Source organism: Phytoactinopolyspora halophila (genome assembly GCF_003287285.1).
GTDB lineage: Bacteria > Actinomycetota > Actinomycetes > Jiangellales > Jiangellaceae > Phytoactinopolyspora_A > Phytoactinopolyspora_A halophila.
On sequence record NZ_QMIG01000002.1, the window covers coordinates 402,902 to 460,572 of the forward strand.

Annotated in this window: 50 protein-coding genes, 1 tRNA gene and 1 pseudogene (2 of these 52 running past the window's edge); 25 read left to right on the top strand and 27 right to left on the bottom strand. The window is 65.1% G+C overall.

The features are described 5' to 3' along the window. Nucleotides 1-275 carry the 5' portion of a pilus assembly protein CpaE gene (locus DPM12_RS04365; protein WP_112257023.1) on the bottom strand. It extends 127 nt beyond the left edge of the window, so only the first 275 of its 402 coding nucleotides appear in the window; it begins with the start codon at nucleotides 273-275; its stop codon lies beyond the left edge, outside the window. A gap of 72 nt (nucleotides 276-347) precedes the next feature. After that, the gene (locus DPM12_RS04370) at nucleotides 348-896 is read right to left on the bottom strand and encodes a TIGR03086 family metal-binding protein (RefSeq protein WP_112257024.1); all 549 of its coding nucleotides are present in this window, start codon (nucleotides 894-896) and stop codon (nucleotides 348-350) included. A 96-nt stretch (nucleotides 897-992) separates the two neighbouring features. Here DPM12_RS04370 and DPM12_RS04375 point away from each other — a divergent pair, with 96 nt between their 5' ends. After that, nucleotides 993-2,189 (top strand): AAA family ATPase, encoded by a 1,197-nt coding sequence (locus tag DPM12_RS04375; protein ID WP_112257025.1) that lies wholly within the window; start codon nucleotides 993-995, stop codon nucleotides 2,187-2,189. Nucleotides 2,190-2,281: 92 nt separating this feature from the next. Here DPM12_RS04375 and DPM12_RS04380 read toward each other — a convergent pair whose 3' ends face one another. Then, nucleotides 2,282-3,820, bottom strand: a complete 1,539-nt coding sequence (locus DPM12_RS04380; protein WP_112257026.1) for a globin domain-containing protein — start codon at nucleotides 3,818-3,820, stop codon at nucleotides 2,282-2,284. Nucleotides 3,821-4,256: 436 nt separating this feature from the next. Here DPM12_RS04380 and DPM12_RS04385 point away from each other — a divergent pair, with 436 nt between their 5' ends. Together DPM12_RS04385 and DPM12_RS04390 are read left to right on the top strand one after the other, a co-directional pair. Continuing rightward, complete coding sequence (locus tag DPM12_RS04385) at nucleotides 4,257-4,709, top strand: ATP-binding protein (RefSeq protein WP_112257027.1); 453 nt, start codon at nucleotides 4,257-4,259, stop codon at nucleotides 4,707-4,709. A gap of 22 nt (nucleotides 4,710-4,731) precedes the next feature. Continuing rightward, nucleotides 4,732-5,652, top strand: coding sequence for a DUF5926 family protein (locus DPM12_RS04390; protein ID WP_211658411.1), 921 nt, complete (start codon nucleotides 4,732-4,734; stop codon nucleotides 5,650-5,652). A gap of 162 nt (nucleotides 5,653-5,814) precedes the next feature. Here DPM12_RS04390 and DPM12_RS04395 read toward each other — a convergent pair whose 3' ends face one another. Then, the gene (locus DPM12_RS04395; RefSeq protein WP_112257029.1) at nucleotides 5,815-7,032 is read right to left on the bottom strand and encodes an arginine deiminase; all 1,218 of its coding nucleotides are present in this window, start codon (nucleotides 7,030-7,032) and stop codon (nucleotides 5,815-5,817) included. A gap of 67 nt (nucleotides 7,033-7,099) precedes the next feature. Here DPM12_RS04395 and DPM12_RS04400 point away from each other — a divergent pair, with 67 nt between their 5' ends. After that, nucleotides 7,100-7,849, top strand: a complete 750-nt coding sequence (locus DPM12_RS04400) for a glycosyltransferase family 2 protein (RefSeq protein ID WP_211658413.1) — start codon at nucleotides 7,100-7,102, stop codon at nucleotides 7,847-7,849. Here the strand turns inward: DPM12_RS04400 and DPM12_RS04405 are convergent. After that, nucleotides 7,823-10,021, bottom strand: a complete 2,199-nt coding sequence (locus DPM12_RS04405; RefSeq protein WP_123788232.1) for a hypothetical protein — start codon at nucleotides 10,019-10,021, stop codon at nucleotides 7,823-7,825. The two genes, DPM12_RS04400 and DPM12_RS04405, sit on opposite strands and share 27 nt — an antisense overlap. A gap of 144 nt (nucleotides 10,022-10,165) precedes the next feature. Then, nucleotides 10,166-12,028: an acyl-CoA dehydrogenase gene (locus DPM12_RS04410; protein ID WP_112257031.1), complete on the bottom strand. Its 1,863-nt coding sequence runs from the start codon at nucleotides 12,026-12,028 to the stop codon at nucleotides 10,166-10,168. A gap of 228 nt (nucleotides 12,029-12,256) precedes the next feature. Here DPM12_RS04410 and DPM12_RS04415 point away from each other — a divergent pair, with 228 nt between their 5' ends. Both DPM12_RS04415 and DPM12_RS04420 read left to right on the top strand, forming a co-directional pair. Further along, nucleotides 12,257-15,271: a hypothetical protein gene (locus tag DPM12_RS04415; RefSeq protein ID WP_112257032.1), complete on the top strand. Its 3,015-nt coding sequence runs from the start codon at nucleotides 12,257-12,259 to the stop codon at nucleotides 15,269-15,271. Nucleotides 15,272-15,318: 47 nt separating this feature from the next. Continuing rightward, on the top strand, nucleotides 15,319-15,882 hold the full coding sequence (locus DPM12_RS04420; RefSeq protein ID WP_164465264.1) for an META domain-containing protein: 564 nt from the start codon (nucleotides 15,319-15,321) through the stop codon (nucleotides 15,880-15,882). 57 nt (nucleotides 15,883-15,939) lie between these two features. Here DPM12_RS04420 and DPM12_RS04425 read toward each other — a convergent pair whose 3' ends face one another. From DPM12_RS04425 to DPM12_RS04440, 4 genes are all read right to left on the bottom strand, one after another. Continuing rightward, nucleotides 15,940-18,519 carry an ABC transporter permease gene (locus DPM12_RS04425; protein WP_112257034.1) on the bottom strand — a complete coding sequence of 860 codons (2,580 nt, stop codon included), beginning with the start codon at nucleotides 18,517-18,519 and terminating at the stop codon, nucleotides 15,940-15,942. Next, nucleotides 18,520-19,296, bottom strand: a complete 777-nt coding sequence (locus DPM12_RS04430; protein WP_112257156.1) for an ABC transporter ATP-binding protein — start codon at nucleotides 19,294-19,296, stop codon at nucleotides 18,520-18,522. A 153-nt stretch (nucleotides 19,297-19,449) separates the two neighbouring features. Further along, entirely contained in the window at nucleotides 19,450-20,139 is a 690-nt protein-coding gene (locus tag DPM12_RS04435; protein ID WP_245951198.1) for a response regulator, read from the bottom strand. A 2-nt stretch (nucleotides 20,140-20,141) separates the two neighbouring features. Beyond that, nucleotides 20,142-21,413 carry a sensor histidine kinase gene (locus DPM12_RS04440; RefSeq protein ID WP_211658417.1) on the bottom strand — a complete coding sequence of 424 codons (1,272 nt, stop codon included), beginning with the start codon at nucleotides 21,411-21,413 and terminating at the stop codon, nucleotides 20,142-20,144. A 91-nt stretch (nucleotides 21,414-21,504) separates the two neighbouring features. Between DPM12_RS04440 and DPM12_RS04445 the strand changes: the two genes are divergently transcribed. Next, the gene (locus DPM12_RS04445; RefSeq protein ID WP_112257037.1) at nucleotides 21,505-23,172 is read left to right on the top strand and encodes an acetolactate synthase large subunit; all 1,668 of its coding nucleotides are present in this window, start codon (nucleotides 21,505-21,507) and stop codon (nucleotides 23,170-23,172) included. 14 nt (nucleotides 23,173-23,186) lie between these two features. Here DPM12_RS04445 and DPM12_RS04450 read toward each other — a convergent pair whose 3' ends face one another. From DPM12_RS04450 to DPM12_RS24060, 5 genes are all read right to left on the bottom strand, one after another. Continuing rightward, the gene (locus DPM12_RS04450; protein ID WP_112257038.1) at nucleotides 23,187-24,260 is read right to left on the bottom strand and encodes an NYN domain-containing protein; all 1,074 of its coding nucleotides are present in this window, start codon (nucleotides 24,258-24,260) and stop codon (nucleotides 23,187-23,189) included. A 58-nt stretch (nucleotides 24,261-24,318) separates the two neighbouring features. After that, a complete protein-coding gene (locus tag DPM12_RS04455; protein WP_112257039.1) occupies nucleotides 24,319-24,726 on the bottom strand; it encodes a VOC family protein in 408 nt (135 codons plus the stop codon). After that, nucleotides 24,723-25,223 carry an SRPBCC family protein gene (locus DPM12_RS04460; RefSeq protein ID WP_112257040.1) on the bottom strand — a complete coding sequence of 167 codons (501 nt, stop codon included), beginning with the start codon at nucleotides 25,221-25,223 and terminating at the stop codon, nucleotides 24,723-24,725. The genes DPM12_RS04455 and DPM12_RS04460 overlap by 4 nt, the downstream gene beginning before the upstream one ends. After that, nucleotides 25,223-25,591: an ArsR/SmtB family transcription factor gene (locus DPM12_RS04465; RefSeq protein WP_112257041.1), complete on the bottom strand. Its 369-nt coding sequence runs from the start codon at nucleotides 25,589-25,591 to the stop codon at nucleotides 25,223-25,225. Before DPM12_RS04465 ends, DPM12_RS04460 begins: the two co-directional genes overlap by 1 nt. Before the next feature lie 92 nt (nucleotides 25,592-25,683). Continuing rightward, entirely contained in the window at nucleotides 25,684-26,247 is a 564-nt protein-coding gene (locus DPM12_RS24060; RefSeq protein ID WP_112257157.1) for a sugar O-acetyltransferase, read from the bottom strand. A 155-nt stretch (nucleotides 26,248-26,402) separates the two neighbouring features. On the opposite strand from DPM12_RS24060, the pseudogene DPM12_RS24240 reads away from it, so the two are divergent. Continuing rightward, nucleotides 26,403-26,588: pseudogene (locus tag DPM12_RS24240) on the top strand (rhodanese-like domain-containing protein); the annotation flags it as partial. A 22-nt stretch (nucleotides 26,589-26,610) separates the two neighbouring features. Here the strand turns inward: DPM12_RS24240 and DPM12_RS04480 are convergent. From DPM12_RS04480 to DPM12_RS04510, 7 genes are all read right to left on the bottom strand, one after another. Beyond that, complete coding sequence (locus DPM12_RS04480; protein ID WP_112257042.1) at nucleotides 26,611-27,717, bottom strand: S66 peptidase family protein; 1,107 nt, start codon at nucleotides 27,715-27,717, stop codon at nucleotides 26,611-26,613. Nucleotides 27,718-27,746: 29 nt separating this feature from the next. Continuing rightward, nucleotides 27,747-28,859, bottom strand: a complete 1,113-nt coding sequence (locus tag DPM12_RS04485) for a winged helix DNA-binding domain-containing protein (RefSeq protein WP_112257043.1) — start codon at nucleotides 28,857-28,859, stop codon at nucleotides 27,747-27,749. A gap of 141 nt (nucleotides 28,860-29,000) precedes the next feature. Continuing rightward, entirely contained in the window at nucleotides 29,001-30,500 is a 1,500-nt protein-coding gene (locus DPM12_RS04490) for a PucR family transcriptional regulator (RefSeq protein ID WP_158542732.1), read from the bottom strand. Next, entirely contained in the window at nucleotides 30,497-31,597 is a 1,101-nt protein-coding gene (locus DPM12_RS04495) for a DUF917 domain-containing protein (protein WP_112257045.1), read from the bottom strand. The genes DPM12_RS04490 and DPM12_RS04495 overlap by 4 nt, the downstream gene beginning before the upstream one ends. Beyond that, the gene (locus DPM12_RS04500) at nucleotides 31,554-32,681 is read right to left on the bottom strand and encodes an S-methyl thiohydantoin desulfurase family protein (protein ID WP_112257046.1); all 1,128 of its coding nucleotides are present in this window, start codon (nucleotides 32,679-32,681) and stop codon (nucleotides 31,554-31,556) included. The genes DPM12_RS04495 and DPM12_RS04500 overlap by 44 nt, the downstream gene beginning before the upstream one ends. Then, a complete protein-coding gene (locus tag DPM12_RS04505) occupies nucleotides 32,678-33,763 on the bottom strand; it encodes an S-methyl thiohydantoin desulfurase family protein (protein WP_112257047.1) in 1,086 nt (361 codons plus the stop codon). Before DPM12_RS04505 ends, DPM12_RS04500 begins: the two co-directional genes overlap by 4 nt. Nucleotides 33,764-33,766: 3 nt before the next feature. Continuing rightward, on the bottom strand, nucleotides 33,767-35,326 hold the full coding sequence (locus DPM12_RS04510; protein WP_112257159.1) for a hydantoinase/oxoprolinase N-terminal domain-containing protein: 1,560 nt from the start codon (nucleotides 35,324-35,326) through the stop codon (nucleotides 33,767-33,769). Between the two features lie 183 nt (nucleotides 35,327-35,509). Here DPM12_RS04510 and DPM12_RS04515 point away from each other — a divergent pair, with 183 nt between their 5' ends. The 6 genes from DPM12_RS04515 to DPM12_RS04540 all read left to right on the top strand — a co-directional run bounded on the left by DPM12_RS04515 (nucleotide 35,510) and on the right by DPM12_RS04540 (nucleotide 40,700). Continuing rightward, on the top strand, nucleotides 35,510-36,241 hold the full coding sequence (locus DPM12_RS04515) for an aspartate/glutamate racemase family protein (protein WP_211658421.1): 732 nt from the start codon (nucleotides 35,510-35,512) through the stop codon (nucleotides 36,239-36,241). A 4-nt stretch (nucleotides 36,242-36,245) separates the two neighbouring features. Then, on the top strand, nucleotides 36,246-36,800 hold the full coding sequence (locus DPM12_RS04520; RefSeq protein WP_112257049.1) for a nitroreductase family protein: 555 nt from the start codon (nucleotides 36,246-36,248) through the stop codon (nucleotides 36,798-36,800). A gap of 3 nt (nucleotides 36,801-36,803) precedes the next feature. Continuing rightward, nucleotides 36,804-37,127 carry a DUF6092 family protein gene (locus DPM12_RS04525; protein WP_112257050.1) on the top strand — a complete coding sequence of 108 codons (324 nt, stop codon included), beginning with the start codon at nucleotides 36,804-36,806 and terminating at the stop codon, nucleotides 37,125-37,127. Nucleotides 37,128-37,152: 25 nt separating this feature from the next. Then, nucleotides 37,153-38,484, top strand: coding sequence for a cytosine permease (locus DPM12_RS04530; RefSeq protein ID WP_158542734.1), 1,332 nt, complete (start codon nucleotides 37,153-37,155; stop codon nucleotides 38,482-38,484). Between the two features lie 107 nt (nucleotides 38,485-38,591). Then, nucleotides 38,592-39,005: a VOC family protein gene (locus tag DPM12_RS04535; RefSeq protein ID WP_211658423.1), complete on the top strand. Its 414-nt coding sequence runs from the start codon at nucleotides 38,592-38,594 to the stop codon at nucleotides 39,003-39,005. A gap of 516 nt (nucleotides 39,006-39,521) precedes the next feature. Further along, nucleotides 39,522-40,700 carry a Fic family protein gene (locus DPM12_RS04540; protein ID WP_112257053.1) on the top strand — a complete coding sequence of 393 codons (1,179 nt, stop codon included), beginning with the start codon at nucleotides 39,522-39,524 and terminating at the stop codon, nucleotides 40,698-40,700. A gap of 406 nt (nucleotides 40,701-41,106) precedes the next feature. Here DPM12_RS04540 and DPM12_RS23070 read toward each other — a convergent pair whose 3' ends face one another. Both DPM12_RS23070 and DPM12_RS24245 read right to left on the bottom strand, forming a co-directional pair. Next, nucleotides 41,107-41,274 carry a hypothetical protein gene (locus tag DPM12_RS23070; protein WP_158542736.1) on the bottom strand — a complete coding sequence of 56 codons (168 nt, stop codon included), beginning with the start codon at nucleotides 41,272-41,274 and terminating at the stop codon, nucleotides 41,107-41,109. After that, entirely contained in the window at nucleotides 41,265-41,537 is a 273-nt protein-coding gene (locus DPM12_RS24245) for a DUF433 domain-containing protein (protein WP_112257054.1), read from the bottom strand. The genes DPM12_RS23070 and DPM12_RS24245 overlap by 10 nt, the downstream gene beginning before the upstream one ends. Before the next feature lie 108 nt (nucleotides 41,538-41,645). Here DPM12_RS24245 and DPM12_RS04550 point away from each other — a divergent pair, with 108 nt between their 5' ends. Further along, nucleotides 41,646-42,689, top strand: a complete 1,044-nt coding sequence (locus DPM12_RS04550) for a hypothetical protein (protein ID WP_123788231.1) — start codon at nucleotides 41,646-41,648, stop codon at nucleotides 42,687-42,689. A gap of 205 nt (nucleotides 42,690-42,894) precedes the next feature. On the opposite strand, the gene DPM12_RS04555 is transcribed toward DPM12_RS04550, so the two are convergent. The 3 genes from DPM12_RS04555 to DPM12_RS04565 form a co-directional block, all read right to left on the bottom strand. Next, a tRNA-Gly gene (locus tag DPM12_RS04555) sits at nucleotides 42,895-42,968 on the bottom strand. 72 nt (nucleotides 42,969-43,040) lie between these two features. Continuing rightward, nucleotides 43,041-44,894, bottom strand: a complete 1,854-nt coding sequence (locus DPM12_RS04560; protein WP_112257056.1) for a sensor histidine kinase — start codon at nucleotides 44,892-44,894, stop codon at nucleotides 43,041-43,043. Further along, nucleotides 44,884-45,582 (bottom strand): response regulator transcription factor, encoded by a 699-nt coding sequence (locus DPM12_RS04565; RefSeq protein WP_112257057.1) that lies wholly within the window; start codon nucleotides 45,580-45,582, stop codon nucleotides 44,884-44,886. The genes DPM12_RS04560 and DPM12_RS04565 overlap by 11 nt, the downstream gene beginning before the upstream one ends. Before the next feature lie 219 nt (nucleotides 45,583-45,801). Here DPM12_RS04565 and DPM12_RS04570 point away from each other — a divergent pair, with 219 nt between their 5' ends. The 10 genes from DPM12_RS04570 to DPM12_RS04615 form a co-directional block, all read left to right on the top strand. Then, entirely contained in the window at nucleotides 45,802-46,848 is a 1,047-nt protein-coding gene (locus tag DPM12_RS04570; RefSeq protein WP_123788230.1) for a hypothetical protein, read from the top strand. Then, nucleotides 46,848-48,347 carry a peptidoglycan-binding protein gene (locus tag DPM12_RS04575; RefSeq protein WP_112257059.1) on the top strand — a complete coding sequence of 500 codons (1,500 nt, stop codon included), beginning with the start codon at nucleotides 46,848-46,850 and terminating at the stop codon, nucleotides 48,345-48,347. The genes DPM12_RS04570 and DPM12_RS04575 overlap by 1 nt, the downstream gene beginning before the upstream one ends. Next, nucleotides 48,334-49,053, top strand: coding sequence for an ABC transporter ATP-binding protein (locus DPM12_RS04580; RefSeq protein ID WP_112257060.1), 720 nt, complete (start codon nucleotides 48,334-48,336; stop codon nucleotides 49,051-49,053). Before DPM12_RS04575 ends, DPM12_RS04580 begins: the two co-directional genes overlap by 14 nt. Beyond that, entirely contained in the window at nucleotides 49,050-50,297 is a 1,248-nt protein-coding gene (locus DPM12_RS04585) for an ABC transporter permease (RefSeq protein WP_112257061.1), read from the top strand. The genes DPM12_RS04580 and DPM12_RS04585 overlap by 4 nt, the downstream gene beginning before the upstream one ends. A 314-nt stretch (nucleotides 50,298-50,611) precedes the next feature. After that, nucleotides 50,612-51,898 carry a quaternary amine ABC transporter ATP-binding protein gene (locus DPM12_RS04590; protein ID WP_112257062.1) on the top strand — a complete coding sequence of 429 codons (1,287 nt, stop codon included), beginning with the start codon at nucleotides 50,612-50,614 and terminating at the stop codon, nucleotides 51,896-51,898. Continuing rightward, a complete protein-coding gene (locus DPM12_RS04595; RefSeq protein WP_211658426.1) occupies nucleotides 51,895-52,944 on the top strand; it encodes an ABC transporter permease in 1,050 nt (349 codons plus the stop codon). Before DPM12_RS04590 ends, DPM12_RS04595 begins: the two co-directional genes overlap by 4 nt. Nucleotides 52,945-52,999: 55 nt before the next feature. After that, nucleotides 53,000-54,076 carry a glycine betaine ABC transporter substrate-binding protein gene (locus DPM12_RS04600; RefSeq protein ID WP_112257063.1) on the top strand — a complete coding sequence of 359 codons (1,077 nt, stop codon included), beginning with the start codon at nucleotides 53,000-53,002 and terminating at the stop codon, nucleotides 54,074-54,076. A 161-nt stretch (nucleotides 54,077-54,237) separates the two neighbouring features. Next, nucleotides 54,238-54,813 (top strand): dCTP deaminase, encoded by a 576-nt coding sequence (gene dcd / locus DPM12_RS04605; protein WP_112257064.1) that lies wholly within the window; start codon nucleotides 54,238-54,240, stop codon nucleotides 54,811-54,813. 75 nt (nucleotides 54,814-54,888) lie between these two features. Beyond that, nucleotides 54,889-57,153 (top strand): (Fe-S)-binding protein, encoded by a 2,265-nt coding sequence (locus DPM12_RS04610; protein WP_112257065.1) that lies wholly within the window; start codon nucleotides 54,889-54,891, stop codon nucleotides 57,151-57,153. Between the two features lie 155 nt (nucleotides 57,154-57,308). Then, nucleotides 57,309-57,671: the 5' portion of a toxin-antitoxin system HicB family antitoxin gene (locus tag DPM12_RS04615; protein ID WP_112257066.1), read on the top strand. It continues 165 nt past the right edge of the window; the window shows 363 of its 528 coding nt (coding positions 1-363); its start codon is at nucleotides 57,309-57,311; its stop codon lies beyond the right edge, outside the window.

A 57,671-nucleotide genomic window follows, 5' to 3' on the forward strand; every position in this document is an offset into this window, starting at 1 on the left:
TGGACGAATGCCCCACCCAGCAATTCACGGAGCTGGGCCTCCGTAGGTAGCCACAGCGCGACGTCCTTCTCGACGCTGTCGAGTGCCCACTCGACCGTCCCGTTGAAGCCGATCACGCGTCCGGACGGGAATTCGTGCACGTCGACGACCATGGTGCTCACGACGAACACGTCGTCGTCCATGTCGCGGTCGGGAAGCACGAAGTGGTCACCAGCACGTGGCTCCCACTGTAGGCCCGCGTCGCGCAGCCGCCGGGCAAGCTCGACCGAGATCATCCCCCAATTCTCCCCTCCTCGCCCCCTGATCATGAACACTAGTCGGGCTATGTGCTCGACTAGTGTTCATGATCAGGGGGTTCGGCCGAGGAAGGCGAGTAGCTTCGTCTGCCGATCGGCACCATCCGCAACGGCGACCGCCGGTCCGCACACACCCGGCTGGCGCAGGTTGTCACCGAGCTGCTCGGCCAGGACGAAGGCGTCTTCGACGTCGTGGGGCGGGATGGTCTCGTCCAAACCGGCGGCCCGGGCCAGATCCCAGCCATGAACGATGAGGTCGAAGCAGACGAACGAGTCCACTGTCGCGGCCAGCGTCGTCCGTCCGAAGTAGCCGTCGTACTCCCGATTCGCGCGCTCCGGATCGTCGAGGATCTCCTGCATCGCGTCCCGCACATGAGCCCACGCGGCCACCGGATCGTCAGCGACGGACGGACCGGGCGGAATCGACAGGCCCACAAAGCCAGGCGTCCTGGCGAGGACATCGACAAGATGCTGCACGACGTCGCGAGCCGTCCAGCCCTCACACGGTGACGGAGCCTCCCACCGGTCATCTGGCACGGAACCGATCCGCGTCGTCAGATTGTCGGCCACACGGCGGAATCTCGAGGCTGTCGTGGTCATGGCGCTCAGTGTTCCAGATAGGTCGTCGCGCCGGAACGTCTGACACTGTCTAGATAAATCTATCGCTCAGGCTAGATTGACCGATAGAGTCCGATCATGGATCCCGTACGCAATCCCTATGCGCCAGGAGCTGGTCAGCGGCCACCCGAGCTCGCGGGCCGGGATCGCGAGCTCGAGCAGTTCGACGTCGTGCTCGAACGTATCGCCCGAGCGCGCCCCGAGCGCTCGCTCGTGCTCACCGGATTGCGTGGGGTAGGCAAGACAGTGTTGCTCAACGCGCTGCGTTCGCAGGCCATCCGGAGATTGTGGGGCACCGGCAAGATCGAAGCGCGGCCCGACCAGTCCATCCGGCGTCCGCTGTCGAGCGCGCTGCACATGGCCGTCCGGGAGCTCACGCCCCGGCATCGCGATCCGGAACAGATCGATCACTTTCTCGCCGTCTTGAAGGCCTTTGCCATGCGGTCGGCCGGCGAGAACGCCAAGCTCCGTGATCGGTGGCATCCGGGCATCGACGTGCCCGCCGCTTCAGGCCGGGCCGACACAGGTGACATCGAGGTCGATCTCGTCGAACTGCTGGTGGACGCCGCCGGTGTTGCACGCGACGTCGGCGTGGGCATCGCCATCTTCATCGACGAGATGCAAGACGTCCCACCCGCGGACGTCTCGGCGCTGTGCGCAGCCTGTCACGAACTCTCCCAGCAAGGCCTCCCGCTCGTGGTGGTCGGGGCGGGCCTGCCTCACCTGCCCGCCGTGTTATCGGCGTCGAAGTCGTACTCCGAGCGGCTCTTTCGCTACGTCCGGATCGACCGGCTGGAGCGCGACGCCGCCGATCACGCCCTCGTGGCACCGGCAGCGGACGAGGGCGTGGAATACGAACAGTCCGCACTTGACGCCCTCTACGAAGCCACCGAAGGTTATCCGTACTTCGTCCAGGCCTACGGCAAGATGACCTGGGATCACGCACCGGCAGTGCCGATCACCGCCGACGACGTGCGAGTCGCCGGCCCAGATGCCCAGGCGGAGCTGGCTGTCGGCTTCTTCGGCTCCCGATACGAGCGGGCGACACCTGCCGAGCGGGAGTATCTCCAGGCGATCGCGACCCTGTCCGAGTCGACGGACGGCACGGTCTCCACGGCCGACATCGCCGCGCTCCTCTCCCGCAAGCCGTCCTCGCTGTCCCCGGCGCGCGACTCGCTGATAAAGAAGGGCCTGGTCTACTCGGCCGAGCGCGGCTCGATCGCGTTTACCGTGCCGCATTTCGGCTTCTACCTCCGTCGATATGCGACCACCTGAGACGTCTATCGCGCTCTATCGCCTTCTAGAAGTGTCTAGCAAAAATTCTAGAAGGGACTAGAAAGCTCCAGACGGCCCTATAACGCGAAACCTCACCAGATCCCGTAGTCGTCGCAAACGATCTGCTCCTCCGGCACCTGCTGCTCGCGCAACCGGTCGAGCGCCGCCTGCACCATGGTGGTAGGTCCGGCGAGATAGACGTCGTGTTCACGCCAGTCTCCGTAGGCCGACACGATGTTGCCCATCAGATCTGGACTCCGATCCTCGGGGCCCTCGGGCGACACCACGGGCACGACCGTCAGGCGCCTGTACCGCACTCCGATCGACTCGAGATGGGGGAGCGCGTAGAGGCTGTCTCGGTCCCTGCCAGCGTAGAAGACGTGGACCCGGCGACCGTCGAGGCGCTGCTCGAGTTCTTGCAGCCCAGCCAGGATCGGTGCGATCCCGACGCCACCGGCGATGCACAGCAGGTCGCGTTCCGAACGTGGGTTGGCGAGGTCATAGCCTATCGGAGCGCCGAGCCGCAGGATGTCTCCCGCTTCCGTTCGCCAGACCAGGGCGCTGCTCACCCACCCGGCGCCGACCGCCCGGACATGGAACTCGACCAGGCCGTCATCCCGCGGCGCCGAAGCCATCGACAACGCCCGCCACATGTTGGGGCGTCGCGGCGACATGACGTAGCAGTATTGGCCCGGCCGGTAGGGAAAATCGGTGTGCGGACGAGCCTGGATGATGGCAAGATCGTCCAGCAGACGACGGTGGAAGACCACCTCGGCGTCCCACCACGCCGGCCACATGACCGCGTCCCGTTCGGCACTCTCCGTCATGATCGTCGCGATGGTGTCGTACGCATGCACCCATGCGCTTTCGTGACGTGTGGTCCACTGCTCGCCGAGCTCCTCGCGGAATGCTCTCACCAAAGCCGAGCCAAGCGGCGCGTAGTGCTCCGTGATCACCCCGAACTTGCGGTGATCACGGCCAAGTGCCTCAAGATATTCGACCACCTCGTCACGGTTGTCCGCGGTGCCGACGATGTGCACCAGCGCTGCGACAATACGGGAGCGCTGTGCCTCCATTCCCACCGGGAAAAGATCACGCAACTCGGGATTCCGCGCAAACAGGATTGCATAGAAACGCTGTGCTAGTTGTTCCAGCCGGTCTTCGGTCAACGTGATCGTCTCGCGAAGCGCGGCCGTATCGAATCCCAGCGCGTTGCTTGGCACAGCATGAAGCGGCGCCGACGCCGGTCCTGCGGCGGACGCCTCCGGTTCGGGCCGAAGCGTCAACTCACCTGCCTCAGGGGAAGCGACGGATTCAGAGGTATCTGCGGAGTCGGCAGCGGAATCCGCACGAGCTTGCTCAACATTCGTCGACGCAGTTGTGATCTCATCCCGTACTACTCGCTCCACACCGTTCTGGCCCACGATCGCAGGCGCGGGACCGGCGCCGTTTCCAGCGACGGCCGAGTTTCCATTGTGAGCGTACCCATTGACCTGCGCATCGCCCGCAACAGGAGTCCCGAATGCCGCCTCCTGCGCATCGGCATGCGGTTCCTCTTCCACGGCATCACCGGCCCGGCGAACCGTGGATCCCCGTTTTCCCGCTGCCCGGGAGTGAGTCCACATCGTCATCCTCTCCGCCCCCGCATAAACCTAGCGCCCAACCCCCGTCTTACGTAAGGACGCGACGAGCCCTGCGGGACATATGTAGGCGAGGAGGGCATCGCGGATGGACGATCGGCCTCGTCGGCGATGCGTTGAAGATTCCTGGATATGCAGGTGAGAAGGCCCTTCGAGATGGTTGATGTCAGGCGACGAACACCTCGGTGTTTTCGTATGCAAAATCTCGCCCATGTCTCACTATTCGGATAGCAGAGTCGGGCAATCCTGTCGATATAGTAGGTATCACCATTCACGTGACTTCTCCGGCGAGATATGCGAGAGAGCTCACAATGCACGCGGCTCACGGCTTCCTCGTCCGCCGGAAATGTTTGGGCGAGTCGAATAGCGGGCACCAATTGAGTCGGATGTCGAGTACGATCCGGTGCCCGGAGGGAGGTGCGCCATAGTGCACGCTGCGACCGCGCCGCGGCCGGCCGGAACTCGCGATGTCCGGTTCTTGGAGCTGGTCAATACGGTCAGCAGCGTGCCGATGGCCCGGCATATCGTCGCCGACGACCTGCGAGCCACCGGAATTCCGGAATCGGTACTGGAGAGCGTGATCGCCGTGGTGACCGAGCTGGTCTCCAACGCCGTGTTGCACGCCAGGCCCGTCTCGCTGACCGACGCTGGTGAGGGCGTCGTCCTCCGGTGGGCCGTCACCAACCGGCATGTGCTCGTCAATGTGACCGATGGCGGAGGTCCCGAGGAGCCGACACTCAAGGCCTCACCGATCGAGGAGCCCGAAGGGCGGGGCTTGGCCATCGTCGATGCCCTTGCACGGGACTGGTCGGTACGCTCCGAAGACGATCAGGTCACCGTTCAGGCAGTCGTCGGACCGTGGGAGTCACGAAGCGAGTGAGGACGGGCGCTACGCTCGTTCTGTGAGCACATCTACCGAAATACCAGTGGTCGGACCACGACAGCCATGTCCATGTGGATCCGGCAAGCGATACAAGATCTGTCACGGCAAGAAGACACGTGCGGCAGATCGCGAGTACGTCGCCCGCCCGTTCCAGGGCCTGCCTGGCGAATGTGATTGGGTGGCGCTGCGCGAAATCGTCTCGACAGCCACGGCACCGGTGACACTGGCCGGCGAACACGCCGGCCGTGATGTGCTGGCCGTCACGCTGCTTCCCTCGGCCCACCCCGCCATGGTTCGAGAGAACGGCCAGGTTCTGCTCGGACTACAGACGGTCACGTCCACCGGCGATCCCAGCGCTGACCTCGCGCACACCCTGCAGGAAGCGCTGCGGAGCGAGCCCGGCACGGCCGTGTCACCAGGACCGCGTCCATCGGGAGGCCCCAGGCTGCAGGATCTCCTATCGACGGACGCGACGTTCGACGTCACCGTCCACGACGGCTTCGATTTCTGGCTCGATCCCGACAGCGAGCCGTCCGCAGAGGAGCGAACGCTGCTCGACAACGCCAACGAAGCCGTGGTGCCCACCGCCCGGCTCGAATCAGCGGAGGCCGCCTACTGGTGCCACCTCGGCGATCGCGATCAGGTCCGATGGGTCCTCCCGTACGACGAGGAACCATTGCTCGACGGTCTCGCCCGGCTCCACGCGAAGGAGGCGGATTCGCTCGGTCCGGGAACGCGTCTGCTCGGTACGTTCCGGGCCCATGGCCTTCTCGTGCCCGTCTGGGACCTCGTCGACGGGACGCGAGCCGAAGAGGTCGAAGAGCCCGTTGCCACATTGCGCGACCGCCTGGCGGAGGCGGTGGCCGATTCGAAACCTCTCGACGCCGAGCAGCGGCGTGCGCGTGCGGGTCTTGCCAATCGACAGGTGACCATCCGCTGACAAATCGCGTTTCACCGACTCATCGGGGACGAGAAACCCCGGTCACACATGACGGGGGAACATGTGCGACCGGGGCTTGCTCAAGATTACATTCTCTGGCCGTGATTCGTCATTTGCCGGAGCAAGTTCTTTGGTTCGATTCTCCTGTCATTGGCTCAGCAACTAACCGAGTGGTTCCCGGCTGAGCGGACACGACATGCATCGCGGCCCGCCGCGCCCGGTACCAAGCTCGCTGCCCGGAATGCGCAATACGTCAATTCCTGCCGCCTCGAGCCGGGCGTTCGTCTCAACGTTCCGTTCGTAGGCGACCGCCAGCCGCGGCGCGATCGCGAGCGTGTTGTTTCCGTCGTCCCACTGCTCCCGCTCGGCCGTCACCGGATCGAGCCCCGTATCGATGACCCGCAACTCGTCGATGCCCATTGCCTCGGCCGCCGCCTCCAGGAACGGCTTGCGGGGCCCCACGACCAGATCACCGTCTGCCATGTGCAGGGGAATCGCTTGAAGTCCCGGGGTGACGTTCGCATACATCACGACCGCGTCGTCGTCGACCATTGTGCAGACGGTGTCGAGGTGCATGGTGGCGCGGTCTTGGGCGACCGGAACCGCTAGTACGGTCTCGGCCAGGCCGGCACGCAATACGTTGCGGGCGAGCCGCTCGACACCAGCCGGCCTGGTGCGCTCTCCGGTACCGACGGCAACCACCTCCGATGACAGGAGGAGCACGTCCCCGCCTTCGAGGGCTTCGAGGTCTGGAGAGTAGACCGATTCGATTCCGGCAAAACTGGGATGATAACGATATATCGCCTCGGTCAGGCTCGTCTCCCGTCGACGCGCCGGCATAGCCAAACTGCTGACCGCCACCCGGTCACCCACCCACACGCTTGAATCACGCGTAAACAAAAGGTTCGGTAACGGGTCAATGACGAATTCGCCACGTTCCATCAACACATACCCGAGTCCACGACCGATTCGGAATTCCTGATGTGCCAATCCCGCAATCAGCACGTAGGCGAGGTCGTCGGGATGGAGGTCATCGAGATATGTACGGAGCGTCGTGCGGAGCGTGTCTCCGAGTCGCGGATCGGTCAGGACCGCATCGATGCACTCGGCCCGCGCGCTCTCGACCTCCAGTGTCTCGATCAGGAGATCCCGAAGATAGTGGATCTCGACGCCCTGGTCTCGGAGGACCTGCGCGAAGTGGTCATGCTCCTCTTGCGCACGTCCTACCCACGGAATGCCGTCGAACAGCAGGGTGTCGTTGTTTCGGGGCGTCAGGCGCATGAGTTCAGGCCCGGGGCGATGCAGGAGGACGGCGCGAAGACGTCCCACCTCCGAATCGGCGCCGAACCCACGCCCGGCAGGGCTGGTCAAGGTGTCCATCGCAGCTGACATTACGCGATCGTCGTCACCACACTCGTGCGCTCACCGCGCGGGCTAAGGTGGTCGGGTGAGCACGACACCCACATCCCGCGTGGCGATCATTATCGCGGCCAAGGACGAGCAAGCGCGCATCACGGCGACGGTACGGGCAGCACTCCAGCTACCCGAGGCCGACCTCGTCATCGTCGTCGACGACGGCTCGACCGACCGGACAGCAGCCGCCGCAGGTGAGGCCGGCGCCGTCGTCGTCAGCCACGCTCGCAACCGCGGCAAGGCCGCTGCCATGGAGACGGGTGCCATCGCGATAGCCGCGATCGAATCACAAGAGAACGATCATCGTAGCCCGCGAGCTCTGCTCTTCCTCGACGCGGATCTCGAGGAGTCGGCGACGCAGGCGGGCCCGCTGATAGAACCGGTCGTGTCCGGGGCGGCGGACGTGACCATCGCGGTACTACCCACGCAGCACACGGCCGGTGGAGGTCGCGGTCTCGTCGTCGATCTCGCCCGCACCGGCATCGCACGCGCCACGGGCTGGGCACCCCGGCAGCCACTATCCGGTCAGCGGTGCCTGACCCGCCGAGCCTTCGATGCGGCGCGTCCGCTAGCGCCCGGCTGGGGTGTAGAAACGGGAATGACGATCGATCTGCTGCGGCAGGGATTCCGGTTACTCGAAGTGGACGTCACCATCCACCATCGGGTCACCGGAACCGACTGGCGCGCCCAGCTCCACCGGGGAAAACAGTATCGCGACGTGCTCCGGGCGCTCGCGACGCGCGGCATCCGGCCGTCACTACCTGCCCGCCTTCGCCGATCGTGAACGATCTGGGGTTTGCTGGGCCGCAGCGATCGCTGCGACCACCAGCGGAATGCCGGTCGTCAGGATGAGAGCCGGGACGATGATGCCAGAGTCGTTCGCCGCGAACCCGGCCGCACCCGCCACCAGGCCAGCCCACACCAGCGAGCGCAAGATCGACCAGTGCTGAAGTGTTTGCTGGAATCCACGCACCGCAGGACGGGTCACCCACAAGATTCCGGCGTAGAGGGGCGGCACCGTCCAGGCATAGTACGGAAGCCGGAACAGCGTGCCGAACGACGCACTGATCTTTCGCCAGATGACCGTCCATGCCTCGCCCGAGACGAGATCGTCGAAGAACCCGCCAAAGTGCGTGCGCTCTCCAACCGGCCGCAGCCAGTCCAGCCACGCGACCAGCAAGAACACCGCCAGCGCCGCGATCGCCGCCGCCGCAAGCTTGACGAAGGTCAACCGGGTTCCCAACACGCCGATGACCAAAACCGCGAATCCGGGGATGGCTGCGAGGATGCCGCCGACGTCGGCACCTGCTTGCGGAGCACCGACGACGATCGTCGCCAAGCCACCGATCACTGCCGTCACGGTACCCGCAGATCGGCGCGAGCCGCCCCGATCGATAATCCACTGCGCGAGGGCGGCCGTTCCGACCAGGCAGGCAGCGATGAATATGGCGAACGGGATGTTGCCGAGGCCGTAGAACCTACCGGCCACCACCGGCGAGAGGCCCAGCAGACTCAGCTGCTGCAGATTGGAGCCTGTCGACACGTCGATGGCCATCACCGCGGCAGTGGATCCGCCGACCATTCCCGCCGGCCCGTAGATCTTCTTCCGCCATGGCCCACGGAAGGCGGTGACGGTGATGGCCACGCTGATCGCAATGATCAGCGCCCACAACGCAATCGCCGGCCGCTCGAACTTCGCCCACGGTGCCAAGTTCGCCAGGTACGACGACACCGGGAACGATGCGATGGCCACGGCGCCGACGTGCACGATCCGCTGCACCATGACACGGGCCGGCCGGAAGCGCACCCACACGATCAGGGCCACGGCGAACAGTACCAGTTGAGCGGCGCCCAGAAGCTGGAAGAACGGACCTGACTGGGTTCGATAGATCTGCGTCGCGATGTGGGTACTGAGGAGTTCGTCCACGGTCTCGGCAGCCGAAGCCGGGTGGGTTTCACCGGCCCGCCACGGCCGCCCGACCGTGCCCGCTGTGGGCTCGTCGAGGCCCGCGTATTCGAGCAGCGTGGACGTGATGTCCGTGATCTGCACGATGCCCGTCCACTGGGTGGATCCGGAGGTCAACCACCGGGAGCCCCACTCACCGCCCCCTGGCATCGGCCCGGTGGCGGCAGCCACTCGCAAAGCCGAGCCCGCCACCTGCGATGGATCGTCGTGCAGTGGGATGGCCGTCGGGCCACTGTCCGAGATGCCGGCCACGAGCAAGGCCGTATTCCGCGGAAGTTCGTCGATCAGTTCATCGAGCAGGTCGTCGATTCCACTCGCTACCTGTCGCCGATGCTCGAGCGCGGCTTCCCGCGTCTCACGATCACTGCCCGCCGAGGCGGGCGGTGGCATCGAACCGAGGTCGATGACCGTGAGCGGACATTCGCTCATCATCTCGGCGTCGACCTCACCGGGGTTCGGACGGTACGAGGCCACGTGCCCAGAGGAGTCGGCCAGTGCCAGGGCAGCACCGTGGCCGACCGCCGTAGCACACACGTCGTGCTCGGCGAGCCTGTCGCCGAGCAGTCCCACGGTGGCGTTGTACGCATGGTTGTGCTGTTCTTCGACGTACTCCTGCCAACCCGGAACCGTGGCGCTACCGTCCGCGTCGGCCTCCGGACCCGGCGTGGGGCGGCAGTAGCGGTCAGCCGAACCATCGTCGTCAGAGTCGACGACATCGGTGGAACGCCGTCCGGAACTCACCGTAAGCCAACCGTCGACGACGCACGTGCGCGACCTAATGGTTCGTGCGGTCAGGGACGCGGCCGCATCCCGGCCGGTCAGCTCGTACAACGTGGGCATGTCTTCGGCCGTGACGTCGTCCCACGCCAGACCCGCGATACCCACGAACACGGCAGCTGGCTGATCGTCGCGGCTTGGGTCCGCGCCGGACGCCGCGTCCGCAGGCGGGGCCAGCAGGATGACGAGTGCTGCGAGGGCGGCGACAGGCACCAGCCAGCTGCTGCGGAGAACCGAAACCACGTTGTCAGATATTTCCACATGTCAGGCACGAGATGACCGGCAACCCACGCTAGAATACGCGTCGATTCCTCTGACGCAACGGATCGGTCCTGCCCGTGTGTTCCCCACCGATCGTCAGAACGCGGCCTCGTCGAGATCCATGAGTGTGTTGTCGGTCGACTCGGCGATGGAGCGCTCTGCTGCCACTCGGGGCAGGACCTGGCCGGCGAAGAACCGGGCAGCAGCGACCTTGCCCTCGTAGAACGCCTTGTCCGCTGGCTTGAGGTCACCAGCGAGCTTCTCCGAAGCGACCGCCGCCTGGCGGAGCAACAGCCAGCCGACGACGATGTCGCCGGCAGCCAGGAGCAACCGGGTGGTGTTCTGGCCGACCTTATACACGTTGCGCGGGTCGCCACCGTCGGCATTCGGATCCGCGGACATGAGGTACCCGAACATGGTGCCGAGCATGCTCTGGACATCCTCAAGTGCCGTGGCGAGGTGCTGGCGCTCGGCCGCGAGACTGTCCCCTCCTACCTCATTCGCCAGCGTTTCCTGGATCTGCTGCGCCAGCCAACCGATGGCCTGACCTTGGTCCTTGACGATCTTGCGGAAGAAGAAGTCCTGACCCTGGATCGCGGTGGTGCCCTCATAGAGGGTGTCGATCTTGGCGTCTCGGACGTACTGCTCCAGCGGGAAATCTTGCAGGAAGCCGGATCCGCCGAGAGTCTGCAACGACTCCGAGCCGAGAAGCACCCACGAGCGTTCGGAGCCGTAACCCTTAACGATCGGCAGCAGCAGATCGTTTACGCGTTCGGCCAGCTCATCGGTATCGCCGCGAGCCTCGGCGTCCATGGCCCGGTCTTGCATGGTGGCCGTGTACAACACCAGCGCACGCATGCCCTCGGCGTAGGCCTTCTGGGTCATCAGAGAACGGCGCACGTCAGGGTGATGAGTGATGGTGACCCGCGGTGCGGTCCTGTCTGTGGCGCGTGTGAGATCCGCGCCCTGGACTCGCTCCTTGGCGTATTCGAGCGCGTTGAGGTATCCGGTCGACAACGTCGCGATCGCCTTGGTGCCGACCATCATGCGGGCGTACTCGATCACCTGGAACATCTGCGCGATGCCATCGTGAACCTCGCCGAGCAGATACCCCACGGCAGGCTCACCGTCTCCGAACGTCAGCTCACATGTGGAGGAGACCTTCAACCCCATCTTGTGTTCGAGGTTGGTGGCGTATACGCCGTTACGCTCGCCCAGCTCTCCGCTCTGCAGATCGAACCGGTACTTCGGCACGATGAACAGCGACAATCCCTTGGTTCCGGGCCCACCTGCACTCTCGACTCCCACAGGGCGGGCCAGTACGAGGTGCACGATGTTCTCCGTCAGATCGTGCTCGCCAGCAGTGATGAACCGCTTCACACCTTCCAGGTGCCAGGTTCCGTCATCCTGGGGATGGGCCTTGGTACGCCCGGCGCCGACGTCCGAGCCCGCGTCCGGCTCGGTCAACACCATCGTGGCTGCCCATTGCCGCTCGATCATGAGCTCGGCGATGCGTTTCTGAGCTTGCGTGCCGTTACTCCAGATGACGCTCGCGAACGCCGGACCCGACGCATACATCCAGGCCGCAGCATTGGAACCAGTGATCATTTCAGCGGCAGCCCAGTAGATCGAGCGGGGCAGCGGTGGAGTGCCGTCCAGCCCTTCGGGAATGGCAAACCGCCAGATTTCGGAGTCAACGAGCGCCTTGTACGACTTCTTGAACGCCTCGGGCACCGTGACGCTGCGCTGCACGGGATCGTATTCCGGCGGGTGGCGATCCGCTTCCGCGTAGGGCTCGGCCAGCTCGTTGCGGCTCATCCGATCGACCTCTGCCAGGATGCTCCGAACCGTGTCGAGGTCGAAATCTTTATATTGCCCACGTTCGAGCAGCTCATCCCGGCCGAGCACCTCGAACAGGTTGAACTCGATGTCGCGCAGATTGGACTTGTAATGGCCCATGTCTCCTCCGTCAGGCCGCCCGAGATCGGGTTGGTTACTGGTGAGTAACACCATCATGCTACTCGCGAGTAACTCTTGCAAGCCAGGACACTGGCGAAAGAGAATCTTGATCGTTCGCCGGATTTGCGTGGATTCTCTTTCCAGCAGCTGTATCGGGACGGCGAAGTTGCGTCGACGTCGACGCCTCTCTGCTACAGCACCCTTGGCAACGGATGAAGGGGGATCCACGTGGTGCGAGAAAGGCTCCAATCCGCGGAGAAGGCGCTTCGCGACGCCGTAGAACTGGGCGATGAAGCAATCCTCGGTCTCGACATCGACCCGCGGGCCCTCACCGATCCCGAAGAGATTCCCGAAGAGCGCATCGTCCGGGCGGACGTTCTCGCCGAGATGCTGCGCGACGACGCGACCGCACATGGCGCCGGCGTACGGCTCACCGGTGCCCGCATCACCGGTGACATGTTCTTCCGCTACGGCACCCTCAAACGCCCACTCCGGCTCAGCCAGTGCTGGATCGACGACTTGCTGACCCTCGCGGACCTCACCGCCGCCGGGGTCGAGCTAATTCGTTGCCGCCTGCCCGCCATACGCACGGAGTCGGTCGACATCACGGGATCCTTCACGGTACGCGAGTGCCGTCTGGGCATGGCCGCCATCACCGACACTCGCGTACATCGATCCATGTCGCTCGAAGACAGCCGTATCGTGCGACCCGAATCGCCGCTGCGCACCCGCAATCTCACCGTATGGGGCGATCTCTTGTTGGATCGAACGCGGCTCTACGCCGACGACGGACAAGCATGGCATGCCGAACGGCTCAGCGTCGGTGGCCGCCTGGGGCTCGCGGGCCTGCGTGCGCGCGGCGCCATCACCCTCGCAGGTGCACCATCGGTCGATGGCCGAATCGACATGGCCCACGCCGTCATCCGCAACGGCACCGAGACGGCTCTGGATGCCAGGCGGCTGACCGCCGCAGGGATCGATGCGACCGCAATCCGGTGCTCCGGCACGTTCGACCTCCGCAATGCCACCATCGCGGGCACCGTGGCGCTGAACGAGGCGGTACTGGCTTGCCCGGACGGCTACGCGCTCCGCGCCGGAGACATCTCCGCCGACCGGATCGAGCTCGAAAAGGGTGCACGGGTCTGGGGAGGCGTTTCCATCCCCCGAACCGCCATCCGCGACACGCTCGCCATACGCGGTCTCTCCGTGCGCGACACGGGCGGTCGCGCACTCGTGGCCACCGGAGCGAGTATCACCAATCTGGTCGCCGATGACGCATGGCTCGACGGGCAGCTCGTTCTCGACGAGCTAGCAGCAACCTACGTCGGCCTGACCGGCTCCCACGTCAGATGGCCGGACGGCGATGGCTCGGTGAACCTGAAATCCGCGGTCATCCGCCGCGAGCTGGACTGCCGCCACATGCACAACGAGGGAACGCTGAACGTCTATGGCGCCCGGGTGGGTACCGTGCTCGATCTGCGCGGCGCTCTCCTCGAGCAACCAGGTGGCAGGTCTCTTGCCGCTTCCCGGGTGCACGTCGGCGGCAGGCTGACCCTGGTGGACGGGTTCCGGGCACGCGGTGAGATCGACCTCGCGCATGCGGACATCGGCAAGAGCCTCGCGATGGACGGTACCCAGGTCGAGGGCAAGCTTCGGCTCTTTCGCGCGCGGGTCCGCAGCGACGTCCTCTTGCGGGAGGCACGAGTCAGTGGCTCTGGAGTCGTGATCGATGCGATCGGCCTGCATGTCGACGGCAGGATCACGGCACGCAACATGGTCTGCCTGGGCGCGGTCCGGATGACCGGTGCAATCACCGACAGCCTGGCACTCACTGGCGCTCGGTTCGTCAACCCTCAGGCAAACGCGCTGATCGCTTCCCGGATTCAAGTCGGCGGCGACGTGATCGCCGGTGACGATCCGTACTCGTCGAACGCCGGCTCCTTCTCGGCCGAAGGCCGCGTAATCTTGCATGACGCGAGTATCGGCGGCGACCTGATCCTGGATGGGGCCGTACTCACCACTCCACATCACTTCGCCCTGGAATGCACGGGGGTCGAGGTCGGAGGAAAGATCTCGCTCCAGCATGCCGAGATCAGGGGAACCGCGGGCCTCGATCAGGCACAGGTGCGGCGCCGCATCGTCGTGCGCGACGCGCGCTTCATCGGCGACGGCGTAGAGTCCGCCGACGGTCCGGTGGTGCTCAGCGCCATGCAGACCACGTCGAACGACCTTCTCATCAAGAGCGGCTTCTTCGGTGGCGCCATCCGCCTCAGCGGTTCCGCGTTCGTCTCGGGCGTCAGCATCACCGAAACGTCCATCCAAGCTGGTGACCACGCTGCGCTCCTCGCCGCGGATATCACGTGTGGGGTGTTCCGGCTGAGCAACGTCACCACCGAAGGGGTCATCGTGCTGGCGCGCAGCCGCATCGATGGTGATCTCGAATGTTTGGGGATGTCCGCCGGGGGTCGTAACCGCCCGGTGATCATTGCGCGGGAGGCACACGTCGCGCGGCGGATTTCGCTGGACGGCGTCGAGATCGTCGAACAGCGCGAGCGGGGTCGCGTGATGGATATCGACCTGTCGGCCGTCCGCGCCGGGTCGGTGGAGCTACCTCAGGGCAAATGCGCAGTCGATCTGCGCAACGCCGAGATCCGCACGCTCGTTCTCGATCCGTCGGACACGACCACGGTCCTGCTGTCCGGTCTGACGTTCGACGACCCTGGCGGCGCTGACGTCGAGACCGCGCTGGCGTGGCTGCGCCGCGATCCGGAGGGCTACCAGCACCAGGCGTACGAGCAGCTAGCTGCACACTACCGCCGGATCGGTGACGATGCCGCAGCTCGCACGGTGCTCCTCGCCCGTCAACGACATCGCCGTGACCTCCTCAAACGATCGTCACTCGGGCACGTGATGATGAAGACCTGGGGGTATCTCCAAGACGTGATGGTGGGCTACGGGTATCGGCCCGGCCTGGCCGCCATGTGGTTCGCGGGCCTTCTGGCATTCGGCACGTTCTACTTCAACGGCCGCGACCTGGACCCCGTGGAAGTGGAGGTCCATCCCACGTTCCATCCGCTCGGTTATACGATCGATCTGCTCGTACCGGTGATCAAGCTGGGCCAGGCGATGGCCTGGGATCCGCAGGGACTCGACTTGTTCGTCTCCTACAGCTTGATCTTCATGGGTGCAGTTCTCGTGACAACCATCGGGGCCGCCGTGACGCGCGTCCTCGGCCGGAGGTGATGATGTTCTGGATGGAACGGGTCGGCGACAGGTTACGTCCGATAGATATGAGCGGACTCAGACGAATCGGTGTACTCATCGCCGCAGCCGGCCTGGCCGTCGCTTCGTGCGGTAATGACGACGACACTACGGCTGTTCAGGAAGACAGCAACGCCAGCTCCGAGAGCGAGAGCGCGCTGACGGAGACAGCCTGGGAGGTCGATCTCGTCCAAGACGGCGAAACCACGACGGAGGCGCCGGAGGACGTCGACGCCACACTGGGCATTCACGACGGCCAGATCGGCGGAAATACCGGGTGCAACGCCTTCACCGGTGACGTCGAGGTGAGCGAGGATCAAAGCACGATCATCGTGAGTGACGTCGTCTCGACCCTGCGTGCCTGCATGGACACCCGTGGCGAACTCGACCAGATCGTACTCGGGACCCTGCGGGGCGAGCTCACCGTCGAGATCGACGGGGACGTTCTCACACTCACCAACGAGGACGGCACGAGCCTGACACTGCGGGCCATCGACGAGAACCCCGAGGACCAGGTTCCCGAGGACGACCTCAACAAGGAGGGGGAAAACACGGGGGACGAGGAGGAAACCGAGAACACGGAAGACGAGTGAGCTCGAGTGCTGAGCGCTGTCCTGGACAGCGCTCAGCACGTCCTCTCATCCTGTCGTTCACTCGGTCGCCAGGGCCACCACTGGCGGTTCCGTGGCGGCACGGCGGCCCGGGAGCACACTGGCGATCATGCCGGCCAATACGACGACCACCACGATGGCGATGACACGGCCCCACGGCACCGAGAACGTCACGCTCCAGGTGCCACCCACGGCGGTGAGCGCGCCCACCAATCCATAGGCCAGGCCAAGAAGTATCCCCAGCACCGCTCCGGCAATCGCTATCAGAGCGCCCTCCATGACCAGCATCGATCGTAGCTGCCTTCGGGTCAGGCCCAGCGCCCGCAGCGTCGCCGACTCCCGGGCGCGCTCGATCACCGACAAAGACAGGGTGTTCCCGACACCGACGAGCGCGATGACGACCGTCACTGCGAGCAGGCCCGTCATGACGGCGAGCACCATGTCCAGCACCCGTTCAAACTCGGCACGCTCCGCCGCTGCGCCGGCGACCGCCGGTGCAGTGGTCCCTCCGGCCGCAGCACTCACTGCGTCCTCAATGTCCCTGATCACCTCAGCCGGGTCGGCGGTAGCGTCGAGTCCGAGCCACAAGACGTTGCCCGGGGCATCAGGAACCAGGTCAGCCAGATCATCGTCGGTTACGAGGACGGACGCCGTGCGAAACTCAGTGCTCACGACCTCGAGTTCGACCTCGGCTGCATCGGATCCGAGCCGCATCCGATCGCCACGTTCCAGACCGAGCTGACTGGCGGTTACGGCCGACAAGGCAACCTTTCCCGGTCGCAGTTCTTCCAGACCCGAGTCCGAGCGCGCGACATCCCGTGCGGCATCCGGATCGACACCCTGTACGCTCACGTCGGCCCGCGCAGGGTTCTCCGACTCGGCCGAGCTCGCCTCCAGACGGGCGCCACGCAGCGGAATCGCCGTCGTCACGCCGTCCACGCCACGCACGGCCTCGGTCACGCCGGTAGACAGCTCGAATGCTGCGGTGTCGGTCTCCCCCGCGCGAATCTGATCGAGCGAGTAACCGACCGCGACGTCTACCGGATACCGCTGATCGAGTTCATCCAACGCACTCGCCTGCGCCGAGCTCACGCCGACGGAGACGGTGGCGACCAGGGTGACGCCGATCAACAACGACGCCGCCGTCGCCGCGGTTCGGCCGGGATGGCGGAGAACGTTGACCACCGCCATCCGTGCGGGAACGCCGCTGAACCGGCGCACGGCGCGGCCCAGCACGGCTACCGTAAGGGGCACCAACACGACGGTGCCCAGGAGGATCCCAAGGAACGACACGGCACCACCGAGAACACCTACCCCGATCCCGAGCCCCACGGAACCGGCGTCGCTCGCGGCCACGCCGACGGCGAGCAGCCCCGCACCAATGGCGACCAACAGGGCGCTGCTGACCCACCGGCGCGTCGACGTCCGTTGTCCTGCCATCAACGACGCGGGCATCCGCAAGGCGGCCAGCGGCGCGATACGGGTAGCGGCGCGGGCAGGCCACAACGCCGCAATCAGGGTGACGAGCGTGCCGAGGAGCAGCGGGAGGGCGATGGCGCTGGCCGCGATGTTGATCCCGTCGGGAATCCAGGACATATCCGCCAAGCGGCCCAGAACCTGCACCAGTATCTGGGTGAGCCCGATGCCCGCGCCTACACCGGCCACTGACGTCACCACCCCCAGGACGCCGGCTTCGGCGAGGATGCCGCGGCGTATCTGGCGCCGGGTGGCGCCGACGCACCGGAGCAGTGCGAGCTCCCGAGTGCGCTGGGCGACGACGACGGCGAAGGTGTTGGAGATGACCATCCCCGCAGTGAACAGGGCTATCGCACCGAAGCCCATGAGCACGGCGACGAGGACCTGGGCGTCCGAAGTGAAACTGGCCGCCACGTCCGCCGCGTACTCCTCCGCGGTACGGACCTGGACGCCGGAGTCACCCACCGAGCTGGCGACACTCTCTCGCAGCTCGTCAGGCGATGTCTCCGAGCCGGCCACCACCCCGATGTTCAGATACGTGCCCTCGTCGGACGAGGCCGACCACGCGTCGATGTCCTCGGGGTGGGCGAACACACCGGGGATGGACGAATCGAATGCGGCGCCCGGGTCGGGGAAGATGCCGGTCACGGTCACCGTGTTCGCCATCCGTTCCGCACCCTCGTCCGGACCCCGCCGATCCGCAATCACGTCGATGCTGGAACCGACCTCCAGGCCGAGCCGCTCCGCGACCGGCTCGGCCACGATGACGTCACCGGGCGAATCCGGGTGCTGCCCGCGCGTCACGTCAACGCGCAGACCTGGGGTCTCCGGAACGGCCGAAGCAGCCTGATGATCCGAAACCGTCCCCGTGCTGAGCGTAATACCGTTCATCTGCCGGCCGTCGGCTCCCGCCACGCCAGGGACCGCGCGAACGTCGTCGAGCGTTTCCTTCGTCGGGCTCCCGGTGACGATCACGTCAGCGTCCCCGTGCCCGGCCAGGATGGCGTTGTGCACGGTCCGTTCCATGACGTCAGTCGACAGCAGGGTCGCGGTCACGAACGTCGTCGCGATGAGCACCGCCACGCCCGCAGCGATCAGCCGTCGGAGATGGAGGCGCATCTGCGCCAGGCTTGCCCGCAGCATCTACAGTTCCGCTCCCTGCATCTCGTCGAGCATGGACATGATCCGTTCCGGCGTCGGCCCCTCGATGTCCCCGGCGCGCTCGCCGTCGGCCAGCATCACGACGCGCTCGGCATAGGCCGCGGCTAAGGGATCGTGAGTCACCATGACGATGGTCTGGCCGAACTCCCGCGCGCTGCGCCGCAGGAAATCGAGTACCTGGGAGCCGGCGCGGGAGTCGAGATTTCCCGTGGGCTCGTCGGCGAAGACGACATCTGGCCGGGTGACGAGCGCGCGTGCGATCGCGACACGCTGTTGCTGCCCGCCCGACATCTCGGCTGGACGGTGTGCCAGCCGATCCTCGATGCCAAGCGAGGCCACGAGCTCGTCAAACCATTCCCGATGCACTTTTCGACCGGCCAGCTCGACCGGGAGCTCGATGTTCTGCCGGCCCGTGAGAGCCGGCAGGAGATTGAAGGATTGGAAGATGAATCCGATGCGCTCGCGCCGCATCACGGTGAGGTCATGATCGTCGAGGCCGGTGAGTTCCGTATCGCCGAGCCATACCCGGCCCGAACTCACCGCGTCCAGGCCCGCCAGGCAATGCATAAGCGTCGACTTGCCGGAACCGGACGGTCCCATGATCGCGCTGAATCGCCCACTCTCGAAGGCGATATCGACGTCGTGCAACGCCCGCACGGCAGCGTCGCCGTCCCCGTACACCTTGGTGATCCCCGTCGCCATGACCGCATGCCGCCCGAGGTCCTCCCCGTCGGCGCCGGCAGTGACCGGCATGGGCATATCCACCTCGCTCTTCTCGTCAGTCGTCGTGCTGTCGAGAAGCGACAGTAGGTCGGTGAGCATCCGGAGGGCGTCAGCATGCGGAGGGGTCCGAGGGTCATCCCGTGGCCGTACGCGCCACGAAAGCGATCGACCCGCGGGTGGATCGCGTGCTCAGGAACCTGGCTTGACCAGGCCCGTCTGATACGCGACGACTACCGCCTGTACCCGGTCGCGAGCACCGAGCTTGGACAGGATCCGGCCGACATGGGTCTTCACCGTGGCCTCGGACACCACGAATTGCTCCGCGATCTCGCCGTTTGAGCGGCCGTACGCCATGTGGACCAGGACCTCGCGCTCCCGCTCGGTGAGAGTCTCCAGCACGTCGCGTCCGGCATCCGGCCCTTCCTCGCGCAACAGGGGAGCGACGTGATCGAGCAAGCGGCGCGTCGTGCTGGGCGCGATGACCGCGTCACCACGGTGGACCGTACGCACAGCGGCGAGAAGCTCCTCGGGAGGGGCATCTTTGAGCAAGAACCCGCTCGCGCCGGCCTTGATCGCGGCCACCGCGTATTCATCGAGATCGAAGGTGGTGAGCACCACCACCTTGGGAGCTGGCGCGTATCGAGCGTCGCCCAGCAGCAGCTGCGTGGCCTCGATTCCGTCCATCCGGGGCATGCGCACGTCCATGAGCACGACATCGCTACGAGTGACGCTGAGCTTCTCCAGTGCCTCGGCTCCCGTCGACGCCTCGGCCACGAGCTCCAGGTCGGGTTGTGAGGTGATCACCATGCTCAGGCCCGCCCGGACCAGCTGCTGGTCGTCGACGAGAACGACCCGGATCGCATCAGAGGTCACGGTCACTGCTACTTCTTCTCCGCCGAGGGGTAGGGAAGACGGGCACGAACGGCAAACCCACCGCCGGGGACCGGGCCGGCCTGCAACCATCCACCATAGAGGGTGGCGCGTTCACTCATCCCGGTGATGCCGTGCCCCGCCCCATGACCGCTCCCATCAGCCTCCGGACGCAACGCGGCATCGGCGGCCGCTCCCCGCCCATCATCGACGACGGCGACCATCAATCCTTCCGGTGTCCAGTCCACACGCACGTCGACGCTGACCTCTGGCCCCGCATGCTTCAGGACGTTGGTCAAGGCCTCCTGGACGATGCGATATGCCGCGAGCTCGACACCGGACGAGAGAGACTCGGGCGTTCCGGTCGTCGAGAACTCCACCTCGAGGCCATTGTTTCGTACACTTGCCACCAGATCGTCGATATCGGCCACGCCGGGCGTCGGCGCCCGCGAAGCGCCGTCATCGGTCCGCAACACCCCGAGTAGCCGCCGCATCTCGGTCAACGCGCCACGGCCAGTTTCGGAGACCGTCTCGCAGGCCTCGACGGCCGCCTGTGGATCGTGCTCTGCCGCATAGCGACCACCGTCCGCCTGCGCGATCACCACCGACAGGGAATGTGCGACCACATCGTGGAGCTCCCGGGCGATCCGGGCACGCTCATCGGCCGCGGCCAGCCGGGACTCCTGCTCACGTTCGACCTCGAGACGGCGCGCCCGCTCCCGCAGCCCTTCCATCTGCTGGCGCCGGACGCGCTGCAGATCACCCAGTGCCCACGCCGCCAGCACCAGCGCCACGATGTAGCCGCCAACGACGACCATGTTCTCCGTTGCCTCGAAGTATCGCGTCGCTGCCAGTCCGGCCCCCAACAGTCCGAGCGCCAGCGCTGCCCGGCTTGCCCATCGCGGCCCGTACGCGGCCACCCCGTGCAGCGCGACCAGTACACCGATCTGCGACAGGTAGATCGGCAGGCCGAAGGCCCACTGAAGCAACGACACGGCCGCGATCACTCCGGCACACCACTCCGGACGCAGCCGTCGCAACGCCAGCGGAAGGACGAGGCATGCCGATATCACGGGCGCGCCGAACTTGGTGAACGCCAGCCGCAGGCCGTCTGGAACGCTCGGTTCCGCTGCCCCGCCCAGGAAGCTAGACCAGCCATATGGGTCGACGAGCACGGGCGATCCGAACACAACCAGCACGGCATAGATGCCGACCGCCACGAGAGCGTCCACCAGGACGGGATGCCCCCGTAGCCACAGATACATCCGGTCTCGTCTCCGCACCGCGTACGAGGATACGCGGCGAGAGCCACGAGCGACCGTCCACTCGATACGGTGGCATCAGAACCCGTTCACGATTCCCCGAGGTGACCTGATGACGCCATCGACCGAACACTCCGGCGGGGCCGCCGAGCTGCTCGTCCGCTGCCTGGAGAACGAAGGCGTCACGGTGGTGTTCGGCCTGCCGGGCGAGGAGAACATCTATCTGACCCAGGCCCTGGAACGATCGCACATCCGCTACGTGCTCACCCGGCACGAGCAGGCTGCGTCGTTCATGGCCGAGATGTACGCGCGCGTGACCGGCTCCGCCGGCGTCGTCTCCGCCACACTCGGACCAGGAGCCATCAACCTGCAGCTCGGCGTGGCCGACGCGATGACCAACAGCACGCCGCTGGTGGCTCTGTCGGCTCAGGTCGGCAAGGACCGCAACTACAAGGAGTCGCACCAGTTCGTCGACCTGGTAAGCATGTTCGCGCCGGTGACCAAGTGGTCAGCCGCCGTACCGACCCCGGACGCGGTCCCGGAGATGATCCGCAAGGCGTTCAAGACCGCCGAGACGGAACGGCCAGGCGCCGTGTACCTGGCGGTTCCCGAGGACGTCGACGATGCACCGGCATCAGACGCCCTGGCTCCCCTCCCTCGTAACGTCGTCCAGCCGGAAGCGCCGTCGCCCTACCAGGTGGCTCGCGCCGTCGATCTCATCAAGAACGCCCAGAGACCGATCGTCCTCGCCGGGCATGGCGCTGCCCGCGGGGGAGCATCGGAGGCGCTGCAGAAGTTCGCCGCGACTCTCGGCGTTCCGGTGGCCACCACGTTCCACGGCAAGGGCGTCTTTCCTGACGATCACCCGAACTCCGTCGGGACCATCGGGTTCATGACGCGCGACTATGCCAACTTCGGGTTCGAGAACTCCGATCTGATCATCTCCGTGGGATACGAGCTACAGGAGTTCGACCCCGTCCGGATCAATCCGGACGCGGACAAGAAGATCATCCACGTACACCGCTTTCCCGCCGAGGTCGACGCCCACTATCCCGTCGACGTCGGCATCATCGCCGACATCTCCGCGTCGCTCGATGCCGTGCTCAACGGCTTGTCCGACCACCACTGCCCGGCCTCCGAGCCCACGACGTCGAGCGTCCTCCTCGCCGAGGAACTGGAGAACGGCCGCCAGGACGATCGGTATCCGCTGTCACCGCAGCGCGTCGTCGCCGACACCAGGACGGCACTCGGCCGGGAAGACGTTGCGCTCGTCGACACCGGCGCGGTCAAGATGTGGATGGCCCGGCTCTATCCGACGTATGCGCCGAACACGTGCCTGATCTCGAACGGCCTGTCTACCATGGGATTCGCGCTGCCCGGCGCGCTCGCCGTCGCCCTGGCCGAGCCCGACGTCCGGGTGCTCGCCGTCGTCGGCGACGGCGCCTGGCTCATGCACTCTCAGGAGATCGAGACCGCCGTTCGCGAGGGTATCCCGCTCACCGTTCTCATCTGGGAAGACAACGGCTACGGCCTGATCGAGTGGAAGATGCAGATGGAGATGGGCGAGCACAGCAACACCGCTTTCACCAATCCCGATGTGGTGAAGTACGCCCAGAGCTTCGGCGCCACGGGATACCAGATCACGTCCGCCGACGAGCTGCTCCCCACGCTACGCACGGCCCTCGACCAGGACGGCGTGTCGATCATCAACTGCCCCGTCGATTACCGCGAGAACCTCCGGCTCATCGAACGGCTCGGCGATCTCGACGCGGCCATCTAGCCGAGTGCGACGGCTCAACCTTCGTCTGTCGACGTGAGCAGGTAGTCGCCGGCCTCCGGATCCCAGGTCAGCTGGACTGCCCCCGTGGTCGCCGCTGCCTTGCAGAACTGCAGGAAGCTCCGATAGCCGAGCTTCTTCTCGCTGAACTCGGGCCGGACCTTGCGAAGCTTGTTCTTCAATCCCGAGAGAGCGACCTGCGTCTCCGGCAGATCGGCAAGGATCGACCGCAGCAAGCCGAACGCCTCTTCCCGGTCGCCGAGCTCGGGCAGCGAGATTTCCGGATCGCCCTTGGCCGGTCCCTCGGCCAGTTCCAGAACGTTGCGTTCGGAGAGGTGCTGGAGGAGCTCGCCGAACGCGCGGAAGCCGTAGTCAGCCTCGCTAAAGGTCGGATCCTTGCGCAGCAGCGTGCGCTTCAAGGTCGACGCGTTGACCTCACCACTGGAACTTCGCTGCAACCCGGACACGGTCTGCGCGACACGCACGGCGAGCTCGTCGAGATCACCGCTGGGAGCGGCGTCCTGATCCGCATCCGTGGCTCCACTCGGCTCGGCCGGTTCCGGCACCGGCATCAGTGTTCTCCGCGGACGGCTCTCGACGTTGGGAGCCGGCGCTTCGACGCCTTCGAGCCGGTCGTAGTAGAGGAACTCATCACACGCGGGTGGGAGCAGCGCTGATGTGGACTGCTCCACCCCGACACCGATGACTCGCTTGTTGAGTTCGCGCAGCTTGTGCACCAACGGGGTGAAGTCGCTGTCACCCGTGCACATGACGAACGTCGCGATGTAGTCCCGTTCGAAGGCCAACTCGATCGCGTCCACGGCCATCTTGATGTCCGCGGCGTTCTTCCGCCGGTAGCCCATACGCTGCGGGATCTCGATCAGTTCGACGTGCGACCTGGTGAGCATCCGGCGATCCTCGTCGAAGTACGACCAATCGGCGTATGCGCGGCGCGCGATCACGCGTCCTCGCTCGGCAAGCGCGTCGCTGATGGGACGGAAGTCGAACTTCAGACCACCCAAGTGATCACGTGCGCCGAGTGCGAGGTTCTCGTAGTCGAGGAATACGGCCAGACGATCTTCTTGGTCCACAGCAGCCAGCGTACGCGCCGATCAACGGCGACACAGGTGATGGCTCGAGTCGACGCGCTCAGGCTCGCGACGAGATCTGCTGCACTGCCCAACCGTTGCCGTCGGGGTCACTGAAGAACACGAATCCGACGTTGTCGAGCGGATCATCGACGGGCCTCGGGTTCTCACCCAGAACCTGAACCTCGCTGACGTCGACGCCACGTTCGACGAGCTCGGCGCGAGCCTTGTGGATATCCGGGACGACCAGTTGCAGTCCCTTCAAGCTCCCGGGAGGCATCTCCGGCACCGCACCTTTCCCGATGACGATCGAGCACCCCGAACCGGCAGGTGTCAGCTGGACGATACGTGCGTCGTCGCCGAGCATCGCGTCGTGATCCAGGTTGAAGCCGAGCTGGTCGGCATAGAAAGACTTGGCGCGGTCGATGTCGGTTACGGGAACGATGACGACTTCGAGTGTCCAGTTCATGTGGTGTCTCCTTGACGATTCCTGAGGTCGGCGAGCACAGTGTCGAGCCGTTCGTAGCTCTGGCTCACACCGCGCGCCATCGGATATTGAAGGACGGTGTCGCGGGCCTCTTGCGATGCGTACAGCACGGAGCTGGTCAGGGTCGTCATCCCGCGCTCTTCGACGAGCAGCTGAGTGATCAGCGATTCGCCCTCGTACGACTGGTTGTCGAACATCTCGGTGTAGATGAGCCGGCTGGGCTCGATGACCTCCTGGTAGACGCCGCCGTGCGCCATCTCCGACCCGTCGGGACCGCGGTGGACGAAACGCCACCTTCCGCCGACTCGCAGATCGATCTCGCATCCGACCAGATTCCACCCGCGCGCCCCAAGCCACCGTTTCAGCAGTTCGGGTGTGGTGAGAGCCCGGAACACGAGATGTCGTGGCGCATCGAACGAGCGCGTCAGCACGATCTCGCGCTCGCCCGGCGTCGTCACCGAGAGCTCCCCGCCGTTCATCACCGCTCACCCTCATCCGATTCGGCACCCCTGCTCTGCTCCTCGACCGCCCGGAGCTCGTCGAGCAACCCGTCGAGACGCTGGTAGCTCTCCTCCCAGTAGGTCCGGTAGTTCTCCAGCCAGGCGGTGGCCTCTTGCAACGGCCGCGCCTCGAGCCGACACGGCCGACGCTGTGCGTCACGGGTCCGGGTAACCAAGCCTGCCCGCTCCAGCACTCGAAGATGCTTGGAGATCGCGGGCTGGCTCATCTCGAACGGAGCTGCGAGTTCTGTGACGGTGGCCTCGCCCGCCGCCAGTCGAGCCAGGATCGCCCGGCGCGTGGGATCGGCCAGCGCTGCGAACGTCGCGTCGAGCTGATCTGCCGCCATTTCATAACCAGATAGTTTCATAACTGGTTAGTTTTATATACGCCCGGAGATGCGCCCGTCAAGCAGAAAGACGAAAAGGCGAACGGTGAGCGTTACAGCTCGCGGATCACCCGGGCCGGATTTCCGACCGCGACGACACCGGCCGGAAGATCCTTCGACACCACGCCTCCCGCACCCACGACGGTGTTCGCGCCGATGGTCACGCCCGGCAACACGATCACACCGCCACCGAGCCACGCATTGTTCTCTACCGTGATCGGATCGGCTCCTTCCCACTTGTCCAGGCGCTCGCCCGCGTCCAACGGGTGCGTGGGGGTCAGCAACTGCACGTACGGGCCGATCTGTACATCGTCACCGATCGTGATGGGAGCGACGTCGAGAGCGACCAGACCGAAGTTGATGAACGCCCGCGCACCGACCCTGATCCGATAGCCATAGTCGCAGTACAGCGGCGGACGGATCTCGGCACTGGAATCGACGTGCCCGAGCAACTCTTCCACGATCCGCTGGCGACGTTCGCCGTCCTCAACCCCGCTCGCGTTAAATTCTTCGTATAGCTCGGCGGCCCGCCGCCGATCAGCATCCAGCTCGGGATCATCGGCTATGTAGGGGGCACCAGCCAGCATGCGCTCGCGCTGGCTCCGCTGATCGGACATCTCGGGACGCATGAACGAACAGTACCAAGATGCTGCCGAATGCTGACTTCGATAGGCAAACACGCGAAAACACGACCAGAACGGCGAGAAGATCGGATGCGATGAATCCACCCGAACCTGTCACCGAAGAGATCGACGTAGCAACGGCACAATCGATGTGGCGGGCCGGCGATCTCGTCATCGACGTTCGATTGCCCGAGGAGTATGCCTCCGGCCACATCGCCGGCGCGATCAACATTCCACTGCGCGAACTCCCGACCCGCCTCCGCGACCTCCCTGCCGGCCAGGTCATCACCGTGTGCTCGACCGGAATCCGATCCCGTCGAGGTGCCGAGACCGTCGCACGGCTCGGTCGGACCGCCTTCACGGTGCGCGGGGGCACCAAGGCGTGGACAGCTGCCGGGTACCCGATCGCAACCGGCCCGGAACCCGGGATGCGTCGTCGGCATTCGTTCTGGCGACGGCTGGCCTCCCGGATGCCACCCCTGGATCCACGGTGAGGATGCCAGCGCCCGTGTCTATCGTGGCGGTCACGCCGAGGGGTACGGACATAGGCCGAGATCCGTGTCCGATCGGCAAGCCGCCGAGAACGGGGACATCAAGCGTGGCGAGCCGTTCCTGCAGGACATCAACGATCGTCCAACCTCCGAGTGCCTCGTCCACAGGTCCCTCGTCGAAGCCGCTGAATTGACCGACGGCGACTCCTCGTACGCCGTCCAGTGATCCGGACTTCATGAGCTGCGTCAGCTCCCGGTCTACCTGCCCGAGTCCCGTGCCGAAATTGTCTTCTATCAACAAGATCGCACCGTCGAGACGTGGCAATTCGGCGCCCACTGCCCCACGTATTGCGCCCAGATTGCCGCCCATGAGGAAGCCCGCGGCTCGGCCGTCGACGGAAACCGCAGCGGTTACTTCGCTCGGGTCCTGGCAGACGGTGATCGACTCTGCTGTGAACAGCGATCGGTACAACGTCTCCGCCGTCTCCTGCCCGGCGAAACCGTGGATCCCGCCGAGCCTGCACCACCGCCACAGCGCTAGATGAATCATGGTGATGTCGCTGAATCCGACGAGCGGTTTGGGATCGCTTCGTGCTGCTTCGAAATCGAGACGGTCCGAGATCCGGTAGGCACCCTTACCGCCTCTCGTTGCGAAGATGGCACGTACCCCGGGGTCCCGAAAGGCGGCGTTCATATCGGCGATCCGGTTCTCGTCCGTCCCAGCCAGGTATCCCACATGGTCGAATGCGTGATCGCCGATCTCGACCTCGAGACCCCAGCTCGCCAGCAGATCGACGCTATGCTCGACCTGTTCCCGGCTCGGCGGGCTCGCTGGGGAGACCAGGCGCACTCGATCTCCGGGTTTCAGGCGCGGTGGAACGAGCGTGACCGGGCGATCGACCTCTTCGCGACGAATCCCGCCAGAATTGCCAACCGCCTCGCCCGGATCTCCTAACTCGTCAGCAATACTCATGATCGCCCCACTTCGCGCATACCTGGTGGTCAGACTTCCGGTGACGCTGGAGGATGGATGGTGATGTCATGCGCGCCGTCGGGCGCGACAAGGGTGAGTAATCTAGCTCCCTCGCTCGTGATGTCGGCCTCCTCGTCCGGCGAGAGGGGGCGATAGGGACGGACGATCAGCGTCGTTTCGTCACCCTTGCTGTCCAGTGACCACTCGGCATTCACGAAACCGTCGATCAGCAGTTTGCGCACCGTACGATCTGCAGTGATCGCGCCCACGCGTCCCACGTCTGGACCCACGATCCGGCTGCGGTCCGCATGCGACAGGAACACGTTGTCGAATTCGGGGAGAAATCGCACGGGAGTCGGCTCGTCGGCGTCGAGGAGCGGCGCGTCGGGCAGGTCGAACAGCTCACGTCCTTCGTTATCGCGGAACGTCCGCAGGCGTGGCCGTAACCGCTCGGTCACCTCCTTCACTCCCGTCAGGCCCGACCACGTGCGGATATCGGCGTTGCCGGCCGGCCCGTAGGTTGCCAGGTAACGCATGACGATGGTGTCCGGAGAGGGGTCCGGTTCGAGATTGTCGCCGAGCCACGTGTCGGCCGGCGTCAGCACCGCCTTGCCGTTCTGGCCCCATAGACCCCGAGGTGGCGGTTGTACCAGCGGCAACGGGATGGTGGCCGCGTAGCCGAGGGCATCACGGTCGTAACCGGGCCAACGTTGTGTCAGATGCGGAATGAGGTCGCCGCGCGTGCGCGGCTGCTCTTCCAGAAGCTTCCGGCCGAACGCCGCGACCTCGTCGAGGTCCAACCCTTCGAGCCGGCGCCGGAAATTGCCACGGAGGGTGCGCAACGCCACGGGCTGTGTGAGCGGCAGGAGTACCTTGGCGTCGCGCGCGGTGACCAGGTGCACGGTCCTGCGCATCGGCCAGCAGCGCACCACCTGGCGGTTCAGGAGCAGCTGATTCAACTCGCCGGGATCGAAGTCCTGCAAGCGAGACCAGAGGGAGTAATGCGGATCCGTCGGATTCTGTGCCTGCAAGCCCACGAGATGTTCGACCGTGTCAGCGACCGGACGCTGTTCACGGTCCAGCAATAGCTGCCGGGCAAGTAACGTCCGGTTCAGGTTACGGGCCGTCAGCCGAGCCGTCATGGCACAACACAGTAGCCGCGCCGACCGACAACGTCGCACGAACGGTCACAGGACGACAGATACTGATCCTTACAGTTTCAGTCAAACCTACTGCTCCATGGTCACGCTCTACTGGGTCATGTGCGAGTTCGACAGCAGCGGCTAGCTGGGGACATCCAACGCACGGCAGGCGAGCTGGAACGCCAGCCGGACGTCCGGGTCGGCAAGGTCGATGGAAAGCGTCTGCGTGATCCGATTCAAGCGAGCATTGACGGTGTTGCGATGCACACCGAGCCGAGCGGCCGTCGTCGTGACCGAGTTGCCGCTGTCCAGGTAGGTTGCCAGCGTATCCAGCAAGGTCGTGTCGTGCGCCAGAGGTGCGAGAGCCGACTGCGCGAAATCCCGGGCAGTCGACGAACCCAGCAACTCTCCCACGAGCCGATGAATACCGACGGCGTCCGTGGCCGCGACGCCTCCTGTCCGCGAATCCACCCCTAAAGCGACCTCGCGTGCTTCGTCGAGCGAGGCGACCAGTCCCGTCGGGCCTTCCCGTGCCCGGCCGACACCGATGCGCAACGGCGTATCTTCTCCCATCGCGTATCGGCATCGCCGCAGCCGGGTGAGCAACCGGTGCAGGAATTCAGGCACGGGCGCATCGTCACTGGTCAGCCATCCTGCCCAGGCGTAACCACGCTGAACCACCGCACTGGGTATATCCACGCCACGAAGACCGGCCGCCAGGCGATCCCGCATAGCTTCGCCAGGTTCCACGGGCGGCACGAAGTACAGGCCGATGTGCCACCCGTCCAGCCGCCACCCCATCTCGGCAGCGCGTCGGCGGATCTCAGCGGTGGCCGCGCCGTGTTCCGCGATCAAGTCGGCGAGCAACCTGCTCTGCTGATGGTGGTCCTGCTCCAGCTCCCACCGGCGAGCGAGAAACCAGGCGCGCAGGTGCAGCACGGCCAGCCGAGCCAGGGTCGTCGATTGGTCGACCAGCACGTCCGGGGGATTGTCCAGGCGGATCAGCAGCCACTGGCGGCTGGGCCCGGGTACGGGATGAGACACGATGACCGTACCGTCTGGCCGCGTGATGGTCTGCTCGACCTCCAGATCGGTGCGAACGTCCGGGGCGAACTCGTTGATCTGCGCCTGATCACCGAGCACGGGTGAGGTTCCAAGTTCCCGTTTCACATCGGCGAGGACGTTCTCCGGCCCGGATGTCCCGTCCCGCCACCGGTACGCGCACCGCAGTACCCGGTCAGCCCGCTCGATCTCCGGTGTGGCGATCAGCCGCTGCAGCGTGCTCACGACGTCGAGGATTCGGTGCGGTGGCGCCGCCAACAGCGGAAGCCGAAGCTGGCTGGCGATGTGCAGGCTCGCGAGCGTCGGTCCAGGCGTCGACTCCGGCAGGACGATCCCGGCGGCACCGGCGAGCGCGGAACGCCGGATCAGCGCGTCCAACCGCCAGCTCGCGACGTCCGCCGCGATGCAGACGAGAAGCTGCTGCTCGTCAACGGCTTCGGTGGTGAGGTCCACCAGCCGGACGCCGGTAACCGGCGTGACGCCAGGTGTCTGGCTGATCAGGTGCAGGTCCTCCAGCCCGGGAAGCCCTGCCAGGAGGTCCGCATGCTGCACCAGGGGCCGTTCCGATGCCACGGTCACGCCTCCGGATGTTCCACCGGCACGGCCGTCCGGCGGGCCGGTACGTCCAGCGCGAACGCCGCGGGCTCGACATAACGCAGGGCACCGGGCTGCCACCATCCCGCCGCGCCCGGGAGGGCCGTCACCCGGACGTTTCGACCGTGCCGCACGGTCTCCACCGCGAGCACCTCGCGGGAGTCCACATCCCAGACCAGCAGCAGCTCCGGCACGGTAGCGACTGGCTCGCCGTCGACGATCACAGCAAGCCACTCGCTCTCCGCCTCTAACCGGAGTGTGCCTCCGGGCGGGGCGCTGAGATCGACGACGACCGTGGTGACCGGCATCCGCCGGCCGGCACGCGGCGCGCCCCTAGTGATCTCCACGATACGGCCCTCGCCGAGAACGGTCCCCTCAAGCTCGGTCACCTCGTCCAGGGCTGCACCGTCCTGTAGCCGGTGAACGTCGCGGCCGAGGGCCACGGCCCGGCTGACAGAACCGGGATGACATGCATTGATGATCATCTCGGCGGTCAACGGCTGGCAGACGAACACGGCCCAGCCGCCCATCGGGGTCAGCACGGCTCGGACGATGGCCTCCAGCATTGACGGAGTCATGTGGTCGAGCCTCAACTGCCGGCCGTGCACGTCGACCACCGTGGCCGGACATGGCGTCCACCCATGGGCCACGGGCAGGAGTTGCTGAAGCTCGGGCAGGGCCCGTCCCATCAGATCCGCGTCGACGAGCGGAACGTCCAGCGCAGCCGCGGCCCACACCGCGGCAACACCGTTGAAGCCTCCGATCTCCATCGGAATGAGCGCTTCCGGCGTGGTCTCCACGCCCATCCAGACGTCCAGCAGCTCTGCACCGGATGGGGGCCGCTCCGACAGCAGGCTCGTCGCCCCGACGAAACCGAACGGAACGGCCGTGGCACCTGGAGGCAGGGCCGAGGGTGGAATCACGTCCACACCCGAACAGGTGGTCAGCCGCCGGACGAGACTGGCGCACGCGATGTCCGGGTCACCGCCTCCTCCAGAACCGAAGACACGTACACCCTGGCCCAGCGCGTCGACATCGTCACGCTGGACTCGGAATGGTGTCGGGATTGCGCTGCTCGACAGGGATGAACTCCTCGGTCAGTCCGAACGCTTGCGGCCCGAAAATCTCCAGGGCCTGCGGGCTGCGCATGCTCGCCGGCGTGGAGATGGCGAACACGACGACCCGCTGGCCGAACTTTAACCCTTCGGTGGTGATCGGTTCACCGGTGTCGACATCCAGCACCGAGATCAGATCGGGTACGAGGGCGCGCGTGGTTCCGTTGACCCGGCAGATGAGGTTCTCGTTCTGGAACGAGATCTCACACACGTCGTCGTTGTCGAACCCCCGGAGGGTGACATCACCACGGACGAAACCCCCTTCCGTGCGGCGCGCGACGTCGGCCACCTTGCCACGGAACAGTTCCACCCCGTACGTGTACAAGGTCTCGCGCAACTCCTGCCGCAACGCCTCGAAGGGGTTCCGGTGCTGTTCACGGGCGACGCGGATACACCGGCCGAGCCGGAGGCCGAGGCTGATGGTTCGCGGGATGGCCGTGCGTTTCACTTCGGATCCCCGCATCGGGTAATCCGCGATATGCGAAGCGCCACCGAGCCGGATGGTCACCCCGCGTGAGATCCACTCCATCTGGTGCGCGTCCATGCCGGTGTCGATCACGATGGTGGAACCATCCGACGCGGCGATGGACATCGGGCAGCTGGACACGCCATACACGTAGAACGTCTCCATCTGCAGTTCCGGGAACGCGCGGCCCATCCCGTCCGCGTCGACACATGGCAGCCCGGCCATAGCCGCAGTGAACAGCGGCATCATCGAATTGATCCCGCCACATTCGATCGGCATCGTGGCCTGAGCCTTCTCGCCCAACCGATCCTCGAGCGTCCGCAGGGCCAGTATCGGCTCTCTACCGTGCGAGATCTTTTCCAGCATGATGGTCGGTGCGCCCATCATGGCCGTGGGGATGACCAGCGCGTCGTCGGCCACGTCATCCGGATCATCCGGGTCGAGCATCGTGATGCCACCGCCGTTGCCGAGCGCGCTCGCCACCAGCAGGCGGCCGATGTAGGGATCCCCACCGCCACCCGTGCCGAGCAAGGTGGCGCCCCGGGCCAGGTCGGGCAAGTCGGCGGCCGTCAGTGTCCAGCTCATGTCACCTCCGCGGTGGATGCGATCGGCCGGTGCTCGACGTCGAGCCCGAACGCGGGCGGACCGACGAGCGCCAGCCCGTCGGGAGACTTCCATCGCGGATCACACGGGGCGGCGCTGGCAACGACACGAAGCCCGTACCGCAAACCCTCGGTCGTGATCGGGGCCGCGGACTCGGCGTCGAACAGGCAGATCAGGTCGGGAACGACCGCCCGCACGGCGCCGTCCACGGTCGCCACCAGATGTTCGTTCTGGAATTGCAGCTCCAGCGTGCTTCCTTCGTCCAGTCCGGTGCCGGTGAGAGTCGCGCTACCGCGGGCGAACCCTCCCGAGGTACGGCGAGACACGTCGACCACCTTTCCGGTGAACAGCCGAGTCCCGGTGATGACGTGCAAGGCCGCGTCGACCGGGTCGTGGTGGCGCTGCCGCGCTTCCCGTACCTCGGCGCCGATCTTCCGGCACAGGGAGAGGCTCCCGGCAACCAGATGCTGCCGCGCCTGTCGCCCCTCCAACGGGTAGTTCGACAGCACGCTGGAGCAGCCCATCTCGATCGTGATGGTCCGGGCGAGCCGCTCGGTCCAGACGTTGTCCACCGTGTCCAGGACCGCGCTGTTGCCCTTGTCGTCGGCCAGCGCCATCGGCGTCGCCGCGATGCCGCCCATGGTGGGCATCACCATCTGCAACTCGGGAAACGCTCGCCCCATCCCGTCGGCGTCGACCAGCGGCAGGCCCATCTGGGCCGCCGCGGCCACCGGGATGAGCGAGTTGATGCCACCCGCCTCGATCGGGACGAGGTGGGTGGCCTTCCTCCCGAGCCGGGCCTCCACCATCCGCACGACGGTCTGCAGGTCGTCCCGGCCCGGGATCTTCTCCACCATGACCGTGGGCGCACCCATCATCGCCACTGGCAGCACGAGCGCGTCGTCACCGACCTCGTCGAGCCCGACCAGCTCGACCGGGCCATGATCGGCGATCGCCTGCTGCGCGAGCAGGCGCCCGATGTACGGATCGCCACCACCCCCGGTTCCGAGCACGGCGGCGCCGAACGCGAGGTCTTCGAGATCCCCTTCAGTCAGATGAGTCATCGTTCAGCCCTCGAGCACCAGATCGCCGACGGCCTTGACGCGGATCCGGGTCGCATTGCCGGGGAGATACGCGATCGGCACTTCGTCGACGTCGATGATGTCGACGGTGCCGGGGTCGGCTCCGGCCGCGACGGCCCGTTCTCGTGCCTCTTCCTTGGCCCGGGCGACCACCTCGTCCCGCTGGCCGGGCTCGACCGGGAACACCCGGTCCACCTCGCCTCCGACCTGGGCGATGGCCGCCCCGATCGCGTTGGCCACCGCGTAATGGTCCGGCCGATACACCTGGCTGGCGACGTCGAACTCGTCCGGCACCAGGAAACTGCCCCCGCCCACCGCGACGACCGGTATCGGATCCTCGGACGTGCGCATCCGGTCGACCACATCACTGGCCATACGCGCAGCTGTCGCGCGGGCTTCGTCGACTAGCTCCGTCGACAAGTGCGCCACCTTGCCGTGATCGCCCACATCGGCGATCCCGGCAGCCACGGCGACGTCGGTGGCGGTGAGCGTGTCGCCACCAAACACGAGGGCCTCCTGGCGCAGCCGGTAACCTACCGAGTCCGGGCCGATGGTCAGCGCGGACCCGTCGGAGCCGTCCTGGCGCACGATGCTCCCGCCCCCGAGACCGATGCTGATCACGTCCGGCATCCGAAAGTTGGTCCGGATGCCGGCGACGCTGACCTCGGTGCCGGCCTCCCGAGGGAAATTCTTGACCAGGATGCCGACGTCCGCCGTCGTTCCCCCGACGTCTACGACGGCGCAGTCGGCAAGCCCAGACAGGAACGCCGCGCCCCGCATCGAGTTCGTCGGACCGGACGCGAAGGTGGCGACGGGATAGCGGCGGGCGAAATCGACGTCCATCAACGTCCCGTCGTTCTGCGATAGGTACAACCGTCCCGAGATGCCCGCGGCCCGCACCGTCTCCGCGAGGCTGTCCAGGATGGTCGGCGCCAGCTCGCGCAACGCCGCGTTGATGATCGTGGCGTTCTCCCGTTCCAGCAGCCCGATCCGGCCGATCTCATGGGACAGGCTCACCATGACGTCGGGCACCTCGGAGCGGACGATCTCGGCCGCACGGATCTCGTCGTCGGCGGAGACGGGCGAGAAGACCGACGAGATGGCAACGCTTCGCGCCCCGTTCGACTTCATGTCCTGGGCCGCCTTCCGGATCTCGTCCTCGTCGAGCGGCGAGATGGCGCGCCCGTCGAACTCGACGCCTCCATGACACAGGTAGGGACGCCCCGACATCGCGGTGACGAGATGCTCGGGCCAGTCGGTGAACGGTGGAAGGGCGGCGGTAGCAGGGAGGCCAAGGCGGATAGCCGCAGTGGGCGCGAGCCGACGCGCTTCGACGAGGGCGTTGGTGAAGTGCGTCGTGCCGATCATCACCGCCTTGACCTGGCTCATGTCCACGCCCGGAGACCGGTCGAGATCGCGCAGGGCAGCAACGATGCCACCGGTCACGTCTTCGGTCGTGGCCGTCTTCGTCATGGCGACCACCCCGTTGCCGTCCATGTAGACGGCATCCGTGTTGGTGCCTCCGACGTCGATACCGATACGCATCGGCGTCCCTTCGATCGCGGGTGTCTCGTTCAACGGCATTGCCGACACTAGACAGAGTCCGGATCGATGTCACGCAGCATTGTGCCCAGTTATGCGGCTATGAATAGGCAGTTTGCACATTGTCCGCATACTGCTTCCAGCCTACTGTCTCCGGAACGGCGACGCCCGAGGAGAGGAGGAGCTGTGCGACTCACGGCGATCTCGCCGATTCTGGGCGAAGGCTTCGAGGCCGAAGTCGAAAAGGAAACCGCGACGTGGATTCCACACGATGTCGAGTTGGACGTGCGTTCCGTCCGGTACGGCGTGGAGTCCATCGAATGCGAGTACGACGAGGTACTGTGCGCGCCGCCCATTCTCGAGCAGGTCGAGATGGCAGTAGCGGCAGGCACCGACGGCGTGTTCGTGAGCTGCTTCGCCGACCCGGCAGTCGCCGCCGCACGCGAGCGGGTAGACGTGCCCGTCGTCGGTGGATTCGAACCGCCCGTGCTGACCGCACTGTCACTGGGTGAGCGCGTGGGGATCGTGACGGTTCTGCCGAACGTCGTCCCGACGATCCGCGCGTCGATCCGGCGCCACGGCCTCGCCGAGCGCTGCTCGTCCATTCGCGTTGTGGACATGCCGGTGCTCGGCCTCGCCGATCGGGAGACGATGCTGGTGCGGCTACACGAGCAGGCCCGCGCCGCGATCGACGGCGACGAGGCCGACGTCATCGTCCTGGGGTGCACGGGCATGTCAGGGGCCGCTGCAGAGCTCCAGCAGCGGCTGGCGACCTCCGGTCCGACGGTGCCCGTCGTCGATCCAACCGGAGCGGCGATCGGATGGCTACTGCACCTGGCGAGACTCGGCGTGACGTCGAGCCGGGCGACCTATCTGCCCCCGCCAGACAAGAAGCGCGTCCCTGCGAACGGGCGTTAGCGCCATGACGGCGACCAGCACCGACCAGCAGGACGTCCACGACATCGCCACGCTGATGCGCCGTCGCCGGATGCACCGCGAGTTCGACGAGCGTCCGGTGCCGCGCGACGCCCTCGAGACGATGGCGTGGGCGGCGACCCGCGCTCAGCAAGCTCGCTCCGGCGTACGACACATCGTCGTCGTCGACGATCCGGCGGTGATGACCGCTGCCCGGCAGGTCCTGCCGGGCTTCATCAACAACGCGCCCGCGATGATCGTTCACTGCACGGACGTGATCCGGGCTGCCCAAGTACTCGGCCCGCGTGGGGTCGAGGTGACGTCCCGCCTCGATGCGGGAGCGGCCTGTGCTCATCTGGCGCTCATGGGGCAAACCCTCGGTCTCGGCGTGTGCACCGTCACCAGCTGGACCGAGTCCGCGGTGCAAGCGCTGCTGGAACTGCCGGAGCACATCAGGCCGGATGTCACCGTCGCCGTGGGCTACGTCTCGACGTCGCCAGCTCCGCCCGCGCGCGGGTTTCAGACGCATTACCACCACAACCGGTTTGCAGACGGGGCGTAGCAGATGGGAAAGGAACTCGACCAAGCCATCTTCGGCATCATCACGCACCTCGTCACGAGCGCACCGACGAGCTTGCAGGAAACCCCGAGCCTGGCGGCGTTTCGCATGGTCGACGCGGCACACCGCCTGATGGAGCTCGTCAACGAGAACGACACGTTCCAGCAGGATGAATTCCTGCAGTCAGCACGAGCCGAATACATGGCGAACTTCAACCTCGTCATGACCGACCCCGACGCGTTCGACGCCTGGTTGGCGAGCTACGTCCAGTCGTTCACACGGGAAGCTCTGCGTCGCGCCCATGCCGACTCACGGGCCCCAGACGCCTAGATGCGCGGGCCCAAGGGAGGTCACGATGGATTCTTCGAAGGCGGACAAGTTATTCCAGGACTACAGCACCGAAGAGGTACCACCGGAGAAGACCAGAAGCTGGCTGTCCATGGGCCTGATCTGGTCTGGTGTCGGTATCAGCCTCGGCCTCCTGCTCACCGGTGGCACGGTAGCGGAAGGACTGAGCATCCAGCAGGCACTCGTGGCGGGAATCATCGGTGGCATCATTCTCGCCATCATCAGCTCGCTCACCGGAATCGTCGGCGCCCGGGCGCACCTGTCCACGGCAATGGTCAGCCGGTTCGCCTTCGGAAACCAGGCCGTACTGCTCATCGCCATGCTTCAGGCCCTCGGCTCCTACGGGTGGTTCGCCGTCCAGCTCGGGCTGTTCTCCCGGGCGGCGAGCACCGCCTGGGAATCGACCACCGGTATGCAGTGGGCAGATGCCCCGTTCATCATCGCCGGCGGCCTGCTGATGATCGCGACATCCATCGTGGGTTACCGGGCCCTGGACAAGCTGAGCAAGATAGCGGTACCGCTGATGCTGGCACTCATGGCCGCATCGGTATGGCGCATCCTCGAGGACACCTCGATGTCCGAGATCGCCGAGCTACGGGGTGATGGTGCGGCCATCACACTGGGGACGGGCATCTCGCTGGTGGTGAGCTCGTTTGTCGTCGGGGCGGTCATCGCGCCCGACGTCGCCCGGTACGCCAAGTCACCCAAGCACGTAGTCGGTGGTGCGGTATTCGCGTTCGCCGTGGTAACCCCCACCGTCATGGCCGTCGGCTCGTTGATGGCCCTGCAGACCGGCACGTCCGACATCGTGAATATCCTGCTTCGTCTCGGGTGGGGTGTCCTCGCGCTGCTGTTGCTGATGCTCGCCCAGTGGACGTCGAACGACAACAACCTCTACTCCGCCGCGCTCGGCTTCGTCGTCGTGTTCCGAAGCTGGAAGAAGTGGCAGCTGACCGGTATCGCCGGCGTCATCGGCATCATCCTGGCGCTCGCGGGGATCTATGACAGCTTCACGACCTTCCTGACCGTGCTGGGCATCTTCATCCCGCCGATGGCCGGTGTCATCGTCGTCGACTACTACATCACGCGGAAGACCGAATACCAGGGCGGGTTCGAGAAGACCGTCGTTCCCGTTCGCATACTGTCACTGGCCGCGTGGGCAACCGGATCCGGTGTCTCGGCGCTCACCAGCTATACCGACGTGAGTTTGACCAGCATGTCGGCCGTCGACGGCCTGCTCGTCGCCGGAATCTTGCAGGTGATCTTCGGCAGATACCTCGATACCCGCTCCGCGGTCTCCGACGACCGTAGTGCGGAGGGATACGAGTACGCGGACTGACGGAGGCCGACCCGCCACGGGATGTCGCCGGGCGTGGCGACACGGGTGAGCAGGCCGATCAGGATCCGAGAAGCGCGGGCGACGGAACGCCAGCTAGCGTGACACGCATGGATATCACCATTCACGCGAGCTTCCTCCCGCACAACGATCCGGACGCCTCCCTGGCGTTCTACCGCGACACTCTCGGCTTCGAGGTCCGCGGTGACGTCGGATACGGCGGGATGCGCTGGATCACGGTCGGCCCCACCAGCCAGCCCGGCACGTCCATCGTCTTGGAGCCGCCCGCACCAGACGGATGCGGCAAGACCGAGGACGAGGTCCGCGTCATCACCGAGATGATGGCCAAGGGCACCTATGCCGGTGTCAACCTGGCCACCACAGACCTCGACGCCACGTTCGAGCGGCTGCAAGCCAGCGATGCCGAAGTTGTCCAGGAGCCGACCGATCAGCCGTGGGGAGTTCGCGACTGCGCATTCCGTGATCCCGCAGGAAACATGATCCGCATCATGGAACAGCCCTGATCCATCCCGGCAATCGCAGGGGAGCGCGAGCCCGAAGTATCGAATCAGCAGCGGTGATACCGAAATCGACATCAATGAGGTGCTCATTGATGTCGATCATCGAGGGCGAGCACGTCATGGCTGAGGGGCGAGGCGCGTACGCCGGGCACACGAAAGTGTGCCTGATCGTTCGTTGTACGAGCAGTGCTGCGCCATGGTGGATGACCTGACAGTTGGCGTTCGCCGCAGCCCGGCCTCCACACGTAGGCGGCCGACCGGCCATCGAAGCCACGACATGCGCCGCCTCGCGACGTCGAAGTTGAGCGCTTCTTCCAAATCCACTGCAACCACACGGAACAACTTCCAACCAAACCAGCCAGTCACTTGGAAGTTTGCCCGCTTCTTCCAAATCCACTGCAACCACACGGAACAACTTCCAACCAAACCAGCCAGTCACTTGCACCACGCAACAAGGCTGGAGCCCGTTCCAGGCGTGAACTTCCAACTCAAGGCCACCTTGTGTTGTAGTTTGCCTGCATGGACCACTCCCGGTACCAGGCCCCCACCTTCGGCCAGGCAGCCAAAGAGCCAGGGAACCGCTATGCCTTCTGGTACTTCGCTCCTCGCCCCGTTCCGCGGAGCTTACCCCTGGGAAGTGCGACTATTGCTGCACTCTCCGATGCTGATGCGGCTCTCGGGCACCTTCAGGGACTGGGAAGAATCATAAAAGATCCACAGCTGCTTGTCGGTCCCTATCTAACCCGTGAAGCTGTGGCAAGTTCCCGCATCGAAGGAACTCAAGCCTCCATGTCCGATGTCCTTCAAGCAAAAGCCGGCGGCACCAGAGCCGAAAATGAAGACATTGCAGAAGTGACGCGCTACCTACAGGCTGCCTACGAGGGACTTCGGCTAATCGAGGAACTTCCCATCACTCAGCGGTTAATCTTTCGGCTTCACGAAATATTACTGCAAGGAGTCCGGGGCGAAGATAAGCTTCCTGGTGAACTCCGGAGATCTCCGGTATGGGTCGGTTCTCCCACAGACAGTCCCGACACAGCCCTGTACGTACCCCCACTACACAATCTAATTCCCGACCTCCTGACAGACTGGGAAGAATTCGTCAACACACCTAGCGTCTATCCGGTTCTCATAAAATGTGGGCTCATGCATTATCAGTTCGAAACCATACACCCTTTCCTCGATGGAAATGGCCGCATCGGTCGCCTGCTAATCAACTTGATGCTGATGGCAGAGGGGAGACTCAGTGCACCCATTCTATATTTATCAGGCTATCTTGAATCCCATCGGCAAGAGTACTACGACCGTCTCCAAGCCGTCCGGGAAAGGGGCGAGGTCGAGCAATGGCTACAGTTCTTTCTGACCGCAGTCCGGCGTCAAGCAGATGATGCAGTCGAACGGGCAGGGCGTCTCATCGAACTTCGAGAGAGTTATAGAAAAGAAGCCGCGCAGTCCAGGTCGAGCCTACCTGCGCTCGTTGAACACCTTTTCCAGAACCCATACGTAACCGTCGGGAGTGTTGAAAGCAACACTGGACTCACGAATCAAGGCGCCCGAAATCTGATTCGGGACGCCGCCCGAAGGGGATGGCTAACTGAAATTGACTCACGAGGTAGAGGCGGAAAGACATATTGGGTGGCAAATCGTATTGCCGCGATAATTGAAGCTCCGATGACCTATAACGGCGGCGACAATTAGAGTAGCGAGAAGGACTCCCGGCACCCGCAGCCAGTTTAGCCACACCTTGTTCCGCTTCGATCGCAGGAAGGCCGTGCTGTGAACGGCGGTCAATGAGGACCAGCTTGTTGCCCCGGAATCCATGCCAAATCCCCGGGGCAGACAAGGAAACGCCACAGGAGCCGCCACGGATCCCGCTCAAACAGGTGAGCTGGCAGACGCCATGCTGGACCGCTATCGGTTGATGATCCTCGTAACGGCATTTGCGAGTCTGCGGTACGGCGAGGTCACCGTTCTGGAGGCTGCACATCGATCTCGCGGGCGCGACTATCCAGGTCCGCCAACAGTACTTGGAGATCACCGGAGAAGGTCTGGTACTCGGCTCCCCGAAGTCGCCCGGGTTAATGGCCCGCCAATGGCCCGCGACTCACGTCGATTCAGATCCGCCCATTGGCAGACGGCGTACCCGGATGCGGTCGTTGAGGATCGCCACTACTGCGCCGGATGATAGGTCCTCCTCCACCGCCGGAAGGTTGGCGATGAGAACGGCCGCCTGTTCGTCGGGATGCTTGGCGGGTCTGCGGATCAACACCACGCTGGGTAATGATGCGCCGCTCGTAGCCAACAACTCCCCAAGTCAGTGTCAGCCGAGATCAATACACGGCTCTCCGCCACGGCGGCTGCTGCGTCGATGTCTTCCGTCGACAGCTGCGGGTAGTCGGCCAGGATCTCTTCCCGGGACGAGCCTTCCGCCAGGCGGCCAACGACCATGGACACGGGTATACGGGTGCCACGGATGCACGGCACGCCGCCCATGATCCGATGATCAACGGCGATTCTGTCGATGTTTCGGTCCATAGCCCTGGCAGAATGATCTAGAAGAAATCCACTCGATCCAGAATAGAAGCCCACTTGGCAGTCCGTGGATCATAGTTGGAGTAGGCAGCTCACGTATAACCTCGGCACATGATCAGCTCGGCAACGCGAAGAGTGACGTTGATCAGTATGGGCGCCGTTGCTCTCGTGCTCACCGGATGTTCTGCCGATTCCCCCAACGCTCCGTCTGGTAGCGCCGACGGGGAAGAGAGCCCGCTCAAGGAGTACATGGGCGTTCACTATCCCGGTGTCGATCATCGGGAACAGGCAATCATCAGAGCTGACGACCCGGGTATGTCTGAAGACGAGCGGAACGACTACCGGCGCGTTGAGCAGCTCGTTGCCCAGTGCATGCAGGAAGAGGGCTTCGAATACGTGCCGAGGTCAGCAGACGACCAGCGATCGGACATCGCAGAGTACGAAGAAGCGTATTCACTCGGACCCGAAGAGTTCGCCGAAGAGCACGGATACGGGATCACCACGCTCATGTTCAAGCATGACGATCGGCCCGAGGACCCAAACGAAGAGATCCGCCAAAACATGTCGGCACCTGAGCGCGAGGCCTACGACCGCGCCCTCAACGGCGAGATGGATACGGATACCACACATGAAGCGGAAGGCCATCCGGGCGAGCTCCCACCCGAGAAGCGCGGGTGTCGAGGTCAGGCGACCGCCGAGGTATACCCGGAGACAGCCGACGCCCCGGTCACGGAGCAATTCGCAGGTCTCATGAGTGATGTCGCTTCGCTGCACGACAGAATCCGCAACGACCCCCGGGTGACGGAAGCCGCCTCCGACTGGCAACACTGCATGGCTGACAGTGGACACTCCGACCTCGAGCATCCAGACGAAGCCATGTCTTCGGTCCTTCAGCGAATGACTGACCTGCGCAGATCCGCGCAGGACGAAGACTCAGGTGACATGGAAGATGGTGGCACGTCCGAGGATCTCGACCAGCAACAGCTCGCCGAGCTCCAGGAATACGAGGTCGACGTGGCCACGGCCGACTATGCCTGCCGGCAAGAGCACTACAACGAGACCTACCGCGAGGTGGCCTTCGAGATGGAACAGGAGTTCGTCGAACGGCACGAGGACGAACTCGAACGATTCCGTGACGCGATCGTGCGCCCCTGAATCGACAGGGAGCCGAGCATATCCACGGCCGTTCGTGCACATTGATGCCCATCTGAACGAAGCCGATCAGTCCGATGACCACGATGGGCGGCCAGTGTCTACGCCACAACGAGCTAGTGGCACGGTAATGGCCCACGCTACCGAGCCGGAGTACCGGCAGCTACACGAGATGGGAGGTGAAGAGGCTGTGATCTGCGGCTTCTTGTGGAGCGGGTGACGGGAATCGAACCCGCACTGTCAGCTTGGGAAGCTGAAGTTCTGCCATTGAACTACACCCGCGAACGCCACCCCGAAGGGTAACGACCGGGTTGAATAATACCTGGTTCAGGCCGCTTCGGTCATCTCCCGACGTCAGCCGATACCGGCCGGTTGGCGCAGGGGTAGACGTATCGTGAACACCGAGCCCGCACCTGCGGTACTGGCGACGTCGATAGTGCCGCCGTGCGCCTCGACAAGATGCTTGCAAATCGCCAGCCCGAGGCCGCTGCCACCGGTCTCGCGGCTTCGTGACCCTTCGACCCGGTAGAAACGGTCAAACAAGTGGGGCAGGTGTTCTTCCGGGACGCCAGGTCCATCGTCCTCCACCACCAACGACGCGGACTCATCCCCACCACGTGCATAGACGGTGACGGTCCCGCCTTCAGGAGTGAACCGGATGGCATTCGACAAGAGGTTCCCCAGGGCCTGGCGCAGACGTTCCGGATCGAAGGCTACAGTCACCGGCTCGGCATCCAGCCGCAGCTCCACGCCGGCCTCGTCGGCGGCAGCCCGATGCGCTGCGACGACTTGACGGGCCAGCGCTGCCGCATCCTGTTCTTCCGGGTAGACACGAAGCATTCCAGCGTCAGCCAGGGCCAGGTCCTGTAGGTCGTCGATCAACCGCTGGAGCAGTGCGGATTCCTCCCGCAACGACGAAACCAGCGACGAATCCAGGGGGACGACACCGTCTTCGGCCGCTTCGAGATATCCGCTGACGTTGGACAGTGGCGTACGCAACTCGTGCGCGATATCACTCACCATGGCTTTGCGTTGCGCCTCGTTCACCTCGATGGACTCGGCCATGGAGTTGAACGCCCGGCCGAGGTCGGCAATCTCGTCCTTGCCGTTCACCTCGACCCGCGCACTCCGGTCGCCTGCACCCATTCGCCTCGCGGCCGCTGTGAGCGCATGGATCGGGCGGGTCATGCGGCGGCCTACCAGCACGGTGACGCCGGTCGCCGCCGCGAGCACGGCCAGCCCGGCGAGGACGGTTCGCCACCAGCCGTCGCCGAAGAACGGGTCAAATCTCTCGGTGGTGCCGGTGTACATCACGACCGGATCGGCGGTGAAGGACTCCATGGCCTCGTTCCAGCCACGGTCCATGCACTCCGACCAGCGCTCGTCGTCGATCCGCGTGTCGTCGCGCATCTGTGCCCCGTCGTCGCCTTCACTCAGCGGCACCACCTGGCGCAGTCCCCGGTCGCCGGTGACGACGGTGTGGGGGATGTCGGCCTCGTCGAGACAGTCGGAAACGATGCTGGCTTGCATATCGTTGGCTTCCGCTGCCGCCTGGGTCGGTTCGAGCAGCTCGTCACTGACGCACGAGCGCAGCTCCTCGTCATTCACATCTACGGGCAGTTGGTCGAGCTCGCCCTCCTTCATGCACTCTCGCGCCTCTGCCGCTAGCCGCTCACGCCGTTCGGCCTCCTCGTCGGTCATCCGCCACTGAAGTGGCACCTCTGGCATGGACAAGAACCCGCCCACTCGCGTCCTCGTGCCGAAGACCGGACCAACCTCCACATGTTCTTCAATGACAACACCGCCGGTGTTGTCACCTCCCGAGGTTCGCGCGGTTCCCACAGCAAGCTGGTTAGAAGACAGCACGTCGATCTCCGCGGTCGGGTTCGACGGCAACGGCGGCGTACCTCCCGATGATTCAGCCGAGTCAGCGACGATCCGGCCGTCGTCATCCGCCAGCGCCACTCGACGATCCGTACGTTCCGCCAGCTCGATCAAATGATCATCTACGTCGTCCCACGAATCATGTCGTGCCGCGTAGGACATGAGCTCCTGATAGATGAACGTGTCCGCTTCCAGCGTGCGTTCGAACTCCCCGCGAAACCGTTCCCCGGTGTCCCGGGAGGTCAGCCATGCCGTCGCGACGATCGCCAGGGTTGCGACGGCAAGCGCCAGGCCGAGAAGCCGCATCGGCAAGCTATGTCGCATCGGGTATCTCCGCCATCTTGTATCCGACTCCGAAAACGGTGATCAGGTACGTCGGCGCTGCCGGATCCGGCTCGACTTTCCGGCGCAGATTCATGACGTGCACGTCGATCGTGCGATCCAGCACGTAATGATCGAACCCGAAGGCGTGTTCCAGGAGGTGCTGCCGGCTGAACGCGCGACCGGGTGACGCAGCCAGGCATTCGAGAATCTTGAACTCCGCCGGTGTCACATCAACCCGGCTGTTCCCCTTCCAGACCTCGTGCCGAGCCTCGTCGACCACGAGACCTCCGATTCGATACCGCTGCCCGTCCAGACCGCCGGTGCGTGCCGTTCTCCGGAGCACGGCACGCACTCGAGCCACGAGCTCGCGCGGACTGTACGGCTTCGTGATGTAGTCGTCCGCACCGAGATCCAGGCCCAACAACAGGTCGTCCTCGGTCGAGCGCGCCGTCGCCATGACGACCGGGACGTCGGTTTCGGCGCGTAGAATCCGGCAGACGTCGAGCCCATCTGCACGGGGCATCATCACGTCGAGGACGACAAGGTCTGGTGAACGCCAACGGGCTTCGTCGATGGCGGCCCGTCCGTCACTGACCACGACCACTGAGTGCCCTTCTCGTTCCAGATAGCGACGAACCAAGTCGGCCTGCTTGTGATCGTCCTCGGCGACCAGGATTCGGGCTCCCATGGGGGAGAGTGTGCCAAGACCGCGTCAAGATTCGGTGAAGAACACCATTCTGACCGGGTCTTCATAGGAACTTCACAGGTTTCACCGCACGCTGGAGCGATGGTTGATCGAGCAACTCGCGACGTCGAGGCGCGTACCCGGGGGTGTTGGATGATCTTCCGTCCTGGCTACCCTCGATCCATGATCAGGTCACGAATACGAATGACGATGTGGGCAAGCATGGGGGCTGTCGCCCTCGTCCTCACGGCGTGTTCCGACGACTCCGACGACACGGCGGCCAGCAGCTCGAGCGACGAGCAGAGCCCTCTGGAAGAGTACATGGGCGGCATGTATTCGTCGGGTTTCGGCAATCGGGCCGTATCATCCGTCGGCAGCGAAGACCGGGAGATGTCCGAGGAGGAACGGCAGAACTTCCAGCGGTTCGAGGAACTCGTTGCCGAGTGCATGCAGGAGGAGGGCTTCGAGTACGTGCCGAGGTCGGCGGACGATCTGGAGTCCGCCAACTCGGAGTTCGAGGAGGCCTTTGCACTCGAACCGGAGGAGTTCGCCGAAGAGTATGGATATGGCTTCACGACGCTCATGGCCGGAAACGAGGAGGAGCCCGCGGATCCGAACGAAGAGATCCGCGAGGACATGTCCGAGACCGAACGTGAGGCCTACGACCGTGCCCTCTGGGGAGATATGACCGGAACCGAGGAGGCTGTCTCGGAGGAGGGCGCCGAGCAAACCGCCCCTCCCGAGCCACCTGCCCCAGAGGATCGGGGATGCCAAGGTCAGGCGTCGGCGGAAGTCTATGAACAGTCGGAGGGCGAGTCCGTCGACATGCGCGATTTCGACGGTCTGATGAGCGACGTCAGCGCGCTACAAGAGCGGATACGGAGCGATCCACGTCTGGAGGATGCGGTATCCGAATGGCAACATTGCATGGCCGACGGCGGCTACCCCGATTTCGAGCATCCTGACGACGCCGAGCAGTCGGTTCTGCAGCGGATGAACGAGCTGTACACGGCTAGCCAAGAGGGTGAAGACGGCGGTAGCTCGGGGATGATGACAAATCCCTTCGACGAGCTCGACCAGGAAGAACTCGCCGAGATTCAAGAGTACGAGGTCGATGTGGCGACCGTTGACTACGCCTGCCAGCAAGAGCATTACCTGGAGACGTACCGTGAGGTTGCTTTCGAGATGGAAGAGGAGTTCGTCGAGCAGCACAAGGAAGAGCTCGAGCAATTCCGTGACGAAGTCGTCCAACGCGGCGGACAGGGCTGATGCACGCGCGCACACGAACGCTGCTGGTCGTGATCACCGTAGCCGTCGGGGCGCTTGTCGCCGGCGTATACGCCGGTACGCGAATAACCTCACCGGCGGACGCCGCAGCAGAAGCGGAGCCACCGCAGGCTTCTGAGGTCACCGTACCGGTCGAGTCCCGCACCTTGGAGAGTGAGGTGGTGACACGAGGAGATGCCTCATATACGGGTGCCGTGGACGTCGAGCTCGAGTTCACCGGCACCGAGAGCGCTCCCGTGGTCACCGGGCACGTTCCCGAGGTCGGCGACGAAGCTGATGCCGGCGATGTGCTTCTCGAGGTCATCGGCCGGCCGGTGATCGCCCTGCCCGGCGATCTTCCCATGTACCGATCGCTGCAACCCGGCATGAGCGGTCCGGACGTCGAGCAGCTGGAGGAGGCGCTCCAGGAACTCGGCTTCGATCCCGGGTCGGTGGACGAAACCTACACGGCCGCGACGGGCCGGGCCGTCGCGGCCCTGTTCGAAGACGCCGGGTACGAGCCCCCTGCCGTCGATCCGGAGGTGCAGGCGGAGCTCGAATCTGCCGAGGAAGCGGTACGCCAGGCTGAAGACGAGGTAGCCAATGCCGAGGCAGCTCTCGCCGAGGCATCCAGCGGGCCCAGCAAGTCCGAGAAGATCTCCGCCCAGAACGACGTCGACAAGGCCGAACGCGCTCTCGAACAGGCACGCGAGCAGGGCGACGACGAGGCGATCGCGGACGCCCAGGCACAGCTCGACCTCGCGCAGGCACGACTGGAGGAGTTGCTCGAAGGCCCGGATACGTCCGCCGAAGAGGACGCCCTGGAAAATGCGAAGCAGCGGCTCGCCGAAGCGCGAGAGGAACGGGATGCTGCGGCCGTTGCAGCCAGCACGCCGCTGCCTTCCTCGGAGGCGGCCTTTGTCCCCACGTTCCCGCGGCGCATCGATGAGGTGAACGTGGAGCGTGGTGGCACCGTCGACGGCCCGGTGATGTCGATCAGCGGTGCCGATCTGGTCGTCAACGCCTCGGTCGATGCCACCGCGCGCGAGCTCATCAGCAAGGAGGACGAGGCCATCCTCGAACTTCCAACCGGCGAGAATGTGACTGCGACGATCACCAAGATCGGGGAATCCGACGACGAGGAGAGTGACGAGTTCCGCGTCGTCCTCACTCCTGACGAGCTCACCGACGAGCACGTTGAGGTCCTCCGCTCGGCCAACGTGCGAGTGACGATCCCGGTGGAGAGCACGGACGGAGAGGTCCTGGCGGTACCTCTCGCAGCGCTGACCACGGGGCCCGACGAAGAGGCACGCATCGAGGTCCAGCGACCGGACGCCGAGGACGACGAACCAGCCACCGAGCTGGTGGAGGTCGAGGTCGGATTGACCACGGACGGCTACGCCGAGGTCACCCCCGTGGATGGCGAGCTAGCGGAAAACGACCTCGTCATTGTCGGCCAGGAGAATGACGCCGAGGCGGATGACACCGATGACGACGGCTGAACTGCAGGTCGTCCACGATGCAGACACCGAGGTTCCCGTCGTTGAGATGAAGGGAATCGGCCGCACGTTTCCCGGTCCACCCGAGGTCCGGGCCGTCGAGAACGTCGATCTCACCATCTCTCCGGGCGAATACCTCTCCATCGTCGGCACGTCCGGTTCGGGCAAGTCGACCCTGCTGCATCTGCTGGGGCTCCTCGACCGTCCGACGGCGGGCACGTACGTGCTGGACGGCGTCGACGTCAGCACGCTGTCCGAACGCCGGCGGTCGCGCCTGCGTGGCGAGCGAATCGGTTTCGTCTTCCAAGCCTTCCATTTGCTCGCCCACCGTAATGTCGTGGAGAACGTCGCGCTGTCCATGCTCTACCAGCGGGTGTCCCGGCGCGAACGGTTCGAACGCTCCCGCGCCACCTTGGATCGGGTGGGTCTGGGGCATCGCGTCGACGCGGATCCCGCCACGCTGTCCGGGGGAGAACGCCAGCGGGCCGCAATCGCCCGTGCGCTGGTCGCCGAGCCCAGCCTGCTGCTCGCCGACGAACCGACAGGCAACCTCGACTCCTCGAATGCCGAGGCCGTGCTGGACATCTTCGGCAAGCTACACGCTGAGGGGTTGACCCTCGCCGTGGTCACTCACGACGACGACGTCAGCAAACGAGCCCAGCGGCGCGTACGCATCACTGACGGGACCTTGAGCGAAGAGAAGCGATGAAACGACCCGTGATCAGACGGCGCGATCGTCCCGCGAGGCGATTGTCGATCAGAGACCTGCTCGGGGAGGCCCTGGCCGGGGTGACGGCCCGGCCGTCCCGGCTCGCGTTGACCACCCTCGGCACGGTCGTGGGCATCGCCGCGCTGGTGTCCACGATCGGTCTGGGCCAGACGGCTTCGGGCCAGATATCGGAACGCTTCGACGCCGCGTCGGCCACCCGCGTCGTCGTCGAACCCGGCGAGCGTGACGGGCCCGACGGCGCCGTCCAGGCGGTCCAGCTTCCCGGGGACGCCGCCGAGCGTGTCAACCGGCTGGCTGGAACCGCGGCCGCCGGTACGTTCGCTCGGGTCGACGTCGGTGGCGACCGGGTACGCGGCGTTCCCGTCAGCGATCCTTCCGGCTCCATCGAGCACGACATCCCGACGGTCGCCGCCTCAGCCGGGCTTTTCGACGCCGTCAACGCCATGATCGCCGACGGGCGCGTATTCGACGACGGGCACGACGAGCGCGGCGACGCCGTCGTCGTTCTCGGCAAGTACGCTGCAGAACGGCTCGGAATCTCCCGGGTCGACACCCAGCCGTCGATCTTCATCGGTGAGCGCTCCTTCACCGTCGTTGGAATCCTCGATTCGGTCAGCGCCCGGGCAGAACTGCTCGACGCCGCGATCATGCCGATGGGGACCGCAGCTGCGGTCTACGGGACGGGGGCGCCGAACGCCGTCGAGATCCGCACCGAGATGGGTGCGGCCCAGCTCATCGGGGAGCAAGCGCCGCTCGCCGTCTTGCCCAATAATCCGGATCTCTTGAGCGTCGACGTGCCACCACCCCCCGGTTCGTTACGCGAGGACGTCTCGACGGATATCAACGCGGTCTTCCTCGCTCTCGGCGGTCTCGCACTCCTGGTGGGCGGCCTGGGTATCGCGACCGTCACCCTGCTGTCCGTGTTGGAGCGCACGTCCGAAATCGGCCTCCGGCGTGCGGTTGGTGCCACCCGCACGCACGTCGCGGGCCAGTTCGTCGTCGAGAGCGTGATCATCGGCTTTCTCGGCGGGCTAATCGGTGCCGCCGCCGGCGTGCTCGCTACCGTGGGCGTCTCGGCAGTTCGGGACTGGACCCCGTTGCTCGACTATCGTCTCGCGATCGTCGCGCCTCTCCTGGGAGCGATGATCGGGCTGGTGGCCGGCACGTATCCGGCGTGGCGAGCAGCACGAGTAGAGCCCATTACCGCATTACGGACCAGCTAGTCCGCGAACTGAGACAACTGGTTGCGATCTCGTCTCGATCGCCGCACATTGCGGCGACCTGACGCATGGGAGTGTGCAGGTTGCCTCAACCTTCGATAGCGTAGCGAATTGGACCAGGACAAGGGTGGGGTCTACCCACTGGTCATGTGGAGGCACGAGACGGCTGCACCGACGCTGTGGTCGACGAGCCGTCGAGACCCCATCTGCGTTGAGAGTCGCGTGGCTCACTGGCGGCCGTAGAAGGCGGCGCCTGAGAGACAGCCCGCCCGGTACCCGGTGCGTCGCGTGGCCGACGAAACGGGAGAGGTGAGGTTTTGGCCGCGGTACGCGCGGAAGGACTCTATAAGGTCTTTGGTCGCAAGGCAGACCTCGCGGTGCAACAGCTCAAACAGGGCGCGAGCCGTGAGGAGGTAGCCAAGCTCGGCGTAACGCCAGCCGTGATCGACGCAAGTTTCGAAGTAGAACCGGGTGAGATTTTCGTCGTCATGGGCCTGTCCGGCTCTGGCAAGTCCACCCTCATCCGAATGTTGAACGGGTTGTGGCACGCAACCGACGGCCACATCTACGTCGATGGCACCGACATCGTGAATGCCCACGGTGCGGAGCTCCGGCAGATGCGCAAGGAGAAGATCAGCATGGTCTTCCAGCACTTCGCCCTTCTGCCGCACCTCACCGTGGCGGAGAACGCCGCGTATGCGCTCGACATCCAGGGCATGCCGAAGGAGGAGCGGTTTGCCCGCGCCGAGGAGGCTCTGGAGATGGTCGGGCTTGGCGGCTGGGGCGACAGGTTCCCCGTGCAACTCTCCGGTGGGATGAAGCAGCGGGTCGGTCTGGCCCGGGCGCTGGCGGCCGGGAGCGAGATCATGCTCATGGACGAGGCCTTCTCGGCACTCGATCCACTGATCAAACGTGAAATGCAAGAGCAGCTACTCCAGCTGCAGAGCTCGCTGAACAAGACGATCGTGTTCATCACGCACGACCTCAACGAGGCGATGCGCCTTGGCGATCGAATCGCGGTCATGCGTGACGGGCGCATCGTCCAGATCGGCACGGCCGAGGAAGTCCTCAACGATCCCGCGAACGACTACGTCGCCCAGTTCGTCGCCGATGTCGACCGCACTCGCGTGCTCACCGCGTCCAGCATCATGGAACCCGCACAGTTCGTGGTGAACGCCGACTCCGGCCCGCGCGAAGCGCAGTACACGATGCGGGAAAAGCAGATGGTCGCCGCCTTCGCCGTGGGGCGGCGCGGCGACAAGCTACACGGTGTCGTCCACGACCAGGACGTGGTATCGGCCGTCAGACGCGGCGACAAGAGTCTGGAGGGAATCATCGATACCGACGTCGGGGCCGTCCACCAGGACACCTACCTCGTCGATCTGTTCGCACCCTCGGCGGAGAACCCGCTGCCGCTTCCCGTCATCGACGACGAGAAACGCCTCGTCGGAGTCGTTCCGCGGGTGACGCTCCTGTCGGCGATGGCCAGCATCGCCGACGTCGTACACACGGCAGATTCCCCGGCACAGGACGCGGCAACGACCGGCGTCACCAGGGGCTTCGGAACCGAAGCTTCGAACGCCGGGCAAGGGGGTGACGCATGATTCTCGCCCAATCCGAGGGGTTCGACCCTCTGAATCCCCGCATCGAGATCGGGCAATGGGCCGACGACCTCGTCAGCTGGTTCGAGGACACCTTCAAGCCCGTCCTCGATCTCATCAGTGACGGTCTTGGTGGCGCCTACGATGGCTTGAGCAACGCACTGCGTGAGCCTTCGGTCATTCTGATCGTCCTCCTATTCGGGCTGATCGGACTGCTGTTCTGGGAACGGTTCCCTCCGCTGCGAGCACTGTCGATGTCTTTCGTGGTCGTGCCGATCGTGCTCGGCGGCGCAGCCGGCTGGGGGGTCCACGCCCTGGGCGAGGAGCTCGAATCACAATTCCTCGCCCTGCTCATCGTCTTTGCCTTGATCGGATGGCTGGTACGATCGTGGGCCTTCGGCATCTTCAGTGCGGTCGCCTTCTATGTCGTTGCCGGGATGGACGAATGGGACCGCGCGATGGAGACGCTGTCCCTCGTACTCATCTCGGTGATCATCGCTACGCTGATCGGGGTGCCGCTGGGCATCTTGGCCGCGAAGTCGCAAGTGGTGAGCAACGCCATCCGGCCCGTGCTCGACTTCATGCAGACGATGCCGGCGATGGTGTACCTGATTCCCACACTCTTCGCGTTCGGCATCGGCGTGGTGCCGGGAATGATCTCCACCATCGTCTTCGCCATGCCCCCGGGCGTCCGGCTCACCGAGCACGGCATCCGGAATGTCGATACCGAGGTGGTCGAGGCCGGCCAGGCATTCGGATCGCCACCCCTGCGTATCCTGCGCCAGATCCAGCTACCGCTGGCATTGCCGACCATCATGGCGGGCATCAACCAGGTGATCATGCTGGCGCTGTCGATGGTCGTGCTGGCTGCCATGGTCGGAGCGGCGGGCCTTGGGCTCGAAGTCGTTCGCGGCCTGCAGGGCTTGCAGATTCCGCGCGGCGCCGAGGCCGGACTCGCCGTCGTCGTGCTGGCGATCTTCCTCGATCGTATCGTTGCTGCGCTCGCGGACCGCGCACCCGTGGTCCGGGCCAGCCGGGTTCGGGACTGATCCCAGTGCCGAACGGTCTTGTAACCGAAAGAAGAAGTTAGGAAAGGAAGAGGACATGCGAAGGTCCAAGCTCACCGCGCTTGCCGCAGGCATCGTCGCGGGCGGGCTCGTTCTCGCTGCGTGCGGCGATGACGAATCTGACGAAGCCACGACGGATGACAACGGGTCGCAGAACGGCGAAGAAAACGGCGAAGAAAACGGCGAAGACACCGGAGCATCGGGTGATGTCGAGCTCATCGGCGACGTCGAGGCGACCGAGTGCGATCCGACCGCTGAGGCCGCTCCCATCCCGGACCCCGAGGGCACCGGTGAAGATGAAACCGAGATCACCATCGGGATCTTCAGCGGTTGGGACGAGAACTACGTCGTCTACGAGCTGGCCAAGGCGGCCCTGGAGGAGCAGGGCTACACGGTCAACGAGCTCGAGGCCGAGGCGGGCCCGGTCTACACCGGTGTTGCCGACGGTGACCTCGACCTGTTGATGGATGCCTGGCTGCCGGGTACCCATGGCGACGAGTACATCGACGTCGACGGTTCGGGTGCTCAGCTCGGCCATGATCTGGAGAACCTGGGTTGCTGGTTCGACGAGGGCTACCTCACCATCGCGGTCAACGAGGACTCCCCGGCCCAGTCCCTGGACGAGCTCGCTGACTACGCCGACGAGTACGGCGCGACCATCGTCGGTATCGATCCCGGCGCCGGTCTGACCCGCACCACGGAGGAAGAGGTCATCCCGACCTACGGGCTCGAAGACTGGGAGTTCCCCACCTCTTCCAGCGGCGCCATGCTCGCCGAGCTGGAGTCCGCCATGGACGAGGGCGAGAACATCGTCGTCACGCTGTGGCACCCGCACTGGGCCTACGCCGCGTACGACATCCGGGACCTCGAAGACCCCGAAGGAACCCTGGGTGAGGCCGAGCGGCTGTTCAACCTGGGCCGGACCGGCTTCAGCGAGGACTACCCGAACGCGGCGCAGCTCATGAAGAACCTGCACCTGACGAACGAGCAGCTACTCGAGATCGAGGACCTCCTCGTCGTCGAGTACGACCGCGAGCAGAACGAGCAGGCCGTTCAGGAGTGGCTCGACGACAACCCCGAGTTCCTCGAGGACTGGCGTCAGGGCAACCTGTAAGGCACGCCGGTCTGGCTGCCACCGAAGCGTGGTAGCGAATGACGAAAAGTCGGCCGCCGTCCGGTAAAGCTTCCGGGCGGCGGCCGACGTCGTTTCCGAGAGGAAGAGGCGAGTGTCCGAGCTGGTGCCCACGCGCCGCTGGTTTTCGGTATCTTCCCACCATGTTGCTTTCTGACCGCGACATCAGGGCCGCTGTCGAGACCGGCCGTGTGGTGCTCGAGCCCTACGAACCGCACATGGTCCAGCCGTCCAGCATCGATATCCGCCTCGACCGGCACTTTCGTGTCTTCGAAAACCACCGGTATCCACATATCGATCCCGCCGAGGAACAGCCCGAGCTCACTCGGCTGATCGAGACCCAGAGCGACGAACCGTTCATCCTGCATCCCGGTGAATTCGTGCTCGCGTCGACATTGGAACTCGTCACGCTGGCCAACGATGTCGCCGCCCGTCTTGAGGGCAAGTCCTCACTGGGGCGTCTGGGATTGCTCACCCATTCGACAGCGGGGTTCATCGACCCAGGGTTCAGCGGCCACGTCACGTTGGAGCTCTCGAACGTAGCCACCCTTCCGATGAAACTCTGGCCCGGCATGAAGATCGGCCAGCTGTGTTTCTTCGCTCTGAGCAGCCCTGCTGACGAGCCGTACGGCTCGGCCCGGTACGGTTCGCGGTATCAGGATCAACGAGGCCCGACTCCGAGTCGATCTTACGTGAACTTCCACCGGAATGGCACCTAAGTTACTCGCGAGTAGGCTAGTCTCGGGTCGGTAAGAAATCCGTCCCGCATCTGGGCACGGAAGGAGCCTGGCGCCATGCAGTACGTCGCCGTTGCCGTATCGCTCGGTGTCACCGCATTCGCGTTGGTGGTGTTGACCGACGCGATCGTACGAATAGTCCGTGTCGTTCGACTGGGACAGCCCGACCGCACCCGCACCGACCATCCGCGCCAGCGCGCGGCCACCTTGCTACGCGAGTTCCTCGGGCACAACCGCATGCTCAAGCGACCTGTCGTCGCGGTGGCGCACTGGTTCGTCATGATCGGATTCGGTGCCCTGGTCTTCACCCTGCTGACGGCATACGGCCAGCTCTTCGACGCGGAGTTCGCCCTGCCACTCATCGGCCACTGGCATCCGTTCGAGTGGCTCATGGAAGCCATCGCGTGGCTGACACTCCTGGGCATCCTGACCTTGACCGTGATTCGCCAGATCAGTCACCCGCGCGCCCACGGCCGCGGATCTCGATTCTTCGGCTCCTCGTTCTGGCAGGCCTACTACGTCGAGTTCACCATCGCCGCGATCGCGGTCACCATCCTGCTGATCCGGGGTCTGGAGTCTCGCCTGGTCGGCGACGCCTCGTTGTTCCCGCTGACCGCGTTCATCGGTGACGCCGTCTCCGGAGTGGCGACCTCCACGATCGAGATGGCCGTGCACATCATCGCCGCGGTGAAGATCACAATCTCGTGGCTGTTCTTCATCGTCATCTCCTGGCACCTCACCATGGGTGTCGCCTGGCACCGCGGCCTGGCCTTCTTCAACATCTTCTTCAAGCGCCACGCCGACGGCGCACCCGCGCTCGGCGCCGCGAAGCCGCTCACCGTCAACGGCGAGCCCGTCGACTTCGAGAACATCGACGACCTCGACGAGGACGCGAGCCTCGGCGCCGGTCAGGTCGAGGACTTCTCCTGGAAGGGCATGCTCGACTTCTCCACCTGCACCGAGTGCGGCAGGTGCCAGTCGCAATGCCCGGCGTGGCACACCGACAAACCGTTGTCACCCAAGCTGCTCGTGATGCAGTTGCGCGACCACGCCTTCGCCAAGGCCCCCTATCTGCTGGCCGGTGGCGGCACGGACATGATGGGCAATGAGCAGGCCACGGCCGAACAGCTAGCGGATGTGCCGGCCGATGCGCGCGCCGAGGCCGAACGCCCCCTCGTCGGCTCCACGGACGGTGACCCTGCACGGCCGGACGGCGGGGCCGTTATCGATCCTGACGTGCTCTGGTCGTGCACCATGTGCGGTGCGTGTGTGGAACAGTGCCCGGTCGACATCGAGCACGTCGATCACATCCTTGATCTCCGGCGGTATCAGACACTCATCGAGACCGAGTTCCCCAGCGAACTCAACGGCTTGTTCAAGAACCTCGAGAAGTCCGGCAATCCGTGGGGAATGACGGGTTCCAAGCGGATGGAATGGGCCAAGGACCTCCCGTTCGACGTCAGAGTGGTCGGTGGCCCCAACGACGACGATCCGTCCTCGCTCGACGAAGTCGACTGGCTCTTCTGGGTCGGCTGTGCCGGGGCCTTCGACGATCGTGCCAAGAAGACAACGCAGGCGGTGGCCGAGCTCCTGCACATGGCGGGTGTCTCGTTCGCCGTGCTCGGCGATGGCGAGACCTGCACCGGCGACCCCGCCCGGCGCTCCGGTAACGAGTTCCTCTATCAGCAGCTGGCCCTGCAGAACGTCGAGGTGCTCCGCGAAGCCGAGGCCGTACGGGTCGTCTCCACGTGCGCGCATTGTTTCAACACGCTGAAGAACGAGTACGAACAGCTCGGTCTGAAGCTCGAGGTCGTCCACCACACGCAACTTCTGAACCGGCTCGTCCGCGACGGCAAGCTCACCCCCGTGGCCCCGCCGGACGGCGAGGTCGCCGGCCGTCCCGTCACGTACCACGATCCCTGCTATCTCGGACGCCACAACAAGGTCTACGAGCCTCCGCGGGAGCTCGTCGGCGCGCTGCCCGGCGTGGAGTACCGGGAGATGCCGCGCAGCGGCTCCACGTCGTTCTGCTGCGGCGCCGGAGGTGCGCGCATGTGGATGGAGGAACGGATCGGCAAGCGCATCAATGGCGATCGCACCGAGGAGGCCCTGGCAACGCTGGATAGCTCCGGAGACAGCGCCGAGTCCGGCCAGGATGGCGCCTCCGGCTCCATCGCGATCGGATGCCCCTTCTGCCGCGTGATGCTCTCCGACGGACTCACCCAGGCCCAATCCGACGGCCGGGGAACGAACGTCGACGTCGTCGACGTAGCTCAGCTCCTGCTCGACGGCGTAAAGCGCTCCTCGACCGCGGACGAGTAGCGCCATGTGGCGCCATGACGACGCCACCGTGTCGTCATGGAAAGTGCCGCGGCAGATGCATCGATAGCGGGTCAATCCGACTATCCGAGCACTATAGCGCCTAGTGGCGGCATCATGCGATTGAAATGACGCCACCATGATGTCATAGTGGCGTCATGGACCTTACGCCCTACGTCTCAGCACTCCGCAGTTCCCTCACAGCTGCGGGACAGACCGCCTCCGACGACGTCCGCGAGGCCGCCGATCGGCTGTCTTACGCCGTCGAACCGTCCCTGCGGCTCACGATGATCGAGGCGTTCAGCGACGCTGCCAGCGAGATCACCGCGCAGCTCGAGGGTGTCGCCGTCGATGTCCGGATGCGCGGTGGCAACCCCGAGTTCGTCGCCACGGACACGCGCACCGAAGCGGATCTGGGGCCGCCCGAAGCGCCAGCGCCGCCCACGCCGCCGTCCCCACCAGGATCGGAATCCGACGAGTCCGTCTCCCGGATCTCGCTGCGCCTACCGGAGAGTCTCAAG

Coding starts and splice junctions, on each gene's coding strand:
- DPM12_RS04370 (WP_112257024.1), bottom strand. CDS start 896: ATGACCACGACAGCCTCGAGATTCCGCCGTGTGGCCGACAATCTGACG.
- DPM12_RS04375 (WP_112257025.1), top strand. CDS start 993: ATGGATCCCGTACGCAATCCCTATGCGCCAGGAGCTGGTCAGCGGCCA.
- DPM12_RS04380 (WP_112257026.1), bottom strand. CDS start 3,820: ATGACGATGTGGACTCACTCCCGGGCAGCGGGAAAACGGGGATCCACG.
- DPM12_RS04395 (WP_112257029.1), bottom strand. CDS start 7,032: ATGGACACCTTGACCAGCCCTGCCGGGCGTGGGTTCGGCGCCGATTCG.
- DPM12_RS04410 (WP_112257031.1), bottom strand. CDS start 12,028: ATGGGCCATTACAAGTCCAATCTGCGCGACATCGAGTTCAACCTGTTC.
- DPM12_RS04420 (WP_164465264.1), top strand. CDS start 15,319: ATGAGCGGACTCAGACGAATCGGTGTACTCATCGCCGCAGCCGGCCTG.
- DPM12_RS04425 (WP_112257034.1), bottom strand. CDS start 18,519: ATGCTGCGGGCAAGCCTGGCGCAGATGCGCCTCCATCTCCGACGGCTG.
- DPM12_RS04430 (WP_112257156.1), bottom strand. CDS start 19,296: ATGCCCATGCCGGTCACTGCCGGCGCCGACGGGGAGGACCTCGGGCGG.
- DPM12_RS04445 (WP_112257037.1), top strand. CDS start 21,505: ATGACGCCATCGACCGAACACTCCGGCGGGGCCGCCGAGCTGCTCGTC.
- DPM12_RS04455 (WP_112257039.1), bottom strand. CDS start 24,726: ATGAACTGGACACTCGAAGTCGTCATCGTTCCCGTAACCGACATCGAC.
- DPM12_RS04460 (WP_112257040.1), bottom strand. CDS start 25,223: ATGAACGGCGGGGAGCTCTCGGTGACGACGCCGGGCGAGCGCGAGATC.
- DPM12_RS04465 (WP_112257041.1), bottom strand. CDS start 25,591: ATGGCGGCAGATCAGCTCGACGCGACGTTCGCAGCGCTGGCCGATCCC.
- DPM12_RS24060 (WP_112257157.1), bottom strand. CDS start 26,247: ATGTCCGATCAGCGGAGCCAGCGCGAGCGCATGCTGGCTGGTGCCCCC.
- DPM12_RS04480 (WP_112257042.1), bottom strand. CDS start 27,717: ATGAGTATTGCTGACGAGTTAGGAGATCCGGGCGAGGCGGTTGGCAAT.
- DPM12_RS04485 (WP_112257043.1), bottom strand. CDS start 28,859: ATGACGGCTCGGCTGACGGCCCGTAACCTGAACCGGACGTTACTTGCC.
- DPM12_RS04500 (WP_112257046.1), bottom strand. CDS start 32,681: ATGAGCTGGACACTGACGGCCGCCGACTTGCCCGACCTGGCCCGGGGC.
- DPM12_RS04505 (WP_112257047.1), bottom strand. CDS start 33,763: ATGACTCATCTGACTGAAGGGGATCTCGAAGACCTCGCGTTCGGCGCC.
- DPM12_RS04510 (WP_112257159.1), bottom strand. CDS start 35,326: ATGCGTATCGGTATCGACGTCGGAGGCACCAACACGGATGCCGTCTAC.
- DPM12_RS04520 (WP_112257049.1), top strand. CDS start 36,246: ATGACGGCGACCAGCACCGACCAGCAGGACGTCCACGACATCGCCACG.
- DPM12_RS04525 (WP_112257050.1), top strand. CDS start 36,804: ATGGGAAAGGAACTCGACCAAGCCATCTTCGGCATCATCACGCACCTC.
- DPM12_RS04530 (WP_158542734.1), top strand. CDS start 37,153: ATGGATTCTTCGAAGGCGGACAAGTTATTCCAGGACTACAGCACCGAA.
- DPM12_RS04535 (WP_211658423.1), top strand. CDS start 38,592: ATGGATATCACCATTCACGCGAGCTTCCTCCCGCACAACGATCCGGAC.
- DPM12_RS04540 (WP_112257053.1), top strand. CDS start 39,522: ATGGACCACTCCCGGTACCAGGCCCCCACCTTCGGCCAGGCAGCCAAA.
- DPM12_RS24245 (WP_112257054.1), bottom strand. CDS start 41,537: ATGGACCGAAACATCGACAGAATCGCCGTTGATCATCGGATCATGGGC.
- DPM12_RS04550 (WP_123788231.1), top strand. CDS start 41,646: ATGATCAGCTCGGCAACGCGAAGAGTGACGTTGATCAGTATGGGCGCC.
- DPM12_RS04560 (WP_112257056.1), bottom strand. CDS start 44,894: ATGCGACATAGCTTGCCGATGCGGCTTCTCGGCCTGGCGCTTGCCGTC.
- DPM12_RS04565 (WP_112257057.1), bottom strand. CDS start 45,582: ATGGGAGCCCGAATCCTGGTCGCCGAGGACGATCACAAGCAGGCCGAC.
- DPM12_RS04570 (WP_123788230.1), top strand. CDS start 45,802: ATGGGGGCTGTCGCCCTCGTCCTCACGGCGTGTTCCGACGACTCCGAC.
- DPM12_RS04575 (WP_112257059.1), top strand. CDS start 46,848: ATGCACGCGCGCACACGAACGCTGCTGGTCGTGATCACCGTAGCCGTC.
- DPM12_RS04580 (WP_112257060.1), top strand. CDS start 48,334: ATGACGACGGCTGAACTGCAGGTCGTCCACGATGCAGACACCGAGGTT.
- DPM12_RS04585 (WP_112257061.1), top strand. CDS start 49,050: ATGAAACGACCCGTGATCAGACGGCGCGATCGTCCCGCGAGGCGATTG.
- DPM12_RS04595 (WP_211658426.1), top strand. CDS start 51,895: ATGATTCTCGCCCAATCCGAGGGGTTCGACCCTCTGAATCCCCGCATC.
- DPM12_RS04600 (WP_112257063.1), top strand. CDS start 53,000: ATGCGAAGGTCCAAGCTCACCGCGCTTGCCGCAGGCATCGTCGCGGGC.
- dcd (WP_112257064.1), top strand. CDS start 54,238: ATGTTGCTTTCTGACCGCGACATCAGGGCCGCTGTCGAGACCGGCCGT.
- DPM12_RS04610 (WP_112257065.1), top strand. CDS start 54,889: ATGCAGTACGTCGCCGTTGCCGTATCGCTCGGTGTCACCGCATTCGCG.